The 57,126-nt window shown below is 53.9% G+C and carries 53 protein-coding genes and 2 tRNA genes (2 of these 55 running past the window's edge); 20 read left to right on the forward strand and 35 right to left on the reverse strand.

Annotation, left to right across the window (positions count from 1 at the left end):
• The 3 genes from AC2FFH_RS16800 to AC2FFH_RS16810 all read left to right on the forward strand — a co-directional run.
• A protein-coding gene (locus tag AC2FFH_RS16800; RefSeq protein WP_496765892.1) for a phenylacetate--CoA ligase family protein crosses the window boundary here: on the forward strand, window positions 1–428 show its end. Its footprint begins 790 nt before the window's first position; 428 of the gene's 1,218 nt are visible here — the last part of the coding sequence; its start codon lies beyond the left edge, outside the window; its stop codon occupies window positions 426–428.
• A 119-nt stretch (window positions 429–547) separates the two neighbouring features.
• Entirely contained in the window at window positions 548–2,212 is a 1,665-nt protein-coding gene (locus tag AC2FFH_RS16805; protein WP_496765887.1) for an ABC transporter permease, read from the forward strand.
• Between the two features lie 76 nt (window positions 2,213–2,288).
• Window positions 2,289–2,639 (forward strand): DUF2794 domain-containing protein, encoded by a 351-nt coding sequence (locus AC2FFH_RS16810; RefSeq protein ID WP_496765885.1) that lies wholly within the window; start codon window positions 2,289–2,291, stop codon window positions 2,637–2,639.
• Here AC2FFH_RS16810 and AC2FFH_RS16815 read toward each other — a convergent pair.
• The 3 genes from AC2FFH_RS16815 to AC2FFH_RS16825 all read right to left on the reverse strand — a co-directional run bounded on the left by AC2FFH_RS16815 (window position 2,636) and on the right by AC2FFH_RS16825 (window position 5,241).
• Entirely contained in the window at window positions 2,636–3,373 is a 738-nt protein-coding gene (locus tag AC2FFH_RS16815) for a C40 family peptidase (protein WP_496842452.1), read from the reverse strand. The two genes, AC2FFH_RS16810 and AC2FFH_RS16815, sit on opposite strands and share 4 nt — an antisense overlap.
• Entirely contained in the window at window positions 3,370–4,752 is a 1,383-nt protein-coding gene (locus AC2FFH_RS16820) for a leucyl aminopeptidase family protein (protein ID WP_496765881.1), read from the reverse strand. Before AC2FFH_RS16820 ends, AC2FFH_RS16815 begins: the two co-directional genes overlap by 4 nt.
• Window positions 4,753–4,815: 63 nt before the next feature.
• Window positions 4,816–5,241 (reverse strand): hypothetical protein, encoded by a 426-nt coding sequence (locus AC2FFH_RS16825; RefSeq protein ID WP_496844869.1) that lies wholly within the window; start codon window positions 5,239–5,241, stop codon window positions 4,816–4,818.
• A gap of 108 nt (window positions 5,242–5,349) precedes the next feature.
• Here AC2FFH_RS16825 and AC2FFH_RS16830 point away from each other — a divergent pair, with 108 nt between their 5' ends.
• Together AC2FFH_RS16830 and AC2FFH_RS16835 are read left to right on the forward strand one after the other, a co-directional pair.
• Entirely contained in the window at window positions 5,350–6,000 is a 651-nt protein-coding gene (locus tag AC2FFH_RS16830) for a carbonic anhydrase (RefSeq protein ID WP_109313867.1), read from the forward strand.
• 103 nt (window positions 6,001–6,103) lie between these two features.
• Window positions 6,104–6,640: an SRPBCC family protein gene (locus AC2FFH_RS16835; RefSeq protein ID WP_496765876.1), complete on the forward strand. Its 537-nt coding sequence runs from the start codon at window positions 6,104–6,106 to the stop codon at window positions 6,638–6,640.
• Window positions 6,641–6,752: 112 nt separating this feature from the next.
• Here the strand turns inward: AC2FFH_RS16835 and AC2FFH_RS16840 are convergent, their stop codons facing one another.
• From AC2FFH_RS16840 to AC2FFH_RS16860, 5 genes are all read right to left on the reverse strand, one after another.
• On the reverse strand, window positions 6,753–7,151 hold the full coding sequence (locus AC2FFH_RS16840) for a VOC family protein (protein ID WP_496844871.1): 399 nt from the start codon (window positions 7,149–7,151) through the stop codon (window positions 6,753–6,755).
• A 4-nt stretch (window positions 7,152–7,155) separates the two neighbouring features.
• Window positions 7,156–7,455, reverse strand: a complete 300-nt coding sequence (locus AC2FFH_RS16845) for an ArsR/SmtB family transcription factor (RefSeq protein WP_496765871.1) — start codon at window positions 7,453–7,455, stop codon at window positions 7,156–7,158.
• Between the two features lie 189 nt (window positions 7,456–7,644).
• Complete coding sequence (locus AC2FFH_RS16850; RefSeq protein WP_496765869.1) at window positions 7,645–8,667, reverse strand: aspartate-semialdehyde dehydrogenase; 1,023 nt, start codon at window positions 8,665–8,667, stop codon at window positions 7,645–7,647.
• Window positions 8,668–8,778: 111 nt separating this feature from the next.
• On the reverse strand, window positions 8,779–9,813 hold the full coding sequence (locus tag AC2FFH_RS16855) for a glycosyltransferase family 4 protein (protein ID WP_496765864.1): 1,035 nt from the start codon (window positions 9,811–9,813) through the stop codon (window positions 8,779–8,781).
• A 23-nt stretch (window positions 9,814–9,836) separates the two neighbouring features.
• On the reverse strand, window positions 9,837–11,009 hold the full coding sequence (locus tag AC2FFH_RS16860) for an MFS transporter (RefSeq protein WP_496844873.1): 1,173 nt from the start codon (window positions 11,007–11,009) through the stop codon (window positions 9,837–9,839).
• 139 nt (window positions 11,010–11,148) lie between these two features.
• On the opposite strand from AC2FFH_RS16860, the gene AC2FFH_RS16865 reads away from it, so the two are divergent.
• Window positions 11,149–12,291, forward strand: a complete 1,143-nt coding sequence (locus tag AC2FFH_RS16865; RefSeq protein WP_496765854.1) for a DUF3095 domain-containing protein — start codon at window positions 11,149–11,151, stop codon at window positions 12,289–12,291.
• 4 nt (window positions 12,292–12,295) lie between these two features.
• On the opposite strand, the gene AC2FFH_RS16870 is transcribed toward AC2FFH_RS16865, so the two are convergent.
• Together AC2FFH_RS16870 and AC2FFH_RS16875 are read right to left on the reverse strand one after the other, a co-directional pair.
• A complete protein-coding gene (locus AC2FFH_RS16870) occupies window positions 12,296–13,066 on the reverse strand; it encodes an HpcH/HpaI aldolase family protein (RefSeq protein ID WP_496844874.1) in 771 nt (256 codons plus the stop codon).
• A gap of 15 nt (window positions 13,067–13,081) precedes the next feature.
• Complete coding sequence (locus AC2FFH_RS16875) at window positions 13,082–14,494, reverse strand: pyridoxal phosphate-dependent decarboxylase family protein (protein WP_496844875.1); 1,413 nt, start codon at window positions 14,492–14,494, stop codon at window positions 13,082–13,084.
• A gap of 240 nt (window positions 14,495–14,734) precedes the next feature.
• Between AC2FFH_RS16875 and hpaR the strand changes: the two genes are divergently transcribed.
• Both hpaR and AC2FFH_RS16885 read left to right on the forward strand, forming a co-directional pair.
• Window positions 14,735–15,169, forward strand: a complete 435-nt coding sequence (gene hpaR / locus AC2FFH_RS16880) for a homoprotocatechuate degradation operon regulator HpaR (RefSeq protein WP_496765850.1) — start codon at window positions 14,735–14,737, stop codon at window positions 15,167–15,169.
• A 485-nt stretch (window positions 15,170–15,654) separates the two neighbouring features.
• Complete coding sequence (locus tag AC2FFH_RS16885; RefSeq protein WP_496844877.1) at window positions 15,655–16,344, forward strand: fumarylacetoacetate hydrolase family protein; 690 nt, start codon at window positions 15,655–15,657, stop codon at window positions 16,342–16,344.
• A 9-nt stretch (window positions 16,345–16,353) separates the two neighbouring features.
• Here the strand turns inward: AC2FFH_RS16885 and AC2FFH_RS16890 are convergent, their stop codons facing one another.
• Window positions 16,354–17,568, reverse strand: coding sequence for a winged helix-turn-helix domain-containing protein (locus tag AC2FFH_RS16890; protein WP_496844878.1), 1,215 nt, complete (start codon window positions 17,566–17,568; stop codon window positions 16,354–16,356).
• Window positions 17,569–17,572: 4 nt separating this feature from the next.
• Window positions 17,573–18,598: a LacI family DNA-binding transcriptional regulator gene (locus tag AC2FFH_RS16895; RefSeq protein ID WP_496765841.1), complete on the reverse strand. Its 1,026-nt coding sequence runs from the start codon at window positions 18,596–18,598 to the stop codon at window positions 17,573–17,575.
• Between the two features lie 114 nt (window positions 18,599–18,712).
• Between AC2FFH_RS16895 and AC2FFH_RS16900 the strand changes: the two genes are divergently transcribed.
• The 3 genes from AC2FFH_RS16900 to AC2FFH_RS16910 all read left to right on the forward strand — a co-directional run bounded on the left by AC2FFH_RS16900 (window position 18,713) and on the right by AC2FFH_RS16910 (window position 20,341).
• A tRNA-Arg gene (locus AC2FFH_RS16900) sits at window positions 18,713–18,789 on the forward strand.
• A gap of 656 nt (window positions 18,790–19,445) precedes the next feature.
• Window positions 19,446–19,733 carry an HNH endonuclease gene (locus AC2FFH_RS16905; RefSeq protein ID WP_496844907.1) on the forward strand — a complete coding sequence of 96 codons (288 nt, stop codon included), beginning with the start codon at window positions 19,446–19,448 and terminating at the stop codon, window positions 19,731–19,733.
• Between the two features lie 71 nt (window positions 19,734–19,804).
• Window positions 19,805–20,341 carry a hypothetical protein gene (locus tag AC2FFH_RS16910; RefSeq protein ID WP_496765834.1) on the forward strand — a complete coding sequence of 179 codons (537 nt, stop codon included), beginning with the start codon at window positions 19,805–19,807 and terminating at the stop codon, window positions 20,339–20,341.
• Window positions 20,342–21,007: 666 nt separating this feature from the next.
• Here the strand turns inward: AC2FFH_RS16910 and AC2FFH_RS16915 are convergent.
• The 5 genes from AC2FFH_RS16915 to AC2FFH_RS16935 form a co-directional block, all read right to left on the reverse strand.
• Window positions 21,008–21,694: a class I SAM-dependent methyltransferase gene (locus AC2FFH_RS16915; RefSeq protein WP_496765828.1), complete on the reverse strand. Its 687-nt coding sequence runs from the start codon at window positions 21,692–21,694 to the stop codon at window positions 21,008–21,010.
• A 136-nt stretch (window positions 21,695–21,830) separates the two neighbouring features.
• Window positions 21,831–22,565, reverse strand: coding sequence for a TylF/MycF/NovP-related O-methyltransferase (locus tag AC2FFH_RS16920; RefSeq protein ID WP_496765827.1), 735 nt, complete (start codon window positions 22,563–22,565; stop codon window positions 21,831–21,833).
• Between the two features lie 84 nt (window positions 22,566–22,649).
• Window positions 22,650–23,681 carry a hypothetical protein gene (locus AC2FFH_RS16925; protein WP_496765826.1) on the reverse strand — a complete coding sequence of 344 codons (1,032 nt, stop codon included), beginning with the start codon at window positions 23,679–23,681 and terminating at the stop codon, window positions 22,650–22,652.
• The gene (locus AC2FFH_RS16930) at window positions 23,678–26,362 is read right to left on the reverse strand and encodes an FkbM family methyltransferase (RefSeq protein ID WP_496844879.1); all 2,685 of its coding nucleotides are present in this window, start codon (window positions 26,360–26,362) and stop codon (window positions 23,678–23,680) included. Before AC2FFH_RS16930 ends, AC2FFH_RS16925 begins: the two co-directional genes overlap by 4 nt.
• 390 nt (window positions 26,363–26,752) lie before the next feature.
• Window positions 26,753–27,205, reverse strand: a complete 453-nt coding sequence (locus AC2FFH_RS16935) for a transposase (RefSeq protein ID WP_496844881.1) — start codon at window positions 27,203–27,205, stop codon at window positions 26,753–26,755.
• On the opposite strand from AC2FFH_RS16935, the gene AC2FFH_RS16940 reads away from it, so the two are divergent.
• Window positions 27,125–27,334, forward strand: a complete 210-nt coding sequence (locus AC2FFH_RS16940; RefSeq protein ID WP_496765821.1) for an integrase core domain-containing protein — start codon at window positions 27,125–27,127, stop codon at window positions 27,332–27,334. The genes AC2FFH_RS16935 and AC2FFH_RS16940 overlap by 81 nt on opposite strands.
• Window positions 27,335–27,690: 356 nt before the next feature.
• Here the strand turns inward: AC2FFH_RS16940 and AC2FFH_RS16945 are convergent, their stop codons facing one another.
• A complete protein-coding gene (locus AC2FFH_RS16945; protein ID WP_496765814.1) occupies window positions 27,691–31,158 on the reverse strand; it encodes a glycosyltransferase in 3,468 nt (1,155 codons plus the stop codon).
• Window positions 31,159–31,403: 245 nt separating this feature from the next.
• Window positions 31,404–33,188, reverse strand: coding sequence for an ABC transporter ATP-binding protein (locus AC2FFH_RS16950; RefSeq protein ID WP_496765812.1), 1,785 nt, complete (start codon window positions 33,186–33,188; stop codon window positions 31,404–31,406).
• Window positions 33,189–33,773: 585 nt separating this feature from the next.
• Here AC2FFH_RS16950 and AC2FFH_RS16955 point away from each other — a divergent pair.
• The 3 genes from AC2FFH_RS16955 to glf are packed head-to-tail and all read left to right on the forward strand — an operon-like array spanning window position 33,774 to window position 36,611.
• A complete protein-coding gene (locus AC2FFH_RS16955; protein WP_496765810.1) occupies window positions 33,774–34,574 on the forward strand; it encodes a glycosyltransferase family 25 protein in 801 nt (266 codons plus the stop codon).
• A complete protein-coding gene (locus AC2FFH_RS16960) occupies window positions 34,571–35,461 on the forward strand; it encodes a hypothetical protein (RefSeq protein ID WP_496765808.1) in 891 nt (296 codons plus the stop codon). Before AC2FFH_RS16955 ends, AC2FFH_RS16960 begins: the two co-directional genes overlap by 4 nt.
• 1 nt (window position 35,462) lies before the next feature.
• Window positions 35,463–36,611 (forward strand): UDP-galactopyranose mutase, encoded by a 1,149-nt coding sequence (gene glf / locus AC2FFH_RS16965; RefSeq protein ID WP_496765802.1) that lies wholly within the window; start codon window positions 35,463–35,465, stop codon window positions 36,609–36,611.
• Window positions 36,612–36,747: 136 nt separating this feature from the next.
• Here glf and rfbA read toward each other — a convergent pair whose 3' ends face one another.
• The 4 genes from rfbA to rfbC are packed head-to-tail and all read right to left on the reverse strand — an operon-like array spanning window position 36,748 to window position 40,104.
• Window positions 36,748–37,617 carry a glucose-1-phosphate thymidylyltransferase RfbA gene (gene rfbA, locus AC2FFH_RS16970; RefSeq protein WP_496726195.1) on the reverse strand — a complete coding sequence of 290 codons (870 nt, stop codon included), beginning with the start codon at window positions 37,615–37,617 and terminating at the stop codon, window positions 36,748–36,750.
• A gap of 11 nt (window positions 37,618–37,628) precedes the next feature.
• Complete coding sequence (gene rfbD / locus AC2FFH_RS16975) at window positions 37,629–38,501, reverse strand: dTDP-4-dehydrorhamnose reductase (protein WP_496765799.1); 873 nt, start codon at window positions 38,499–38,501, stop codon at window positions 37,629–37,631.
• The gene (rfbB, locus tag AC2FFH_RS16980) at window positions 38,498–39,538 is read right to left on the reverse strand and encodes a dTDP-glucose 4,6-dehydratase (protein ID WP_496726193.1); all 1,041 of its coding nucleotides are present in this window, start codon (window positions 39,536–39,538) and stop codon (window positions 38,498–38,500) included. Before rfbB ends, rfbD begins: the two co-directional genes overlap by 4 nt.
• Window positions 39,535–40,104 carry a dTDP-4-dehydrorhamnose 3,5-epimerase gene (rfbC, locus tag AC2FFH_RS16985; protein WP_496766096.1) on the reverse strand — a complete coding sequence of 190 codons (570 nt, stop codon included), beginning with the start codon at window positions 40,102–40,104 and terminating at the stop codon, window positions 39,535–39,537. The genes rfbB and rfbC overlap by 4 nt, the downstream gene beginning before the upstream one ends.
• A 445-nt stretch (window positions 40,105–40,549) precedes the next feature.
• Between rfbC and AC2FFH_RS16990 the strand changes: the two genes are divergently transcribed.
• Window positions 40,550–42,358 (forward strand): hypothetical protein, encoded by a 1,809-nt coding sequence (locus AC2FFH_RS16990; protein WP_496765796.1) that lies wholly within the window; start codon window positions 40,550–40,552, stop codon window positions 42,356–42,358.
• A gap of 53 nt (window positions 42,359–42,411) precedes the next feature.
• Complete coding sequence (locus AC2FFH_RS16995) at window positions 42,412–43,155, forward strand: hypothetical protein (protein ID WP_496844886.1); 744 nt, start codon at window positions 42,412–42,414, stop codon at window positions 43,153–43,155.
• A gap of 145 nt (window positions 43,156–43,300) precedes the next feature.
• Here the strand turns inward: AC2FFH_RS16995 and AC2FFH_RS17000 are convergent, their stop codons facing one another.
• The 5 genes from AC2FFH_RS17000 to AC2FFH_RS17020 all read right to left on the reverse strand — a co-directional run bounded on the left by AC2FFH_RS17000 (window position 43,301) and on the right by AC2FFH_RS17020 (window position 49,683).
• Window positions 43,301–45,277 carry an HAD-IA family hydrolase gene (locus tag AC2FFH_RS17000; RefSeq protein WP_496844887.1) on the reverse strand — a complete coding sequence of 659 codons (1,977 nt, stop codon included), beginning with the start codon at window positions 45,275–45,277 and terminating at the stop codon, window positions 43,301–43,303.
• A gap of 269 nt (window positions 45,278–45,546) precedes the next feature.
• Window positions 45,547–46,596 (reverse strand): ACR3 family arsenite efflux transporter, encoded by a 1,050-nt coding sequence (gene arsB / locus AC2FFH_RS17005; protein ID WP_496765792.1) that lies wholly within the window; start codon window positions 46,594–46,596, stop codon window positions 45,547–45,549.
• Entirely contained in the window at window positions 46,593–47,858 is a 1,266-nt protein-coding gene (gene arsJ, locus AC2FFH_RS17010; RefSeq protein ID WP_496844888.1) for an organoarsenical effux MFS transporter ArsJ, read from the reverse strand. The genes arsB and arsJ overlap by 4 nt, the downstream gene beginning before the upstream one ends.
• The gene (locus tag AC2FFH_RS17015) at window positions 47,855–48,853 is read right to left on the reverse strand and encodes an ArsJ-associated glyceraldehyde-3-phosphate dehydrogenase (RefSeq protein ID WP_496765789.1); all 999 of its coding nucleotides are present in this window, start codon (window positions 48,851–48,853) and stop codon (window positions 47,855–47,857) included. Before AC2FFH_RS17015 ends, arsJ begins: the two co-directional genes overlap by 4 nt.
• Window positions 48,850–49,683: an arsenate reductase/protein-tyrosine-phosphatase family protein gene (locus AC2FFH_RS17020; RefSeq protein WP_496765787.1), complete on the reverse strand. Its 834-nt coding sequence runs from the start codon at window positions 49,681–49,683 to the stop codon at window positions 48,850–48,852. Before AC2FFH_RS17020 ends, AC2FFH_RS17015 begins: the two co-directional genes overlap by 4 nt.
• A 223-nt stretch (window positions 49,684–49,906) precedes the next feature.
• On the opposite strand from AC2FFH_RS17020, the gene AC2FFH_RS17025 reads away from it, so the two are divergent.
• Both AC2FFH_RS17025 and bfr read left to right on the forward strand, forming a co-directional pair.
• Window positions 49,907–49,982: transfer RNA gene (locus AC2FFH_RS17025), tRNA-Thr, on the forward strand.
• Window positions 49,983–50,341: 359 nt separating this feature from the next.
• Complete coding sequence (gene bfr, locus AC2FFH_RS17030) at window positions 50,342–50,827, forward strand: bacterioferritin (protein ID WP_496765786.1); 486 nt, start codon at window positions 50,342–50,344, stop codon at window positions 50,825–50,827.
• A gap of 147 nt (window positions 50,828–50,974) precedes the next feature.
• Here the strand turns inward: bfr and AC2FFH_RS17035 are convergent, their stop codons facing one another.
• The 7 genes from AC2FFH_RS17035 to AC2FFH_RS17065 form a co-directional block, all read right to left on the reverse strand.
• Complete coding sequence (locus AC2FFH_RS17035) at window positions 50,975–51,397, reverse strand: hypothetical protein (RefSeq protein ID WP_496777148.1); 423 nt, start codon at window positions 51,395–51,397, stop codon at window positions 50,975–50,977.
• A 225-nt stretch (window positions 51,398–51,622) separates the two neighbouring features.
• Window positions 51,623–53,551, reverse strand: coding sequence for a 1-deoxy-D-xylulose-5-phosphate synthase (dxs, locus tag AC2FFH_RS17040; RefSeq protein WP_496844889.1), 1,929 nt, complete (start codon window positions 53,549–53,551; stop codon window positions 51,623–51,625).
• Window positions 53,552–53,565: 14 nt separating this feature from the next.
• On the reverse strand, window positions 53,566–54,432 hold the full coding sequence (locus tag AC2FFH_RS17045; RefSeq protein ID WP_496765783.1) for a polyprenyl synthetase family protein: 867 nt from the start codon (window positions 54,430–54,432) through the stop codon (window positions 53,566–53,568).
• Window positions 54,433–54,675, reverse strand: coding sequence for an exodeoxyribonuclease VII small subunit (locus AC2FFH_RS17050; RefSeq protein ID WP_058272726.1), 243 nt, complete (start codon window positions 54,673–54,675; stop codon window positions 54,433–54,435).
• On the reverse strand, window positions 54,672–55,598 hold the full coding sequence (locus tag AC2FFH_RS17055) for a histone deacetylase family protein (protein ID WP_496765782.1): 927 nt from the start codon (window positions 55,596–55,598) through the stop codon (window positions 54,672–54,674). The genes AC2FFH_RS17050 and AC2FFH_RS17055 overlap by 4 nt, the downstream gene beginning before the upstream one ends.
• Window positions 55,599–55,662: 64 nt before the next feature.
• Window positions 55,663–56,364, reverse strand: a complete 702-nt coding sequence (locus AC2FFH_RS17060; protein WP_496765780.1) for a response regulator — start codon at window positions 56,362–56,364, stop codon at window positions 55,663–55,665.
• Window positions 56,361–56,873: a MarR family winged helix-turn-helix transcriptional regulator gene (locus AC2FFH_RS17065; protein ID WP_058272723.1), complete on the reverse strand. Its 513-nt coding sequence runs from the start codon at window positions 56,871–56,873 to the stop codon at window positions 56,361–56,363. The genes AC2FFH_RS17060 and AC2FFH_RS17065 overlap by 4 nt, the downstream gene beginning before the upstream one ends.
• 158 nt (window positions 56,874–57,031) lie before the next feature.
• Here AC2FFH_RS17065 and AC2FFH_RS17070 point away from each other — a divergent pair, with 158 nt between their 5' ends.
• Window positions 57,032–57,126: the start of a branched-chain amino acid aminotransferase gene (locus tag AC2FFH_RS17070; RefSeq protein ID WP_496844891.1), read on the forward strand. 772 nt of this gene lie beyond the right edge of the window; the window shows 95 of its 867 coding nt (coding positions 1–95); the start codon lies at window positions 57,032–57,034; the stop codon falls past the right edge of the window.

Consider the following 57,126-nt stretch of genomic DNA (forward strand, 5'->3'; position numbering starts at 1 on the left):
CGGGTGAGGTGGGTGAGGTTGTGGTGACCTCTTTGAACCCCGATTACCCGCTGATCCGCTTTGCCACGGGTGATCTGTCCGCGATCATGCCGGGTGTTTCACCCTGTGGGCGGACCAACCTTCGGATCAAGGGTTGGATGGGTCGCGCGGACCAGACCACCAAGATCAAGGGCATGTTTGTGCGTCCTGAACAGGTGGCAGCATTGGTCGATAAGCACGAGGAAATCGTCAAAGCCCGTGTCATCGCTGCCCGACAGGGTGAGATGGACACGATGACCGTTCAGATCGAAAGCGCAGGCGGAGACGACATGGCCTATGCCAAATCCGTGGTCGAGGTGCTGAAACTGAAAGGCGCAATCGAGGTTGTAACCCCCGGATCACTGCCGAAGGACGGGTTGGTGATCGAGGATCAGCGCGTTTACGAATAACCCCGAGCCATGTCTGCGGCAGTATGTGCCGCAGATTTGTTTTTCCTGCACTGGTGTTTCTTAGCATTTTGGTCGATTAAAGGCTGATCAATAGCCAACGCCAGTCACAATCCGGGTCCATGGCCGAAATCGACTATTCAGAACACGGGAAACGCAATCGCGGCGCGCTGGGCACCCGGTTGGTGGCCACTGTGGCTTATATGGTAGCAGCCGCTTGTCTTCTGCCCATGGTTGCGGTTGTTCTGGCGGCAGTGACGGGCGGTACGGATACGGTCTCACATCTGTTTGAGACGGTTTTACCCGGTTATGCGCTAACAACCGTGATCCTTGTCGTTTTGGTGGCTATCGGCACGTTCTCTATCGGGGTCGGCGCGGCGTGGCTGGTCACGATGACGCGCTTCCCTGGGGTGCGCTTTCTGGAAATTGCACTGGTCTTGCCGCTGGCCTTTCCAGCCTATGTTCTGGCTTATGCCTATACTTTCATTCTGGATCATCCTGGTATCGTGCAGACCACGCTGCGCGACGTGACGGGTTGGGGGCCGCGCGACTATTGGTTCCCGGAAATCCGATCGACCGAGGGCGCGGCGGCGATGCTGATCCTTGTGCTCTACCCTTATGTATACCTGCTGGCGCGAGCCGCGTTTTTGCAACAAAGCGCCACCGCTTTTCTGGCCGCCCGTGCGCTGGGCAAAAGCCCGTGGTTGGCATTCTGGCATGTCTCGCTGCCGATGGCTCGTCCAGCCATTGCCGGGGGTGTCCTGCTGGCCATCATGGAAACCATCGCTGATTTCGGCACGGTCGCCTATTTCGGTGTTCAGACCTTTGCCACCGGTATCTACACAAGCTGGTTCTCGATCGGCGACCGAGCGGCTGCGGCGCAGTTGGCTTTGTGCCTGCTGGGTTTTGCGCTGGTCATGGCCGTGGCCGAGCGGACGCAGCGCGGCAAGGCAAAGTACTATCAAGCAGGCAAAAGCCATGCGTCCCTGCCTTCGGCGCAGCTTAAGGGCTGGCAATCCGCAGCAGCCATAACCTTGTGCGCTATTCCAGTGGTACTGGGGTTCTTGCTGCCGGTATTTATCTTGATCCAGATGGGCCTGACCTCGGAACAAAACCTGCTGTCTCGGCGATATATCGGGTTCATTCAAAACTCGCTGACACTTGCAGGAGTGGCCGCCGTGGTTACGGTCTGCGCCGCGATCTGTGTTGGGTTCTTTCAGCGCCTTCGTCCGGGTCGAGGATCATCGACCACAGGCTATCTGGCGCGGTTGGGCTATGCGGTGCCCGGCGGCGTGATCGCTGTTGGCCTGATGGTACCCTTCGCCAGATTCGACAACGCGCTGGATTCGTGGATGCGCCAGACGTTCGACGTCTCGACAGGTCTGCTGGTGACGGGTTCGATCTGGTTGCTGGTGGCAGCTTACATGGTGCGCTTTCTGGCGGCAGCGCTCAGCGCGTATGAGGGTGGGCAGAGCACAGTGCACGCCAATATGGATGCTGCGTCCCGGTCTTTGGGCCAATCGCCGCTGGGCACCTTGCGCCGTGTGCATTTGCCAATCCTGACACCCTCATTGCTGACGGCCTTGTTGATCGTGTTTGTGGACGTGATGAAAGAGCTGCCCGCGACCCTGATCATGCGCCCATTCAACTTTGATACGCTTGCGGTCCAGGCCTATCGTCTGGCCTCGGACGAACGGTTGGAGGGGGCAGCGGTACCCTCGCTTGTGATCCTGGCCGTTGGGCTTTTGCCGGTGATTCTAATCTGTCGACAAGTTGGGCGACGGTAAGGCGAAACGATTCAAAATTACCACACCTGTTGGCACCGGACTTGATTCAAATGCGTTTTCCGGCAAGGCTGAGGGTATGAACATGCAGCCTCCCAGCCGGTTTTCTGCAAACTCGGCCCAGATGCCCGTCGCGTTCGACCGGCGCGAGATGTCACATATCCTGTCCGTCTATGGCAAGATGGTCGCCGCCGGAGAATGGCGCGACTATGGTATTTCCAACCTGCGCGACATGGCGGTTTTTTCCATTTTCAGACGCACGGCAGAGCATCCGATCTACCGGGTTGAAAAACACCCTCGTCTGCGATCCAAACAGGGGATGTATTCAGTGATCGGCATGGACGGGCGGATCCTGAAGCGAGGCCATGACCTGCGCAACGTGCTGCGCGTGTTGGAACGCAAGCTGATCCGGTCTGTCGACCTTGATTAGAGCCTTTTGTGGGAAGTTACTGGCCCGTCGCCCTGCTCCAGAATCCGTGTGATTGCTTGATCCATCGGCTCGAACGTCACATCCATGTGGTAGGCGTTGGCGTGAAGCAGCATGTTCTCACCATAGACCCATGCCACGTGACCTTTCCAGAACAATAGATCCCCGCGCTTTGGTTCAGTTCCGGCAGGCAGCGCCGTACCCAGTTCGCGTTCCTGATCACTGCTATCACCGGGGCAGGGTATGCCGCAGGCCAGTAAACCGGCCTGAACCAACCCAGAACAATCAATACCGAAGCAACTGTTTCCCCCCCAAAGATAGGGCGTGCCCAGAAATAGCTCGGCCACCGCTACGGGGTCGGTCAGGTGCGTTGCTCTGAGTTTGGCGTGAATCGCCGGAATGAACCCCAGTTCAGTTTCCAGAAATCTATTCTGTTCCGACAGCACGCATAATTTGCTGCCAAAACTCAGCGATACGCGGTCCGGGCTTTTCATGTCGGGCCGTTGATAGGCATGTGTCGCGGGCGCGGTGACCCAGTGGGTCTGTTGCGCCTCAGGCCCCAGTTGATCGGACCTGACCCAACCGGGATAGCCATCCTTGACCGAGGTGATCCAGCTCCACCCATCGGTATCGTCAACAACATCTACCGGGTCGCCAAACAACAGCTGCCGATCCCTTGGGCCATTCGGGCTGCGCAACAAATCAACAACCGGCTTTATGACGCGCAGGCGGGTCATAGGTTCAGAATCTCGGGCAGGGCGGTCAGCACGGCACGCGGCCCTTGGCCCAGACCGCCCTTGCTGCGTCCGGGGGCTTTGCTGGGCTGCCAGGAATAGATGTCGAAATGCATATAGCGGCTGTCACCCACAAAGCGGCGCAGGAACAGGGCCGCGGTGATCGAGCCTGCGAACCCACCTAATGGAGCATTGTCCAAATCAGCAATGCCGGGTTCGATCATCGCCTCATAGGGTTCATGGAAAGGCATCCGCCAGACAGGGTCGGCCGATTGCCGACCAGCGTTGGCCAGCGCGTCTGCCGCGCCATCGTCATCGGTGTAAAAGGGCGCCAGATCGGGACCAACCGCCACGCGCGCGGCACCGGTCAACGTCGCCATCGAGATGATCAGGTCAGGTTCACCCTCATCCGCCAGCGCCAATGCGTCGGCCAGAACCAACCGCCCTTCGGCGTCGGTGTTGTTGATCTCCACCGTCAGACCTTTGCGCGAGGTCAGGATATCCCCCGGACGGAAGGCATTCCCTGCGACCGAGTTCTCGACTGCCGGGATCAGCACGCGCAGTTGTACAGGTAGCTTTAGTGCCATGATCATCCGTGCCAGACCCAGCACATTGGCCGCACCGCCCATGTCCTTTTTCATCAGGGACATCGAATTCCCTGGTTTCAGATTCAGTCCGCCAGTGTCAAAGCACACACCTTTGCCGACAAGGGTCAGTTTGGGCCCGGTGTTGCCCCATGTCATCTCGATCAGGCGCGGTGTTTGCGCGGCGGCGCGTCCGACCGTGTGAATCAGTGGGAAATTCTGGTCCAGCAGGGCGTCGCCTTGAATCGTCGAACATGTCGCGCCGAATTCCTGCGTCAAATCCTCGGCCGCGGCCTGCAGCTGATCCGGTCCCATGTCCGAGGCCGGTGTGTTGACCAAATCGCGGGTCAGCGCCTCGGCACTGGCCAGCGCCTCAATCCGCGCGGCATCAACACCTTCCGGTGCGACGAGGCGCGCCTTGGCGGGTGATTGATTGGCGTAACGGTTAAAGGCATATCCTGTGAACAACCAACCAAGGCACTCGTTGCTTATCGCATCAGCGGGCACACCTGATGCGATGTGATAGGTTCCCTTCCGCAAGGCTTCGGCCGCCGCTGCCAACGGGAACCGTTTGCGCGCGCGCTTGCTGCTATTGCCATAACCCGCCAAGGCCATTTGGGGCGCACCATCTGATTGAGGGATCAGCAGAGCCTGTCCCATGGCCCCGGTGAATCCATTGGCCTCGACCCACGATGCGATGTGGCTTGGCTGGTCTTGCAGCCAATTGTCGAGATCGGGTTGCGAAATGACATGCAGCGGAACAGAGGGTTCGGACGGCGAAGCGAAGGACAGGGTCATGTGTATCTCGGCTGGTTCGAATTGCGCCCAGCCTAGCCGCCCACGATCCGTCCGCAAGCCCCGTCAGAGGGAAAGATCCTGCTGATCCCAGATCACGGTCAGTGATTTCTCACCTACGCGGATCAGGCGCGACAGGGTGGCCCCCGTCGCGACCGCATCCCCAACATCCACCGATTGCGCCACATCACCGGCGACTCGGGCCAGCGCCGTCATGCCAATCTGTTCGGCAATGGCCACCAGTGACCGCGCACATTTGCGCAGCCCGGCCCAGTCGCGTTGACGCCAAAACTGCTCGCAGTTTGACAGGCGCACGGCCAATTCCTCTACCGTACGGCACAAAACATCCAATGCGTTCTTGTCGCCCAATTGGTGATACAGCCCGTTCAAGCGGTCCGTATCCAGCCAAACGGTTTCTTTTTGTTCAAGCGTGACTATTTTATCCACCACATCTACCCCAATTTTCTTCGCCCCCACGGCATAGCTGGACATTGACGGTAGAATCCTTTGCAAAACCTTGCGTCGATGCTGGAAAATGGGTCGAATTTTCTGCGAATTCAGGTTACAGCAGCCGGCAGATACAAGAACGGGGACATGAGAATGGACTTAGCCAAACCTCTGCCGACCTACCTGGTCAAGCGGTATCACGGATGGAAAGCCACCACCTATTCAGAAAATCAGGTCTGGTATCGCCGCCTGGCGACCGAGGGACAGCGCCCGCGCGCGATGGTGATTTCATGCTGTGACAGCCGGGTTCACGTAACATCGATCTTCGGCGCTGATCAGGGCGAGTTCTTTATTCACCGCAACATCGCCAACCTTGTGCCGCCTTACGCCCCTGATGGCGATCACCACGGCACCAGTGCGGCAATCGAATACGCGGTTACGGCGCTGAAAGTTGCGCACCTGATCGTTCTGGGCCACTCGCAATGCGGAGGTGTTCAGGGCTGCATCGACATGTGCAAGGGCAAAGCCCCGCAACTGGAAGCAAAAGAAAGCTTCGTTGGCCGCTGGATGGATATCCTGAAACCGAAATATGAATTGGTTGCCGATGTTGAAGACAGCGTCGATCAGGCACGGCAGTTTGAACGGCAGGCAGTCGTGGCATCGCTGGAGAACCTGATGACCTTTCCCTTCGTTTCTTCTGCGGTAGATGACGGCTCGCTGAGCTTGCATGGGCTGTGGACTGACATCGGTGAAGGTGGGTTGCAATGTTATGACCCTGCCGAGAAGAAATTCGTGGTTGTCTAAGCGACCCGACATCTGAAGAATTCGAATGGCGTGGATCAGGTCTCTGATTTCGCGCCATTTTTTGATATGATCGGAACCACACTCTTTCGATCAGGAGCGCGTCATGCGATTCATTAAACGTATTTTCATCACTCTGCTTGTTCTTATTCTGGTTCTGGTTGGTGTGTCTTACCTTTTGCCGGGCAAGGCCGAACTGTCCCGCAGCATCACGATCAACGCACCCGCCAGCGCTATCTTTCCTTACGTGAATTCGATGCAGGAAACTGAAAAATGGTCACCTTGGTTGACGCGCGATCCCGAAACCCAGCTGTCCTACAGCGGCCCCGAGGCGGGCGTTGGCAACACCTTGAATTGGGCATCTGAACACCCGCAGGTTGGTACTGGGTCACAGGAAATCGTCGAAAGCGTTCCGGATCAAACCGTCATAACGGCGCTTGATTTCGGTCCGATGGGGTCCGCATCGGCCTCCTTCGATCTGACGCCCGAGGGTGAACAGACTCAGGTGACTTGGGGGTTCGAATCCGATCTAGGCATGAACCCCATGTCGCGCTGGATGGGCCTGATGATGGATAAGTGGGTCGGCGGAGATTACGAGCGCGGTCTGACAAACCTCAAGGCATTGGTTGAGCAGCAGGGGTGATTGGCAGAAGCTCTCATTTTTGTTCGAGTCGATTCTGCCGGATACTGCGATTTAACCGAACGGCTTTTAGATGCCGTTCGGAAGGAGATCATGGTGACTAATTTGACGTTTACTATTGGGCAGTGTCCATCATCTGGATCAATTGAATGAGGTTCCCACAGGTATCGTCAAAGATCGCCATGCGAACCGGTCCGGCATCCATTGGCTCAACAGTGAACCCTACGCCAAGATCGCCCAGCCTTTTCCTTTCTTCATCCAGGTCTTTCACCTGAAACGAATGTGCAGGGATACCGTCAGAGACAAGTGCTTCTTTATAAGGTTTCACAGCAGGGTGGTCGCTTGGTTCAAGCAACAACTCTTTTCCTTCGGGTTCTTCGCTTGACACCACTGTCAGCCAACGATTTTCACCCAACGGGATATTGTTCTTAACTGTGAAGCCGAGAGTATCAGTATAGAATTTTTCTGCCTTGTCTTGGTCGTCGACAAAAACGTTGGTCACATAGATTTTCATTTTTCTATCCCTTCTGTTTGTATTTCATGAGCCATGATGCCGCGGCGATATGATCTTCGTTGACGATTAGCGAATGGGCTTTCGTCCGCCCCCTCCATGTGGTCTCGATCAAACCAGCCTTCTCCAAAACGGTGAGATGCTGGGAAACCGTCTGGCGGGACAAAGCGATGCCATCCTCTGCAACCGATGCCGCGCATACCTCGAACAATGACTGAGCCGTTTGTTTGCTCAGATGGTCGATGATGCGGCGGCGCGTGCTGTCGGAGAGAGCTTTGAAAATAAGATCGAGGTGATCATCTGTCATCGAAATCAATATGCAGTAAACTTACTGCATATCAAGTTTGATTGCAAAGCGGGCTGAACATTTGGCCAAGAAAACAGCAAAAAGGCTGCAGAAAGCAGGCAAACAATTGTCGCGCTACACCAGACAAAAAAAGCCCCGCCGGGAAAGGCGAGGCTTAAATTCTCTGTTCGCTAAATGCTGAAAAGGAACTTAGCCCTTTTTCAGAACCTCACGGCCCAGCAATTCGGCGATTTGTACTGCGTTCAGGGCTGCACCTTTGCGCAGGTTGTCCGAAACGCACCACAGGTTGATGCCGTTCTCAATGGTCGAGTCCTGACGAATGCGGCTGATGAATGTTGCGAAATCGCCCGCGCATTCGATCGGCGAGACGTAGCCACCGGGTTCGCGCTTGTCGATCACCATGATACCCGGTGCCTCGCGCAGGATGTCGCGTGCTTCGTCTTCGTCCAGAAATTCTTCGAACTCGATGTTCACGGCCTCAGAGTGGCCAACAAAGACCGGAACGCGGACGCAGGTGGCTGTGACCTTGATCGACGGATCGACGATCTTTTTGGTTTCCACAACCATCTTCCACTCTTCCTTGGTCGAGCCGTCTTCCATGAAGACGTCAATCTGGGGAATGACGTTGAAGGCGATCTGCTTCTGGAACTTGTTCGGCGGCACGTCCGTGGTTGGGTTGTAGACCGCTTTGGTCTGATCCCACAGCTCATCCATACCTTCCTTACCGGCGCCAGACACCGACTGATAGGTCGACACGACGACGCGCTTGATGCGCGCGCGGTCATGCAGCGGCTTCAGCGCGACAACCATCTGCGCGGTCGAGCAGTTGGGGTTGGCGATGATGTTCTTGTTTTTGTAGTCGTGGATCGCCTGCGGGTTACATTCCGGTACGATCAGCGGAATGTCCGGGTCATAGCGATACAGCGACGAGTTATCGATCACCACGCAGCCTGCGGCCGCCGCCTTGGGGGCGTAGACCTTGGTCGCTTCGGACCCCACGGCGAACAGCGCCATGTCCCAGCCTGTGAAATCGAACGTGTCCAGATCCTTGGTAGTGAGTGTCGTGTCGCCAAAGCTTACTTCAGTGCCCAGCGAACGACGGCTTGCCAGAACAGCAAGCTCATCGACGGGGAACTGGCGTTCAGCCAGAATGTTCAGCATTTCGCGGCCCACGTTACCCGTGGCGCCGACGACTACGACGCGATAGCCCATTTCATGTCTCCAATGTTAAGGACGCGCGTTCATAGCTGCGTTGCGGCAAAGAAAAAAGAGTTTTCGGGGCATTATTCCCGTAATGACGCCGATTTTACGCAGTCCGGCGCGTCAGGTGTCGCTCAGGAGCCGTTCATAGAGCGCCACGAGCGTCTTTGCCTCACCACTGATGTCGAAATTCTGCTCGACATGGGTGCGGGCTGCGATACCGGAATGGGCAAGGGATTCGCAGTCGGACAACATCTCGGCGGCGGCTTCGGCCAGCGCGGGGATATCACCAGGTTCGACCACTCGGCCCAGCGACGGGTCGGTGACTATCTCGGAGAACGCGCCTACGTCGGTCGCAACAACCGGCACGCCGCAGGCCATTGCTTCCAGCGGCGTCAGGCCGAACCCTTCCCACCGTTGCGGGGCGATGAACAGGTCCAGCACCTGATACCATTCGGCGATCTGATCGACGGTCACCTCGGGCATGAACAGAACGCGGTCGGACAGGCCCGCCTCGGCGACCTTGTCTTTCAGTTCGGTCAGGAAGCTGGTGTGCTTTTCCGTGGCGCGGCCCATGACGATGCCATGGACGTCGTCAAAGCGGCCGCACAGTTCGATCATTGCATCGACAAAGGCATCGGTGCCCTTCTGGTGACGAATGCGGCCGTAGCAGCCCAGCAATAGACCATCTGGCAAACCCAGTCGCGCCCGAACAGCTGCTTTGTCTTCGGGCGGTGTGAAATCCTGCAAGTTGATGCCATGCATGATGACCTGCGCATCTCTCTCCAGATACTCGGCGGTTTTGCGCGAAGTCGCGACGACCGCGTCCATTTTGTCGATCAGCCATTTGGTGTAGCCGCTATGCGCGCGTTGCGAGGCGCTGGTGAACAGCAGCTTCAACCGCAGCCGCAGCACATTGCGCAGGATCAGGCCCAGCAGCATCTCGGTATTGCGGCGCGCGTGCCAGACGCGCAGTGTTTTGCGCGACAAAAAGGGCAGGCGGCCCAGCGGGATATGTGGGATGTCTTCCGGCAAGCCCGGCCCGGTGGCGGCGATGTCGATCCATTGCACCTGCAGCGGCACCAACCGGGCAATCGTCGCGGTCACACCCGAAAGTCTGCGTTTGAGGTTGGGGGCAATGACGCGCGGGTCGGACATGGACACTCCTGGCAGTTCCAGCGTCAGTCGACGCTGTCGCGGCTGAACAGATAGATCACGCAACCGATGGCCAGCGTGACCGCAAAAAAGCCGAATATCGCTGTGTAGGGCGCGGTCGGGCTGATGTCCACCGTGGCAGCGTGGATGCGGCCGGTAACAAATTGCGCCAGTCCTACACCGCCAATGCCAAAGAGGTTCAGCAGGGTCATGCCGCGCCCAACCAGATGCGGTGGCACAAAGGCCCGTCCATGAGCCATGATGACCGGAAAGCTGGCCCCCAGAAACCCGATCGCTGCCATCAAAACAACTGACAGCCAAACCGCGTTGTCCACCCAAAGGCACATCAGAACCAGCCCCACTGTGCCCAGCGCGTTGCCGCCAAAGATCACCCACTTTCGCGTGCCTAGCATTCGATCGAGCGGCCCATAAGCAAAGGTACCTGCAATCATCGCCGCCCCCATAATCAGGGTCGCTGTCCCGATCTGGGTGGTGCTAAGGCCGAAGGTATCGCTGAGGTATGGCCCGGCCCAAAGGCCGCGCGTCGCCGCCGACGGGGCATAGGCCACCAGCATCAGCGGCAGGATCGCCCACAGGGCGGGTTCTTTCAGCAGGTCCAGCACCGATCCCCTGTGTTCGGTCTCGACACGTTTGGGATCATGCACGCTGAACCAGATGCCCAACGCGATCGCGGCAGAAAAAACAGCTAGCGTCCCCATCGTGGCGCGCCATCCCATCAGCTCGACCGCCAGCGCAGTAGGGTACGAGGCAACCAGATTGCCGACCGATCCGACGCCCAGCATGACAGCCGCCAAAGTGGCGAAGCGGGCAGGTGGGAATTCGCGGGCGAAGATATAGTAAGATGCCATCAACACCGGTGAGCAGCCGACCCCGATCAACCCCATGGCGATGGCGATGTGAAAAGGGGAGCTGGATAGGGCAAACAATGCCGCTCCGCCGGCACCACCGACCAGCAGCAAGACCGCCGCCGTCAGGCGCGGTCCAACCCGGTCCAGTGCCCAGCCTACGGGCAACTGCATGGCGGCAAAGATCAGAAACCAAAGACCTGACGCAAAGGCCAGATCCTCTGGCGTGGCCCCGATATCGCGCCCCAGATCAACACTGAGAACCGCGAGAAAGGCGCGAAAGAACTGGCTGAGCACATAGCCCAGGCACAACACCACCAGACCTGCCTTCATGAAAACCCTCTCCCCCAAACCGGCGAAGAAATGCTTGGCACGTCACGGTGCCACACACAAGCGCGTGTGCTATACTGATTTTGCCGGACAGTGATCACATTCGGGCTATCCTTATCCTTACCGAATATCCGAGGTGCCAATGAAAGACGCCCAGGCCGCGTTCTATGACAGTCTTCCCCTGTTGCGGGACTTTACCCGTTTGGTGGACCCGGCGCGTTTCTCTGCTGTTCCGGGCGATTGGGCATTGGGCGTGGCAGATATCGTAGATTCCACCGGTGAGATCGCAAAAGGGCGATACAAGACGGTCAACATGGTCGGCGCGGCGGTGATCTCGGCCATGATCAACGCGCTTCACGGCAAGGAGTTCCCTTATGTTTTTGGCGGCGACGGTGCCGGATTCGCCGTGCCCGCAAGTGAGATCGACACCGCCAAAGCGGTATTGGCGGACCTCAGGTGCTGGGCGGAAGAAGAATTCTCGATCTCGCTACGCGCGGCGTTGGTTCCGGTTGCCGAAATTCGTAAGGCAGGAAAGGACCTGCGGGTCGCGCGTTATGCGCCGTCTGATGGGGTGGATTACGCCATGTTTTCGGGTGGCGGGTTGGCCTGGGCCGAAGCGCAGATGAAGGCTGGTACCTTTACGGTGCCGCCTGCCAAACCTGGTGCGCAGCCCGACCTGACCGGATTGTCCTGTCGGTGGTCCAACAGCAAAGCACGCAACGGTCAGATCGTCTCGGTCGTGGTTCAGCCCACAGCAAATGCGACCGAGAGTGACTTTGCGGATTTGGCCCGCTCGGTTCTGTCAGCTTCGGAGGGGTTGGAGCGTTCGGGTCATCCAGTACCAGAAGATGGCCCGCCGATCAGCTGGCCACCTCCGGATGTTGGCCTGGATGCCCGCGTATCACGAGCTGGGAACAATTTGTTGCTGCAGCGGATCAAATTGCTGGGCCAGAACTTTTTGATCGCCCTGTTGTTCACATCGGGCAAACGGTTGGGCAATTTCGAACCCGGCCATTACAAGCGCATGGTCAGCCGCAACGCCGACTACCGTAAATTCGATGATGGGTTGAAAATGACGCTGGATTGTGACGCTGCCACGTTGACGCAAATCCGGATGATGCTTGAACAGGCACGCGGACAGGGCAAGATCCGCTATGGGCTGCATGCGCAAGACGAGGCAATGATGACCTGTATCGTCCCCTCGGCGACGCGCGACGATCATGTTCACTTTGTGGATGGGGCATCGGGTGGTTATGCGCAGGCCGCGGCCACCATGTACGCCTGACGCGCTATTTCGCCTTCCATTTCGCCGCCAACGCCCGGGATGCCTGCGCCAGCAACATCACATCAATGCCGACCGCAAGAAACTGTGCGCCCATTTCATAATAGGCTTGGCTGGCCTCGTCATTGGTGCCCAGAATGCCGGGCGCTTTGCCCGCGGCCCTGATCCTTGTGATGGCATCCGCAATGACAGCGCGCACTTCCGGCGCTGCGCTGTTTCCTTGATATCCCATGTCGGTGGACAGATCCGCTGGGCCGATAAACACCCCGTCGACGCCTTCGACCTTCAAGATATCATCCAGCGCAGCCATTCCGGCGCGGTTTTCCACTTGCACCAAAAGGCAGATTTGGTCGTCCGCAGATTGAATGTACTCGGGGATCGAGCCGTACATAGTCGCCCGGGCCGCACCGGCCCCAACGCCACGCACGCCAGTTGGGGGATAACGGCAGTCCCGAACCAACTGTCGCGCCTGATCGGCGGTTTCAACCATCGGTACCAGAACAGTTTGCGCCCCGGCATCCAGCACCATCTTGATCAAAGCGGTGTCGCCGACGGGAACCCGCACCACCGGGTGCGAGGCGCAGGCCGCCAACGCCATCAGCTGATCACGTATTGATCGGATATCGTTCGGCGCATGTTCACCGTCAATGACCAGCCAGTCAAACCCGGCGGTGCCCATGGTTTCTGCAGTGACGGATTCGGCAAAACTCATCCAGCAGCCGATCTGCAGTTCACCCTGTATTAGAGCCCGTTTGAAGCTGTTTTTTGGGACTGGCATGGCCGGACCTCCTGTTTATGTCAGTGTGCGGGCGATTTCGGTTATGACGTCATAGGCCATTCGAACATCGTCTTCGGTGGTTTCGAACTGACCGGCCTGAAACCGGATCACCAGATCGCCATCCACGCGGGTTTGCGTCAAATAGATGCGGCCGTCGTCATTGATGGCGTTCACCAGGCGCAGGTTCAAATCGTCCAGATCCGCATGACCTTCCGGCGCATAGCGGAACGTCCACAATGACCACATGGGCTGAGTGACGATTTGGAAATCCCCCTCGGCCGCCAGCCGATCATGCAGCGCCACAGACCAGTTCACGTGGTTGCGCAGGCGTTGGCGCAGCCCTTCCAGACCATAAGCCCGGATCACGAACCACAGTTTGAGCGCCCGGAATCGGCGGCCAAGTGGCACAGACCATTCCGAATAGTTGATGATGCCATCCTTGCCGTGGGTCTTGAGGAATTCGGGGCTGATCGCCAGCGTCTGCACCAGATCATCGGGGTCTTTCAGGAAATGCGCACAGCAATCGAACTGCACACCCAGCCATTTATGCGGGTTGAAAACGATGCTGTCGGCCTGATCCACTCCGGGCCAGTAGTGGCGGTATTCCGGGCAGATCATCGCCGATCCGGCCCAGGCCGCATCTACGTGGGAGTAAAGCCCGTATTTCTGGGCAATCTTCAAACATTCATCTACGGGATCCGTAGCCCCCGTTCCTGTACCGCCAACGCAAAGGATGACGCCCGCCGGATGCAAACCAGAGTCTAAATCGGCCTGGATCGCTGCCTCCAGTGCTGCGGGATCCATCCCGCGCCAATCTCCCTTGATCGGAATCCGCACCAGATTGTCTTGCCCGATCCCCGCAACCCAAATGGCACGATCGACTGACGTGTGCACTTCGGCCGAGCAATAGACGCGCAGGGGTTTTTGCCCAAAAAGACCCTGTTGATTTCCCTGCCACTTCAACGCCTTCTCGCGCATCGTTAGTACAGCAGCCAATGTCGCTGACGAGGCGGAGTCTTGAATAACGCCAGCGAATCCCTCGGGCAGTTCCAGCGCGTGGCGCAACCAGTCCATCATCCGTGTTTCCATCTCGGTCGCAGCCGGTGAGGTCTGCCACAACATACATTGCGGTGCGATGGCGCTGGCCAGAAATTCGGCCAGGACCGATGGGGCTGAAGCGTTCGAATTGAAATAGGCAAAGAACCTTGGATGTTGCCAATGAGTGATCCCCGGCATCACGATCTGTTCGAAATCCTGAAACACGTCCTCCAGTGGCTGCGCGTGTTCGGGTGGCCGCGCGGGCAGGGCGTTGAGGATATCCCCCGGCTCAGTCCGGGCGCGGACGGGTTTGTCACCTACAGTCAGGTGGTAATCCTGCGTCCACTCGGCAATTCGTTTGCCCCAATCCGAAAACTCATCCCACTTCATTTTAACCCTCAGATTTCTGCCAACCCCGGGATCGGACCGGGACTTAGTTTCTTTGCGCGTCCAGTGATCGTCATTCTGAAGAAAACGTCAATATTAATTGCTTTGTTTACTAATTTTGAGATGCGCCTAGATGCTGCGCTGTGCCGAAAAAGGTCGAATACTAAACAGTCAAATCTTTGATATCATATATAAAATGCTTGGCCAGTTGCAGTTTGATCCGATTTGGGCAAAAATTCCACTATGACCAGAGACCTGCCTAATACGTCCCGCTCATTGCCGATTGCACTGCTGCGGGCGCGCGAAAGGGTCATGGGGCCCATTCGAAATATGCTGGCTGATGCGGGTGTTACGGAACAGCAATGGCGCGTTCTACGTGTTCTGAAAGAAGAAGGCCCCCAAGAGCCAACGCATATCGCGGATCGATCGTGCCTTTTGCTGCCCAGTCTGACGCGCATTCTGCAAAAACTGGAAGCCAAGGATTTGATCCGGCGCCGGGTCCATCCCGAGGATAAGCGTCGTCAGATCATCGATATCACGGCCAAAGGCCAAAAGATCATCCAGGACAACATGCAGGTGACACTACGCCTGGCTGAAGAGATCAAGACCCAGCTAGGCCCGGATCGGCACGAAGCGCTGCTGGACCTGCTGAACGATCTGCATGATCTGAAGACCTGATCGCACGTCGCGTATGCAAATGCTTTTGTCCCCGCCAGAGAAGTATGGGTATCCTCCGGCGGGGTGGCCAGACTTTGACTGGACTGCGTGTCTGGCCTGTGGCCGGATGGCTTTATCCGGCTCACACCTCAGAGAAACAGCCACCTGAAAATAGGCGGACATCCGGACCCAAAGACCGTGTGGGGGTACAGGTCTTTGGCCATCGCTCTCTGATTCAGTAGCACCCGCCTGCAGGCAAATCGCCTGATCAGCGACGGGTGGATTTCGGTTCTCGCCAGGGAATGAGTGTCTAAACGATGTTGGCGTGATCCATGATACAACCAAAGGTAGCGCGTGCCCAAGGTTTTCCAAGGCGAAACTTTGAATTGTGAACAGCCAGCGACGAGGCCAGTTCGCATGATGGTGATGCCCGTCGTCCTGCATGGCTTGTTCAACGGGCCCTGCCAACTTAGAAACAAGCTGCCAGTTGCAGTTAGGGGGCTTTGATGCCGGACAACCTGTTTTCCTTACCCGACCCGATTTCGATCCCGGTTGAGGGTGAATTGTCGACGTATCCCGTGGGTCGCATATTCTGTGTCGGCCGCAATTATGCGGCCCATGCGGCCGAAATGGGAAATGAGGTCGATCGTGAGGCGCCTTTCTACTTTACAAAATCTGCCCCGAACGCGGTTCTGTCAGGTGCAACCGTGCCTTATCCGCCGGGAACTGAGAATTTTCACCATGAGATGGAGCTGGCGGTTGCGATCGGAAAACCCGTTTTCCGTGCAACGCGTGCCGAGGCGTTGGATGCGGTTTATGGCTACGGTTGTGCGCTGGACATGACGCGCCGTGACCTGCAAATCCGCGAACGGAATAAACAGCGCCCGTGGGATCTGGGCAAGGATCTGGAAAACGGCACCGTGCTGGCCCCGTTGACCCGCGCGGTAGATTGGTCGCCGGACGACAATAAACGCATTTATCTGAACGTGAACGGGGAAACGCGGCAGGACGCGACGCTGGAAGAGCTGATCTGGAAGATAGATGAGGTCATTTGCCATTTGTCCGGATACTACCACCTGCGAGCCGGTGATCTGATCTTGACTGGTACACCGGCTGGGGTTGGCCCGGTGTTGGCGGGCGATGTCCTGGAAGGCGGGATTGACGGATTACAGCCTATCAGCCTGAGTTTGATCTGAAAAAAGACCCTATTTAGGGTCTTTTAACCAATCACGGGCGAATTCTACGTTGTCCAACCCGGTGAATCGTCGGACTCGGTCGAGCTCTGATTGCAACCTTTTGGTTCTGGCATCGGACCAGCGCACGGATCGTTCCGGCCATAAGGCGCTGACTTGTAACACCCCGCGATCCCGGTTGGCTTTCATGTCAATCCGCCCGATCAATCGGTCGCCCTCAAGCAGCGGGAACACATAGTAACCGTAGGTTCGTTTTGCAGCGGGTACAAAAACCTCGATGCGATAGTGAAAGCCGAACAACCGTTCGGCCCGATTGCGGTCGCGCAGCATGGGATCAAATGGGCTAAGGACCCGAATGCGGCCCGAGGGACGGGGTGCAGCCTCTGCATCCTCGGAAATGGTTGGTCGGGCGATCACTTTGCGCAGCTTGCCGTCCACGCAGGTCACCTCGATCTCTTCCAATTTTCGCTGAATTAGACCCTGTTCACACCAGGATTTTGCCTCGCTAGTCGTGACAGTGTCCCAAAACGCAGCCAATTCGCCCGAGGTTGCAAACCCCAACCGGTCAAGCGCCGCGTTGCACAGCCAATCCACTGTCTCCTCGGCGTCACAGGGCATATCGCTTGGGCAAAGATGCGTTTCGATCACCCGTTCAGTCAGATCATAGCGCTTTTGAAATCCTTGCCGCCCTATGACCGTCAGTGCGCCCGAGCGCCAAAGAAACTCCAGCGCCGTTTTTGACGGGTGCCAGTCCCACCATCCGCCGGATCCCTTTTTCTCGTCCTTGCCAACATCGGACGAAGAGACCGGTCCGTGGTCCTGGATATGTTGCAGAACGGTTGCAAATCGCTGCTCGAACCCGTCGCGGCGCCAATTCTTCCATCGGGACTTCAGCAAATCTGCATCGCGTTGAAAACGCAAATGCCAGTGCGGATAAAATTCCATCGGAATGACAGCCGCGTCGTGGGTCCAGTGTTCGAACAGTGCGCGGTCGCGTTCATAAAGGCGTTTGAGATTGCCGGCGCGATAGGATGGACGGCGCGAAAACAGGATCATGTCATGGGCGCGCGCAACCGTGTTGATGCTGTCCAATTGCACAAAGCCAAGACGATGGATCAGGTCCAGCAATTCCGCGCCTTTTGCGCCGCCCGATGGCGGCTCGGCCAATGCATGACGATCCATGAACAGCGCGCGAGCTGTTCGGTTGTCCAGCCGTTGCAGCGCCACGTGTTCAGCGCCGCTTTAGGGTGTCGCCAAAGCTGATCTTGGGGGTCAGGGTCACACGCGTGTCGACCTCGGCATTGGGATCAGCCAATTGCGCCGCGATGATCTCTGCGGCTGTGCGTCCGATCTCCAACCTGCAGGCGTCCATTGTGGCCAGCTTGCGCGGCAGACCTTGCAGAAGCTCGACATTGTTGAACCCGGCGAGGCCGATCTGTCCCGGCACATCAATACCCTGATCCAGCAGATACAGCAGCCCACCTGCACCGATCATGTCATTGGAGTAATAGAGGAAATCCAGATCGGGGGACCGTTCCAGCATGGTCTGGGTCATCTCACGCCCTTTGGCCAGAGCCGATCCACCAGAGTAGAATTCGCGATCCTCGATCTCAACCCCGTGTTTGCCCAGAACTTCGGTGAAGCCTTCGAACCGTTTGCGCGCCCGGTGATCCAGCGGCATTTTCGTTCCCATGAACCCGATATGCTCATAGCCCGCCTTTAGGATCGCCTGCGCCATTTCGCGCCCGGCACGACGATGGGAAATCCCAACCATCGCGTCGACCGGTTTGCCGTCGGTATCCATGATCTCGACCACCGGAATACCAGATGAATCCAACATGGCGCGCGCGGCCTCGGTGTGTTCGAGGCCAGCAATGATTACTCCGGACGGCCGCCACGAGAGCATCTCGTACAGCACTTTTTCTTCTTTTTCCGGCATATAGTCGGTGACGCCCACAACCGGTTGCAGCTCGGTGTCTTCCAGCACCTGGTTAATGCCGGTCAGAACCTCAGGGAAGACCATGTTCGACAGCGAGGGAATGATCACCGCCACCAAATTCACCCGGCTGGAGGCCAATGCGCCCGCAATTTTGTTGGGCACATACCCCAGCTCTTTCGCGGCGGCCAAGACGCGGGTGCGCGTGGCGTCCGAAACATCGCCCCTGTTGCGCAGAACCCGACTGACCGTCATTTCCGACACTCCGGACGCTTCCGAGACATCACGAAGGGTAAGCGGGCGTTTGGTTTCTGTTGTCACTGAGGCACCTGCGATGTTGTTTTGCCTGATGGTAGCGTGAACAGCGCAAGTTTTACAACCGTCGCGCAAAGGTCATGACAAGGTTGAAAAACCGGGCTAAAGAGAGCGTCGCACGGCCCCGTGGCTCAACTGGATAGAGCAGCCCCCTCCTAAGGGGCAGGTTGCAGGTTCGAATCCTGCCGGGGTCGCCAATAAACTCAATGACATAACCTGATACGCACTTTGCTTGTTTTTCGATACGGAACGATATTTGGAACGAAACGTTCCATGATCTCTGTCTTCGATTCCAAGCAAGACAGTCTGGTCTCACGTCCTTCTTCCGAAGCAATGCTCGCAGGCTGAATGGAATCGACTCGATTGTTTTTTGTTGGGATAAAGCGAGCTTTGCAGTTTGTTCCGCAGTGGGGTCGCCCAGATTAAACTGCAATGCTTCCGCTTGACATACTAATCGTCTAAGTTGTGCTCAGCCAATCACTATTTTCTGCTGCCTGTTTGAGCCATTCTTTTCGGAAGTTGTATCAGCATGAAGCCATTACAGCCTGGAGCGTGGCTCCACGATCTTGTCACGATCTACAATGAGCTTGGAGGACAAGCTTCATACGGCGACGTTTACGAACTTGCCGAACGCCGCAGAAAGTCTCGAGGGGCAAGCTGGACGGCTAATGTCGAAGCAACTATTCGCAGGACTGTTGAAGACCATGCCGAAAGCTCTTCAAATTTTAGAGGCGATCCCGTCTTTTAAAGCGTCAGCGGACATGGAAAGGGAGTGTGGGCCTTGCTCCCCGAATACATCACTGCTTCAACGCCGCCCGCCAACTCTCCAGCATACCTCGAAGGCATTGAGGGAGTGGCTCAGGAGCGGCGGTATCTTCTTCGTTTCCGTAACTCAAAATTAGTCGAAGAACGAAAGAAACTCGAAGACTATTCATGCCAAGCCTGCGGTTTTCACTTGGAGATTTCCGCAGGTAAATTCGTTATTGAGGTCCATCACCTCAATCCATTGGGAGAATTGTCTGAAGCGACCCTACCGACGATAAGCGAGTTAGTCTGCTTGTGCCCAACTTGCCACCGAATTGCCCATATGAGAGCCAAAAAGCCCTATACCATTGCAGAAATCCGAGATTTGACAATGTAACATTCCATCCAAGGGACTGTGATTTATCATCTCCAAGGCTACCGCCAAAATCTTTTCCAGAGAAAGTCCACATGAGAACGACTTACGAGCACCGGTTTCCGTCCTGTGAGAAGGCACTTGAGTATATAAAGGCCTCCTATTGGGACTACGTTGGCCGCAGAGGTCTCCTCAGGAAACACGACCGCTACGAGGGTAGTATTTTTTACACAAGAGCGGGGGATTTGACTGGGCGCGAGTATGAAACCCGATATGCCCTCAAGTTGTATCAGGACGGATATGTTTCGCTACAAGCGATAAAAGATACGAGCGGCAATCCGCCTCACGTGAAAACTGCCCTTCCTGATGTTCTTTGGGCATCCGCAGGTGCCAGGAACTTCAGTATGAAGATGGTAGAGAAGGTGAACAATGTGCTGAAAGAGGACGGGTCCGATCTGTGGGTCGCGTTCCGCCATCACCCGTCAATGTTTCCTTTGCACAGAAAGAGTGAGACGAAGCCAATCACCACTCTAAAAAGCTCTCTGGAAGCGATTGACTACGATCCCAAACGGAACGGGCTGAGCACTCGCGCCGGAAAAATCTTGCATCGCGCCCTGAATGGACATTGGTGAGTATTCTCCGAGACACGTTGGGGAATGCAGGGTGCCAAAAAGCTCTGAAGACAATATGGGCCAAGGAAATTGCCTGCTACTCTGCTACCTCACGCGCCTTTCAGGCGCGGGGACATCTACTTGGTGGGCTTCTTCTATCAAATCAATTTCTCCGGTCGCGGCGAGCCGCCTTGGATTTGCAAAACGCGTTCGAAGTGTGTCCCGCAACATTACCAGCTTAAACCAGAGACGATTAGCCAATAAACTGGATTCCCAATGAAAATGATATTCTCCGTGTGGCAAATCCAACAGGCCCATCCGAAATACGCCCATCTATCGCCAGAAGCGAGCCGCTGCGTTTCGCCGCTGGAACGAGTGTGCCATCGAACTAGTCGCTTGAGCCGACGCGAACCGACTACGTCTTAGGAGATTGAAACAACGTGTCAATGCCCTCCTTCGCAATGGCGCACGTTGGCAGTTCAGAAACGAACGACAGAAGTTGGTTGCGTCTGAGCTGTTTGCGAAAAACCACTTCTCCTGTGGAACTGTACCCATGAAGTTGAAAGACATTCTTCGCCAGATCTATGCCGACAAGTTTCAAGTCCGCCAATTTTCTACCCCTGATAGTTTCCATCTCTAAAACCTACCAGATGAGAGATCAGGGGATGTCTATTCCATCAAAGCCCTTCAGCTTGAGGGTTTCTGAAACATTGCAACAATTTGGAATGTCTTCAACGCGTCTCGTTGATATGCTCTTAGCAAATCGCCAGGCGGTTCAATATCTACCTGATCCCGCTGTTCGCGGATCAAACGAAATCCAGCCGCCTCAAATCGGCTCAGCAAATCGTCAGCTGTGATTCTGTTCAAAGTATCAAACATGGCCAACAGCGCTTTTTTGTGGTCATTTTCCAAATTCGAGTTGTTAACGTCGGCGTGTACATCGCTAGTTTGTGCTAATAGATGTTCCCATCTTTCATATCCGATCGCCCAAAGATGACTCCCCTCTGGCGAAAAAAACAAAGGGGAAATCTGAACAAAAAAATAGCCACCAGGTTTTAGAATCTCATATAGATCTTGGAGCACAGAGTGATAGATTCTGTTGTTTACATGCTCGAAGACGGACCAACTGTATATGAGATCAAATGGGCCGCCCTTTGGAACTGCGCCCGGAGCAATCTCCTCGAAGGTTAGCCTGCTAGGGATTTCAATCCCAAAATTCTGCTTCAAAAATGGCACGCAGGCCTCAGCTTCGTTGTTAATGTCAACCCCGTGAACATTTGCATCGAACAACAATGCGACGCCAGCAGCAGACGTTCCGCCGCCGCACCCGAAATCAAGAACTTTCTTTCCTGCGAGCCCTTCTGCATCGGTCATCCATTGTTCAATAATCTGAGGAACATACAAGAATTTGGCACGATCATCATCGGATGGGAGCAATTTCGCAGAATCCAAAATCTGCGTTTTGAGGTCCAAGGTTGAATCTACCAAAAGAATGACCCTCTCTGTTTTCTCATATTTTTATACACAGTCTGACCTGATCGTTTACGCGGTTTAATAGCGGCGCTTGAATTGTTGAAAAATACTCATCAGTGGCCTTGCGGGAACCAGACCAGTGACCATAGTCATCAATTATCAACACACCACCCTTTGACAACCTTGGGTAAAGTACCTCCAACTCAAAACGGGTCGACTCGTACCAGTCGGTGTCGAGCCGCAATACAGAGATTTTCTCTGGAAAATTGTTTTTCAACGTTTCCATGACGTCGCCTTTTACAAAGCGTGAATTTTTTGTTGGTAGGCCGGCTGCTACGAAGTTTCGAGAAACCTGATCGGTAGAGGCATAGCACCAGCCCACTTCATCGCTGAACGTCTCCATCAATAAAGAAGCACTCTCACCATTGACGTCCACATCTGCCTCAGTTGGTGCTGTCATTCCTTCGAATGTATCGTACAGCCAAAGATCACGCGGTGCGCCAAGCGCTTCAAAGGTCAGCCCGGCAAGGATTGCACTTCCACCCATCCACGTGCCGCATTCAACGAAGTCGCCAGAAATGCCCGCGGAGTGTACATATTTACAAGCATTATGAAGCGAATACATCGCATCTTTACCCGTCATTGTGAAGTCACGAGACTTGAGGAACAAATTCGTAAAATGCTCATCTTCGTCGATATCACGGATCGGATAGTCAACTAATTCTGCATCGTGCGATTCGGAATATACAATCTTTCGGGGTGGAAGCGTCATCGGGGTACCATCGCGTTAGTAGGATGCGTTTCGAAATTACTCAGGTGTCGGGTCATTGTTTCATTTAAGAACTCAGCACAACTATCACTTGCACATCAGATCAGTGTTTTCTTGCAGCCAACGAAGATAGCCATCTTTGAATGGATCAGGGTAATTTTGCTGGAGATCTTCTCTGTCCCGATATAGTTCTCGAGCCTTCTTCGGGATTTTTGTGCCATCTTCAAATACACCATAATACCACCACCCTGAAGGTATCGCAGGATCCGTGAAGCGAACAACTTCACGCTCGTACCATGCCCAAAGTTCATAGATTTCTGAATTTCCCTGAGCATACCTCTCAGTCATTGTGTTACCGACAGGTCCAAGCTTTGTAAAATGGTAAAAGCGCAGCGGAACACCGTTGATCAGAAGACCTCCTTCGGAGGAAACTGACATCGTCCTTTTGCTCAGGTTCCAGCTGGCGACATTGTAACCAGGATCCCGCAGTACTTTGACGTTGTCAAAGTAGCAGGGAATCAAATTGCACCATTTCTGATCTACAAAAACCCCGATATCCAGTCGGTCGTAACACCATGTATTAAGGCGTTCAGTCCACCAATTGGCGAAGGCACGCGCTTCGTGGTCGTTACGAACCGCCAGAAACCCAAGGTTATAAGTTCCGTAGTGCAACGACGTGATCTCGTTGTCGCGTACAGCGATTTCCTCAGTTTCGGGGGTGGTTTGGTGCGGAGTAAGGACAATTGACCAATCGTCCAGCAATTCGACGACGGGCTGCATCGTTGAGAAAACGGCAATGTCCGGATCAAAATAGACAATCTTTTCAACTCCAGGTTGATCCATAATGTGCTTGAGAGCCTGTCCTTTTACAGCCGTACACGCCTCTACGATGTCATGTCGAAATAGCCAGGGATCGGTTGTTTCGCCAAATAAACCATCAGCCGTTACCAATCGATCAAAGTCCTCACCTTCCGTAGAATATTCAAATCCCTGAGGAGGATGATCCGTCAAAACCGCCCAAATAACCCAATCGGGATGCTGCCGCCTGAGTGAACTGGCCAAGACCCGCGCACGGTTAAGATAACTGAATGAAAAGCTTGTAAAAGCATGCACTGTCATTTTGCGCTCATGTTTTGAAGGTGAGGTATCGCCATGTCGCTGTATTCGGATGTCAACACTTCGGTGCGACGTCGTTGACGTGCTTGCTGAACAAGTTTTTTGCAAGCATCACTTTTCACCCAATCCGTGAGGTTTTGGCTGCTGTCCAACACAACTCCACGGCCCGTTGATTTGACCAAATGAGAAACGTTGCCAGATTGCCCATGCGTCACAACATAGGCCGAACTTGCCAGCGCCTCAGAAGTCGTCAACGAGAATGTTTCCGGCCATGGAGCAAAATGAACCACAAGATCAATGCCCGCAGCCGACAGAGCTCTTGTCATTGCATCAGGAACCTGGCTGGCTACGGTGTCCACGCGATGCTTGATGACATTCAAGCTCACATCACTCTTACCAAAATAGTGGAATTCTAATTCGGGATTAATAGCCTCGGCCTCAGTCAGTGCAGTGAAATGATCCCATCCTTTGTGGGGTAATGGTGCACCCACGAAGGCAATTTTAATGGTACCCCGAGCCCCATTGCCAACTTCAGGTAAGGGCGCTGGCCGCGGTTCGCTTTTTAGTACGGTATGAGATTGCACGATCAAATCGTGCAACTTATAGCCACAGGCTTTAACCCAAATGTCAGCCGCCACCCGAGATGGCGCCAAAGCGGTGACTTCAACTCGCTCGAAGAAGTCTCGAACACGCCGCATGTGGCGCGTTCTGTCGTCCCCGTAGACGCAAATGTTACAGCCCTGCGAGCCAACATCCGGTGCATTGCAATAGCTTAGGTTGTTTCGCAGTAGTGTGTAGCTTTGGCACGCAGCAAAGAAATCATGTAGCCAAAAGCACGCTCTTCGGTTACAACTCGCTTCAACCAATTGCGCAATCGCTTCCGGCGAGTGTCCTAGTAGATGGTGAATAACGCAATTAAAGAACTGCCCGGCAGCGACCCGGTCGCAAGTTGCGGCAATTAATTCAGCATAGCGCGCGATCCCGATGCATTCGCCATTCAGGATCAGACGAAAAACGGCAGCGTCTGTTTCTGCGTCTGGCAACAATGCGTTGCAAGTCCGGACGGGATGAATGTTTAGGTAGTCAATCTCAGCCTCGTTGGCGCGGGCTGCTTCGATTTGAATGCAAATTTGAGTGCCGCCGGTCACTTCGCGGTAGTTATCGTGGCCTATGCTAAGCACAACCTGATTGCGTCCTTCCGCCAGCCTGTCCGCAATTGCGGGCGCATCAAGCATAGGCTCGGTTATCTCGGGTAAGGGTGCCAGAACCGCATTTGAACTACCTGAAGCTATGGCATTTATAACTTTTGCTCGATATCCCTCGGACGGGATATTGACCTTAGGCGTAGAGGAAGGTGTGCCACTTAGAAAACCTTGCAAACCTTCCAACTTGGCAAGTGCGACCCGCGGCCCTCCGACCGACTTCATCAGCTTTCTGGTAGCGCGACGATGTTTAGTATTCGTCCTAAAATAAAGAGCAAAAGGCAACTTTCGGACACGCTTGGCCAATCTGACAGTGTAGTCGTTTTCTTCCTTCCACTGTTCCAGAAATGGCATCAGTTCCGAAACTTCGGATTGAATCTTGGCTTGCAACTCCGTCAATACCACCGAAACCTCTTTCTTGCTTTTTAATACCTGTTTCTCGAGGTCCCGTTCGAATTTCTGTTTCTCGAGGTCCCGTTCGAATTTCTGTTTCTCGAGGTCCCGTTCTAATCTCTGTTTCTCGAGGTCCCGTTCTAAAATCCTTTGCTCGAAATCCTCTTCTTGGCGAGAGACGTCATAGCGCGCCTTGGGTACCTCTAGGATGGCAGCAGAGCTTTGGCTGGCGAGCGTAGTCCGGCAATACTGAGGCTGTTGCAGTAGCAGCAACCCCAGATCATCCAATGTTTTGATCTCGGGTAGTAGGTGCTTCTCAATAGGCTCTGAAAACTCTCCTAACCTATCTGTTGGCAGAAAAAGTAAACCGCTCTCGGTACCACCACAAAAGATATCTGCGTCCGAATTTTTGAAATTATCAGATCGAAACGCTGGTGTGTTCAGACCGTAGCAAACATACCTTAGCCCTGACATGTATTGGAGTAACTGCGCCCCGCTGGACAGGTCCAATACTTCGCAAAACACAACAGGTCGGTCTTGAGAGAGAATTCTGTTCGCACCTTGCAATGCGTCCAGTTCGGCGCCCTCAAGGTCAAGTTTAATAAGTGAAACTTGTCTCAGAACCTCATCATCGAGGCGCGCTACGGTAAGTGTACCGCCTGTTTCGCAAACCCTTACTCTGGTGCCGCCCGCATTGTCCTCGAAAGTTTCGACAACTTGCCCATTGCCAGGTTGAGCGCCCAAAGCGGTCGCCCTCACATCGATGTTGGACACCGGAGATACGCCTGCATTCAGCTGCAGGAACCGGCGGTTTTCGGCAAAGGGTTCAAAGCTGATGACACGGCCGTTCGAACCAACGCTGTTCGAAAACGCGCGTGCATGTGTGCCATAACATGCCCCACCATCTACAGCTGTATCTCCATCCATCAAAAAGTCACAAAGAATATCCAGCTCAGATTGAGCCCACTCACCGTACTGGCGCAGCGAGTCCGATATAACATCGTCCCTATTTGGGACAAAAAACAGGCCATATCGCGTTTGGACCGACAAGCTCGATTGCTCGGATGCTTCCCGAGTTGGATCTTGCATCGTTTCCTCCTTGGCATCCGCTCAAAAAATTGTTTTCCCTCTATCCCGTTTTATTACCCACTTCAACACAAGTTGATCGGTTGTGCAGCAAACTTTAAGCAAAGGAATTCGGTAATGGGGGGGGGCACAGTCAAGCGCTTTTGAACAGAATAATCGATCCGCCAAGGCGGTTCCGTTGGCTCTTTTCGTGTTCACTCGCTAACAGTCGCGGCCTCGGGTTGAGATCCCTCGGGTACTTGCTTTGGCTGGCTTTGTTGCATTAACTGAATTGTCCGAAGAACTGGAACAATTTTCCCATTTTCAAACGGATTTCGAAAACTGGTTTTCTATGAGCGCGATTTCGTTGCGAACTCCAGTCGGGTTGCTCGGAAAGTGACCTTTCCGGTTGGCTCAGAAAGTTTCGATTCCGCGCAAGGTGTTCTTCGCGGAGTTGCCAGGGCTAGTCATAGCTTCTGGCGGCTGTCTTTCGGATAAGGCTATTTCGATCGGATTGAGGTCCAGGATGTACGGCGGGAGAAACAGGAACCAAGTGCCGATCTCGCGCAGGGCTTGCGCCGCGCCCGGGCGATTATGGCTCGACAGGTTGTCGAAGATCACGGTGCCCCCTTCGCGCAGCGTTGGGACGAGTTGGGTTTCGACATAGAGGTTGAACATCTCGCTGTTCATTGCGCCACCGATCACCCAAGGTGCCTCGAGCCCTTCTTGGCGTAGAGCCCTGGGTGCGCCGTTGCCCGAAAGGCGCTTAGACGCGGCCAGCCCGATATGGTCGTCTCTGACAATGGGACGAAAATGTCCTCTCACGCTGTTCTGTGGTGGCGCCAGGACACTGGCGTGAACCGGCACAACATTGCGCCCGGAAAGCCCATGCAAAATGCCTTTGTCGAGTCATTTTACGGAATGCTGCCGGATGAATGCCTGAATGAGCACATGTTCGGCAGTCTAACTGAAGCAAGAAAAATCATTGAAAACTAGAGGAACAATTGCACACGCAGCGACCACACACTTCTCTTGTCGGGCTGGCCCAAGCCGTTTACGCCAATTTCAACTGTGCCACCCAGCCTGCTTCGCTTTAGCTATGCAAGGGCTCCGCCCAGCAGGCCTTGATCGCAACCTAATCACGAAAAAAAACTGGAACGGATTCTACACACAAACGACCCGGATCAAGAAGCTAGGTCAGAACTCATAAAGGCCAGTTCATGGTCCCGTGCTTTGTTCAAAACCAACTGCTTATTCCTCACAACGGCTGAGCTGAATTTAAAACGCTAATCCTCCCAATATACGAAACAAAACTGCTTGGGATCAATTGCTCTTGTTTTACACGCTAGGGTTCAGGGCATCCGTGATGCGGCGGTCGAGTAATCCACCTTGAATTCTTTGTATAGTTCTGCAAGTTCGGTAGCCTGGTCATCTACGCTGCGGATAGTGTTTCTATTTGGATTGACCCATCCGGACAGCATGGATTTTTGATCCAAAATCTCTTCGATTGCCTCGGCAAGGGAGGCCGCGCCTCCCTCCAAGGGGATTAAGGTACCGTTTTCGCCTGACGTAATGGCTTCGGCCTGTCCGCCAAGATCAGTTGCAATGACCCATTTGTTTCGCACTAAAGCTTCGCGAACAGTTAGGCCGAACGACTCAGGCCACTGCGATGGGAATAGTAAAACATCAACCTTATCAAAGAATGAGTCACGTGATTTAGCGTCGAACGGCGGAGCAATACGTACGTCTCCATTGATGCCGGTGGAGCTTGCGTTCAAACTAAAGTCAGAGATTTTCCTTGTGTGGTCGACCAACGTCAAACTCCAGTCTCTACGAGTTAGACTGTTGAAGGCATCTCTCATAACCGGAAATCCCTTTACGACTTCTGTACCGGCTACGAAGCCAAACCTAACTTTGCTTTTGGCAGAATTCGGGGGGCAGCTGGCTGGAATTTCTATCCCATTTTCACAGTGAATGACTGTTTCTTCTGGTAAACCATTGTCAATATGGAATTTTGCCCAGTATTTGGACGGCGTGAGCAACCTTCGGGCTCTTTGGAGTGTTGGTGTCAACTTCTGGTGGCGCTCTTCAACATCAGTATCTGTTCCAACGCATTTTTGGCAAATTTCACGATTCACCTTCGTTTGCCCGCAGTACTTTCCTTCCTTAGTAACTAGAAATTGACGTGCACAAAGCCACCAAGCATCGTGAAGCGTGATGCAATACGGTATTCCGAATTCGTCACATGCCGCAATAAAGTCATTTCCAAAACCTTGAATCGAGTGAAAGTGCACGACGTCGGGCCGAGTTGCCCGAAGCGCTTTCCTGAAGCACTCCAACGCTTCCTTTGGTGTTTGATCTGCCCACATCGCGTCAGATTGGCAACCAAATCGGAACACTGTATTGCCGTCAGCTTGACGCCTGACAAAAACGCGATCGGCTGCATGCCCCGGCCCCGTCGCAAATACGCTGATGTCAAATTCGTGGTTCTTCGTTAGTGAAGCTACCAGGTTTTCAACGAGTAGAGTTGCTCCTCCGAAAGATTGGGGAGCATAAAACACGTTTGCCATCATGACACGTGTTCTATCAAAGGTCGGGCGGGCAATATATTTTTTGACGATGGGCATCAACTGACGATCACGGATCGCATTAGGGCTGTATTGTGTTTCGACAGCAGCGCGTGCGGTAGCGCCAATACGTTTACGTAGCTCGCTATCTTCGACGAGCAACTTCAATCCCTCGTACCACTCTTGTTTTGTCGCAGCCAAAAAGCCGGTCTGGCCGTGTTCAATTGCAGTTCTGAAAGCTGAAACATCCGAACATACAGAGGGCAATCCAACAGATGCTGCTTCCAAAAACTTGATATTGCTCTTTGCGTGATTGAATTCAATATCCACAAGTGGAGCGATAGAGATGTCATCCTCCGCCAGTAAACTTAGGTATTCGCTATATTCCAGCCGCCCAGTGTACTTAATTCGTGAATCATAGATTTCGAAATCTGGCGGAAGTACCAATTGTCCTACAATATGCAACCGAACGTTATCGTACTCACGCATTATCTTCAGTATTGCGTCGCTTGCCACTTCGAAGTCAGCATTATGCGTGTTGGTACCTGAGCCATATACGATTGTAACACTGTCTGAGTTCTTTTTTTCTAGGATGCTCCTAGTTACACTAAGCGTTTCAGCATCCAGCGCATTTTCAAGTATAAATGAGGGCGCACCATTGGTGGCAGTCATATTTGTACAGAGACCCTCAGTGCTTCCAACGTTGAAATCTGCATGCATCAGCGCCCGCCTGTAAAGCTCGGCACCCGCCATAAGGTTTTCGAGGTCGGTTTCGCCTAGAGCGCCTAAGTTCGGATTCGATCCGTATTTGTCGACGTCAAAAATCAAATCATCGATATCGTAGCCTACTGGAATACCGAGGCGCTTGGCCTCTTTGAATTGTTCGAGCACCTCAGGGATTCCGGGAACTCTATAGAATATTACGAGCGTATGAGTTTGCAGAGCATTCAGTACCTTATCGGAGTCTTGCCAAGGCATTATTGACACGTCGAAGCCCAAGCTTTCCAACGCTTCTGCTTTCTGTGTAACTCGGTATTTCGTACATTGCGGAATTGCGAGTTCAGCCACGATAAGAACACTTGGCAACAACTGATCCAGTTGCGAGCGTGCGGGTAGCTGTCCAAATTTGCTGCTATTCAGCAAGGATGGAAGCGACAGCTTTTTGTAACTGCCATTTGGTGGCGCTTGCAGCCCCAATTCAGCAAGGGTTGCGGGTTTGCGATACTCTTTTTTTCCTCGAAGCTTGCGACCCAAGTCTCTGGGAAGATACTTCATGAGTTTTAAGCTACGTTTCAAAAGCCAACCAGGGCTATTAACTTTCGTCAGAACGTAGTTCAGCTCGAATTCACGTGATTCTCGCTGTTGCTGTAGAGCTTCAAGTTGCAGGCTGGTCTCTTCGAGTCCATTCGACAATGTAGACTTTTTCGTTTCGTGAGATTCTGTACTACCGCCATATTCGGAGACCCGAAGAACTACCGAAGGAACGCGCGTTTCGGTTTCAATTTCTCCGTGTCCATGCGCAAGCAATCGAGACCCGAGCGCACGATTGACTATTTTAGTATTCGCGCGACTGCCTATGGTAGAAAATAGTGTTAATGCTGTTTCAATCCTATCCGGAACAGTCGTCAAATCTAGAAGATCAATGAGGCCGTTGGAAACTTTGTCACCCCAGAATAGCACCCCCAGCCCATTGCCGCCTTTGAAACTGAAGGAGGGGCGCTCATTTTCCAACTCGGCCCAATAACGACAAATACCCAGGCGATCTTCATGAGTACCGGTACAATGAAACAAAACTATCGATGAAGATGAGAGTTTCGGTATCCAGCTCTCAAAGTCCCCTTTAACGTCATCATAATTTCGTCGGCCGCAAATAGACAGGAGATCAACGCTCCCGTCTTCAATATCACTTGTCGCATCAGTAGATGTCTCTTGAAGCAAGCGGCTGAAGTGGGAAAACTCTTTGTTTGTGGCGATAACAGTATCGAAAATGCTGTTTTTTTGATGGTCGGCATACTTACCTTTGCCCCAGGCGCTCACCCCGAAACAATCCGTTTTCAGTCCTCCCTCCAGAACAGCTTCGCACATCGCAAAGTATAAGTAGCCACTGTGACTTCCTAGTTCTACAATTCTCTGGGGCTGCATGGCCTGGACTAACCACATCGCAAATGGGCCGTATTCCAGAGATTCAGTGTCTGGTTGATACTTTGGAACTGAGATTTTGTGGCCTAAAAAAATAAAGTCTGATTTTTTCATTGTGATTGGTTTTTCGTCTGAGGTTTGATCAAATCAAAGAATATGCGATCCTTGAATTCTAACATAGCCACTAATAATGCTTCTTATCACGAAGGGTCATTGAGTGATTTGTAACAGAAGAATTTTTTCGATTGCGACTTCTTTACACGGACTCCGTTTCGCGAGGTTCGTCCCAAATCATGTGAGGATGGTGCCCAGCCCCGGCCACGGAATCCTCGCCCAATAGAAAATTGAATGCTGTGTCGTTATTCTGCTACTTTTGCTCCAACATCACGTTTCTTGAATTGCTGATCAAAAAGGTTCTTGAACTGCCCGTTGAGTTGCATGAGTTCGTCGAGGTTGCCCTGTTCGACGACTGCCCCATCCTGAACGACCAAAATCTTATCAGCTTCAAGGATCGTGGACAGGCGGTGAGCAATCACAATAACGGTCATGCTTTGCGTCAGCGCGTCCAACGCCGCTTTAACAAGAGCCTCGGATTCCGCATCCAATGCGCTGGTAGCTTCATCCAGTAGCAAAATCTCGGCATTGCGCAAGATCGCACGGGCGATGGCGATGCGTTGCTTTTGACCGCCGGACAGGAAGGCTCCGTTTTCACCGACAGGCGTCTCATAGCCGTTGGGCAGCTCGCAAATGAACGCGTGCGCATGCGCAGCCTTCGCAGCTTCGATGACCTCTTCATCCGTCGCATTCGGTGCCGAACAGCGCAGGTTGTCCATCACCGAAGCGGAAAACAGGAAAGTGTCCTGACCCACATAAGAGATCTTTCGTCTCAGCGAGGAATAGCTGGCCTCTTGCAAATTCTGACCATCTATTTCGACACTCCCCCCGTCGGGGTCATAGAACCGCATGATCAGGCCGAATATTGTCGACTTACCGCCGCCGGACTGGCCTACAAGCGCAGTGGTTTTTCCCGCTCCGAAAATCACATTCATGTCTTTGATTACAGGAATTGATCCTTGATACCCGAAGGTGACGTTACGCAGTGCTATTTCACCTGGTCCTTCGAGCAGATCGCGCGCTTCGGGGCTTTCTTGCATGGTGTCTTCTTGATCCAGCAAGCCAAACAACATGCCAACACCGACCATGGCCGCCTCAATCTGAACGCGCATTTTTGATAGACGTTTAGCGGGCTCATAAGCCATCAGCAACGCTGTGATAAAAGACATCAACTGCCCAGCTGTTGGTTGTTCCGTACCTGCAATTCCCAAGGTCGAAACGACCAGAACCCCGGCAACGGCCAGACCGGCCAGAAACTCCATCAGCGGGCTGGCGATCGACTGCAGCCGCGCAATATCGTTCGAGCGTTCTTCGACCTTGAGGATGGCCGTTTCCATACGGCTGATCATCCGATCCTCAAGAGAGAACACCTTAATGATTTTGATGCCAGCCGAGGTTTCCTGCAGTACACGAATAATTTCTGCCAGCGATTTGAACTCTTGCTGCATGATCGAGCGCACGCTTTTCAACAGATAACGCACGCCCAGCAAAGCCACGGGTCCGACAACAAAAAACATGATGGACAGAACGGGCTGCTGGTAAACCATAACGATTACAAGACCCACCAGGGTCAAGGCGTCGCGAACAAAACCGGTAACCACCACATCAATCAAAGTTCGGGCAGCTTGCGCACCGTGTGTCGTACGCATGAGTAGGTCCGAGGATTCATTCTCGGCGAAGAAGGAAATGCCATGCCGCAACAGCTTACGATACACGCGGTCTTGTTGCATCGCAATGATCCGGTTCCCCGCACGCGCCAAGTATATAGACTGGATATAGGAGGCCACCGCTTTGGCCAGAAACAAGAGAACAACGCCTAGAGCGATTGCAAACGCCCACTCACGCATATCGGGGCTGGTCATCGCATCAACGATGTATTCCATCATGAAGGCTGAGCCAGCAGTGGTCGCGGCAACGGCAATCATCGCAACAATAGCGACGGCATAAAGAGGACCTTGGGCAAAAAAACTCTCGCCAATGAGGCGGCCCATATAGCCTGATCGCCATTCGGTCCAGGCACGCTTAATCATTGCATTCTCCAGATCGTGAAATCATGCGCTCGCTCAGTTAACCTATAATCCTTCCCGCCTAAAGGGCAGATCAATTGGCGCGACAGAGTTGCCCAATCAAAAGGTTGCGCAGAAGCTTCGTCAAGTAAGGGTTGGCATTGAGATGTGCAAGGTTTTGATGTTCTCTTTTGACAAGGTGACGCGTTGTATCGTGGGCTTCCGAGCCCTGGCCTCTACGTGGCGTTTTTAGGTCAAAACCCGAAGTTGCCCGCACAACTTTATAGCGTCTTGTGTATACCTCTTGTCACGAGAGATCCCCGAATTCTGACGAATAGATTGAGGTGCTGGCAGATTTTTGCGTTACCTCTAGTGATCAGGTCAAACGTTTTTCTTTTTGGTTTCATTGTGATATGCATATGCTTGAAAAATGGAAGCGCTGATATTTTGGGGCTGAGTACTGTAGCGTGAGAGTAACGATTGAAATTCAGCGGTTTTTTGCCGCAGGAAATCCTTGACGCGTCAGGGGAAAAGGATAGATTTTTTGTCCTTGTGCTTGGTATATATGGCCCATAGTAACGCGAAGCACGTATTATTGGTAATGGAACAGTGTCGATTAAAGCTGTCATTCTGAGTTTGCCGAAAGATGTTGAACGGCGACGTTTCTGCGAAAGCGAATTTGCCCGCTTTGGCTTGAATCATGAATTTTGCGACGCCATTGCCGGAGATCAGCTAAACAACTCCGAATTGCATCATCTGTATGACGCAGACATGAACCGGATTAAATTCAAGCGCCCGCTCAGCCGCAACGAGGTCGCCTGCACCCTTGGACATCGTCAGATATGGCAGGATATTGCTGACTCCTCCGACTGCGTCAGCCTTGTTCTGGAAGATGACGCGACGTTCGTGCAAGATCCCAGGCCGTTTTTCAATGAACTGGCTGAATGTGGCGAATGTTTCGAAGACGTCATGATCAAAATCGACGGCGTGTCGGGAAACAACGGACAGGTCATTAAGTCCATTGCAGATCAGGATCTTGTCTTGTCGGACCGTCTGCCACCCAGAACCACAGGCTATATCATCGGCCGACGTGCTGCCGCTCGGCTTTTGGCGATTGAGGCCCCGATTGCGCGTCCCATCGACATCGACCTAAAATTCTATTGGGAACACAATGTGCCCATCCTCACCCTTGCCGAGCAGATGGTCGCAGAGCGCAAAGAGATAGACAGCACGATCGATCACTGCCGCAGTAAAATGAAACCCGGCTCGCCCATGGCCAGGTTCGTTCGAAACTTAATGTACCAGACAAAGTACACGTACGGACGGTTGAGCCACCCGCTGAACCCGGACATGATCGAAGGGCTCGGCCCCCTGATGCAGGCCGGCAATCCGGTTCGGAACCGCGCATGAAGAATAGCCTTGTGGTTGTCCGTGCGGGCAACAAGTCATTGCACCATCGGTGGCAGGAAATTCCCTATGAAGATCGTAACTACGATCTTCTGATCAGCTATTTCTCGGACGAGGCCTTTTCGGCATTCGAACCTGAACCCGGTGTTGAGGCCGTGCTGGTGAAGGGCGGCAAATGGGACGGGTTATTCAAGACCCTCGCAGATCGAGACCTTGATCAGTATGACTATTATTGGCTGCCGGATGACGATCTGGATATCAGCGCCGCAGACGTAAATGCACTGTTCGATGCCATGCAGGTTCACGGCTTGCGCATTGCGCAACCATCATTGACCCCCGAAAGCTATTTCTCGCATTTTGTGTTCAGCCAATGCCCGGGCTTCGTGCTACGCTACACGAACTATATCGAGATCATGGCCCCGTGCCTGCACAAGGATATCCTGAAGAAAGCACTGCCGCTTTTCCAGGGCACCATGAGCGGCTACGGCCTGGACTACATCTGGTGTCGATGGGCCGAGGCTGGCGCGTTTCGAACTGCCATTCTGGACGAGATCGCGATGCACCACACGCGGCCGATCGGAAAGAACCTGAAAGCTGCGATGGCCGAGTCGAACAACCTCAGCTCGGAAGAGGAAGAAGCCGTTCTGAAGCAGATGTTTGATCTGTCGCGGCGCACCGTTCCGGTCGTCTTTGCCGCGATCCTGCAGGGTGGGCAACCCATCTCGGGTCGTCTGCAGCTGGGGTGGCATATGTGCCGGGCATGGATGTCGGTCCTGCCGAAATTCCGCAGTGCCAGCGAGGCGCGGTCGGGTATATTCAAGATTGCCCGCCGTCAGCTGATCAAACCGCTCGACATGACGACGATTTCTATGAAACAGGAAAGCCCCTGATATGCAGTTTTTGATGGTTGGGGCCGGATTGTCTGGGGCTGTGATCGGTCGCCAACTTGCGGAACAAGGGCATGATGTCACCGTGGTCGACAGCCGTGACCATATCGGTGGAAATTGCCACACAGAACGGGATGCCGATACCGACGTCATGGTCCATGTGTACGGGCCACATATCTTCCATACGGATGACGAAGAGGTTTGGCAGTATGTGAACCAATACGCCAACTTCCTGCCCTATAAGAACCGGGTCAAAACCACCTCGCGGGGGCAGGTCTATTCGCTGCCGGTGAACCTGCACACGATCAACCAGTTCTTTGGCAAGACCATGCGCCCGGACGAGGCCCGCGCGTTTATCACCGAAGAACAGGCTGATACATCCATCACCGACCCGCAGAGTTTCGAGGAACAAGCGATGCGGTTCGTCGGTCGTGATCTGTATGAGGCGTTTTTCAAGGGCTACACGATCAAGCAATGGGGCTGCCACCCGTCCGAGCTGCCGGCGTCGATCCTGAAACGCTTGCCGGTGCGGTTCAACTACGACGACAACTACTTTTTCCATAAATTCCAAGGCATGCCCGAGAACGGGTACACCGACATGATTGGTGGCATCCTCGATCACCCGGGGATCACAGTGAAGCTGAACACCATGTTCGATCGCAACATGGCGGATGGCTTCGATCATGTGTTCTACTCAGGCCCGCTGGATGGCTATTTCGACTATGAGCTTGGACGCCTGGGATACCGCACCCTTGATTTCGAACGGTTCACCTATGACGGCGACTATCAGGGTTGCGCCGTGATGAACTATGGCGAGGAAGAGGTGCCCTTTACCCGGATCACCGAGCACAAGCACTTTGCACCGTGGGAGTCGCACGAAGGCTCGGTCTGCTATCGCGAGTTTTCCCGCGCGGCGGGTCCGGATGACATTCCCTATTACCCGATCCGTCAGGTAAAAGAAAAAGCATTGCTGAGTGAGTATGTTGCGCTGGCCGACAAGACAGAGAAGGTAACTTTTGTTGGCCGTTTGGGTACTTACCGTTATCTGGATATGGACGTCACGATCCGCGAAGCCCTCGACACAGCGCGCGTTTTTTTAGCCGCGTTCGAAGCGAAACAAGCCCTGAAACCATTTTATACCGCGCCAGTTTAGGCGCGAGCGCCGGGCCGTTTCGGTCCAGTGCTTACTCGATTCACGTTCTGGCTGATCGGACGGAATGTCTTTGTGACGGCCCTAGCTTGGATGCAATTTATTCCGGATCGTCAGGCGCACTTACTCGGTGCTAGCTTTAATCGCTCAGAAGCGAATGAAGGTAGGCGCCATAAGTCGATTTTGCGAACAGTTTTGCGCGCTTCTCGAGAGCGGCATCATCGATCCATCCATTGCTCCAGGCGATCTCATCAAGGCTACCGGTTTGCATACCCTGACGTTCTGTCAGCGTTCTTACAAAGCTTCCTGCCTCCAGCAGAGTGCCGTGTGTCCCAGTATCCAGCCAAGCGAAGCCCCGACCCATAGTCTGAACATCGAGCAGGTTTTCGTCCAAGTACATTTGCAAAAGCGAAGTAATCTCAAGCTCGCCGCGCTCAGACGGTTGGATTTCTTTAGCCCGCGCCGGCGCGTCACCATCAAGAAAGTAAAGGCCGGTGACTGCGTAGTTTGACGGCGGGTTTTGTGGTTTTTCAACAATCTGACGAACCTTTTGGTCCTCAAAAGCAACAACGCCATACCGCTCTGGGTCGGCGACGCGATATGCAAAAACCGTACCGCCTTGCTTGTTGGCATCTGCCTGGGCCAGCAGACTTGGAAGACCGTGGCCGAAGAAGATATTGTCTCCCAAGATCAATGCCGAAGGAGCGCCGGCGAGGAAATCTTCCGCCAGTGTATAAGCTTGCGCCAACCCGTCAGGAGAGTCTTGCACGATCCACGTCAGTGACAGTCCATATTGACTGCCATCACCAAAGAGGCGAATGAACTGCTCCTGGTCCTGTGGTGTTGTGATGATTGCAACTTCGCGGATCTGCGCCAACATCAATACACTGAGTGGGTAGAAAATCATTGGCTTATCGTAAACTGGTAGCAGCTGTTTGGACACGGCCATCGTAATCGGGTACAGCCGCGTTCCAGAGCCTCCGGCAAGAATAATTCCCTTACGTTGCATGCGTTAACCTTTCAAAATTGGCCTTTTGGGGTCTGACCTAATTGCCTCAGTACCTTGGTTAGCCCGGCTTTCCAGTCAGGGCGAAGAAGCCCATAAGTTTTTTCAAGCCGGGAACAGTCCAGCCGCGAATTTTTTGGGCGGGCAGCAGGCGTCGGGTATGCGCTGGTCGGGATATCTTCAACCGAAATATCTAAGCCTGCCTGTAAAAAAATCTCGCGTGCGAAATCTGCCCAGCTTGCGTCTGGACTTCCTGCATAATGAAACAGGCCACCCTCCACACTGGACCCTGCCTCGGCCATTCTAAGCAATGTAGCTGCGATGTCCGCTGCAGGTGTGGGGCCCCCAACCTGATCGGCAACTATGGTTACGTGGTTTCGTGTTTCCGCCAATCGAAGCATCGACTTGACGAAATTGTTTCCATGCGCCGAGAACACCCAACTTGTACGGAGAATACCATGCCAGCCTCCGGCCGCCGCGACCTTATCTTCGCCTTCCAGTTTAGTACTACCGTATACGCCAAGCGGGCTAGTCGGGTCGTTTGTAGTTCGTGCGAGCGTCCCTGATCCATCAAAGACATAATCCGTCGAGATGTGAATGAACGGAATGCCACGTTCGGCCGCCGCTTGGGCCATAGAACCGGGCGCATCAGCGTTAACGCGCCGAGCGATATCTTTCTCGTCTTCAGCCTTATCGACCGCAGTAAAAGCAGCGGCGTTGATGACCACATCCGCGTTGGTTTTGCTTATGTGGTCTGCGCATGTTTTCGGGTGCGAAAGGTCCGCGTCCTCGCGCCCCAACGCCTCTATTATGATGCCGCGCGCAGGCGCTTGCGCTCGCAACTCTGTGGCGACCTGCCCGCTTCGACCGAAGACAAGTATTTTCATTTGGCAACACCAAGGCGATCGCCAACACCATCCCGCGCTAGAAGTGCATTCAGCCAGGCTTCGTTGTCCAGATACCACTGGACGGTCTGTTCCAATCCTGTCTCAGGGGTATAGTTCGGATGCCAGCCAAGGTCTTCGACAATTCGAGTTGGATCAATCGCATAGCGGCGGTCGTGACCCGGGCGATCAGTTACGAATGTGATCTGTTCTGAGTAAGGTTTCTCTGCCGGACGAAGCCGGTCCAGAATACTGCAGAGCATTTTGACGAGTTCAAGATTTGTCATCTCGTTTTCGCCACCAATGTTGTAGCTTGCACCGACGGCCGCTTTTTCCAGAACAAGCAGCAGCGCCTCTGCATGGTCCTCGACATGCAGCCAGTCGCGGATGTTATCGCCGTTGCCGTAAATCGGTATCGACTGCCCGGACAATGCCTTGAAGACTACGACCGGTATCAGTTTTTCGGGAAACTGATATGGACCATAGTTGTTTGAGCAATTTGTCAGAATGATCGGCAGGCCATAGGTTTCGTGCCACGCGCGTACAAGGTGGTCCGAACTCGCCTTCGATGCTGAATAGGGCGAGTTTGGTTGATAGGGGCTATCTTCGGTAAAAAAACCGGTCTCCCCCAGAGATCCGAAGACCTCATCGGTCGAAATATGGTGAAAACGGAAGTCTGCGGGTTTGCCTGCGTCGGTCCAATAGGCGCGCGCGGCCTCTAGAAGAACGTAAGTGCCCGTGACATTGGTGTCGATAAAGGCAGCTGGACCATCGATTGAGCGGTCTACATGGCTTTCGGCGGCCAGATGCATGATCGCGTCAGGCTTATGTTTCCTGAGCACAGCCTCCATCGCCGAAGCGTCACGAATATCTGCGTGTTCGAAAGCATAGCCTGGCGCATCAGCCGCTACCGCAACATTGTCGAGGCAAGCTGCATACGTCAACGCATCTACGTTGACTACCGAATGACCTTGGGCAACGGCACGACGAACAACGGCAGACCCAATAAAACCGGCGCCTCCAGTGACCAAAAGTTTCATTTGGTGTCCTCAAAAGTAAAGGGGGATTCTTGTTCTGACAGGCGCAGCGCAGCCGCGTCTTTTTCAGATAGCTTTGTTTCGGTTGATGTTAGCGGCCATTCAATGCCGATTTCGGGGTCGCTCCAGTGAACAGCCCCCTCGGTTTCTGGCGCATAAGTGTCTGAACACTTATATACAATTTCGGTGTCCGGCTCCAACGTCATAAACCCATGGGCAAATCCAGCCGGGACAAGTAACATGCGTCCATTTTCAAAACTCAGTTCTTCACCGACCCATCGACCAAACGTCGGAGAACCCTTGCGAATATCTACCGCAACATCGAAGAGTCTTCCACGTCCGCAGCGAACAAGTTTAGCTTGCGCTTTCGGTGGTGCCTGAAAGTGCAGGCCTCGTACCGTTCCGATTTCACTGGACACAGAGTGATTGTCTTGAACAAAAACTGTATCGATCCCGGCGGAAGAGAACTGATCACAGTTGTAGGTCTCTTCGAAAAAGCCTCGGTGATCGCCAAATCGCCTCGGTGTAATCAGCTTCACCTCTGGTATTGAGAGGGTTGTGAATTCCATAATTAACATTACCTGTAGTGCCATTCTGCGGCGCACGCAGAGTAAAGAATGGGCTAACTCAATCGCCATTGCTGGACAATATCCAAATAGGCTTATACTCGAAAATGGAGGCCGGGAAAGTCTCAATGCAGAAAGTTGCATTTTCGAAGGCCTGTTTGCAAATCAGATTACCCACGAGCGACAGTTCACTTGCAGTCAACAAAGCCGTTTACGTTGGCGGATCTCTTCTTGAGGCAATAAGCTGTGTTTTGGGGCATGCCTCAGGTTTGTCAGGGCTTGATGTCAGGTTGTAACACTCGATTGTCGTGCGCTCCTGTTCTATGTTTTGGGGCTCCCGAGGTCATCGGGGAATTAGTTTCAGTGAGTTTGATAGACTACTGGCAGGCGAGTTCGATGCTTGGTATCAACAGCGCTGAATTCTTATTCACCTCGTGTTGGAGTGTCTATGCTGTCGCAGGAACGAAACAAAGCTGAAGTCGTTCGACGGACGGGATGCACATTCTCCACAATTTCGAACCTAATCGAAAACCACGACGTTATCGCCTTCGATGTTTCGAAGACATTGTTGTCGCGCGGCGTGTTAAGTGTGGATGGCGTTTTCCGTTTCATAGAGAAGTCACTCGGTGTCGACGGTTTTTATGGCGCAAGACTAAAAGCGGAGCAGCTTGCTCGGAGGCGTTTTGGGACAACCGAAGCGTCCGAGATTAGTTTACACGAAATTTATAGCCTTCTTGCAGTTCTTCTGCCGGACAACACCGTGACGCCTGACGATGAAAGAGAGTTCGAAGAAAAGTTCCACTTTTTAAATCAAGCCTTTGTTATGATTGCCACAGTTGCTCGGGCTAAAGGGAAGCAATTGGTCGGTATTAATGACACGAGACTGAATAAAGACCAATTATCGAGGCTATTGAAATCACATGGGATTGAACTGGATGCGCTAATTAGCCCTACGGAAGGCCGTCACTTTCTTTTGAAAGTTGCAGCCAATGAGGAGGTCGCACCGAACCGTGTCCTGCATTTTTGCCAGCGCGAATTCGCGAACATGAACGTTGACGTGGACTGCGCTTTGACAGCAATTCATGTAAACCAACACAGCGATTGCCTTAGGCAGGATGATGCTCCATTTGTTGATCAAGACCGCGGAGAATATACGTTCACCTCGGACTTGATTTTCGGCCAGATCGCAGCGCGAATGCCTCATGTCGATCCCGAGGAACCCGATCTTTATAGTTTCGGCTTCAATGTTTGCGGGCCGGTATTGCTGGGGTTCTGTGACTATATTGCGGAACGTTCAATACAAGATGGGTTCGATGAACTGCTTCTTCCGCCTGGCCAGCACCACATTATTGAGCAATCTCTGAGCATTCTGAAACTGCCGTTAACAAGCTACTCGATCAGCGATGTGAAAGAAGCTTTTGACGGTGAATTCTTGGATGCTTCTGCTGTAGAACGCAAACAATTGCAGAAGCGTATCGACGCATGGACGGTTCAAGGTTCAAAAAACATTGCTATCGCGGATATCGATGGCAGTGCACCGGACATTAAATTTCTGTCTTCATTAAGAGTGCATCGGTATTGTATTTGTGGTCAAAGTTCTCCCAGCCGAGAGGCAAGGGCTTCAGCCTACCTTTTTGACGGTTTGAATGCGATGAGCACCGATATGTCCGTAAGGGTAGGCCCAGTTCTGTCAGATTTTTTGTTCGTCAATCCTGATACGTCCTTCCCACATCTGAATTCGGGGAACGACATATCTTTGTCTTTGAGTGCAAAATGTGAAATGAACGCCGATATTGGCCTCCTCGCTTCAATTTGTGTCCAACGAGGGGCTCTCGATTTCCTCCGCATGATCGCGCCAAGAAAAGACGCGTTAGATCGTCGGGAACTAAAAGACTTCAACCTTTTCTGTCTTACGCGACTGATCACAACACCGACCGAAAGGGAATATCGGGCATTCGAGAATGTTCCGTTTCCGCGATGCAAGGGTGAGAGTGAATGGAGAACTGTCGAGTCTTACTGGAAGCCTAAGTCAATCTCGTCAAAGTACCTGGACAATTCTAGTAGGCAAAATCAAGAGCAGCAGTTGCACAACTACGATCTCATGCTGCCAAATTCCATTAAGCAATTATCTACTCGAGACGACATTGGGCAACTAGATTGGCGCCGTATAATGTACCGCCACCCGCTGAAGGTCTCGTACTGGAACTCAGTACGGCGGTATCAGCGTCGAACACAAAGAGAGTTGGGTCAGAAATGACAGTTTCTAACAGCGACCCGTTGAAGATATTCGTTCCGTTTGTGAACGAAAAGATGGCAACTGAACTGTTCTCTCGAAACAAGTTTTTGTTTGAAAGGGATATTCATCTGATTGACAACCGCGGTCGATCAGCAGGCCTGCCGACGCTATACAATGAGGTTATAGAAAAGTACTTGAACGAGGACATGTGGCTTTTTTTCGTACATGAAGACTTCGAAGTTCAGGGAGAGTTGTTTGACACAGAGAACTTGGCACTTGAAGCAATTTACGGAACCTTTGGAGTAAGGCTGGATGGGCATGCACCGGCCGGGTTTGGTCAGCATAAGTGTAGTGAAAAAGACGGCTCTTCGGTGCTACAGGTCGGTCTGCCGGTGACTGCACCAACTTGGGTTGAAACACTGGATTGTGTGGCGATTCTAATTCACACTCGGTTACTTAGGGATCGGCCCGGGTTGCGGTTTGATGAGACCCTAACGTTCGACCTTTACGCCGAAGACCTGTGTATTAACGCGCAGGAGAATTTTGGGATTCCTGTGATAGTTTTACCCGTCGAGTTCCAACACTATTCAAAGGGTTTTGTTACAGAGCGTTATTGGCTTGGAATCAAGCACTTGGGTGAAAAATATCCTAATGTTGGCGTGCCCGGAAGTTGCTCATTCATTGGTGGGAAATCGCAAGAATTGGAGGCCCGCTACACTTATGACATTCCGGCTAACAGAAAAAAGCGGCGCGACAAAGAAGCAAGAAAAGCTCGAAACTCTTCGAGAGCCTGGCGATTGTTCAGAAAACGATCATAGGCGACGAATTTGCCCTGACGGCTTTACACCTCGAAATCTATTCAGGTTACGACATTAAAACGTTCTTCATCGTGACCGGCGAGATTTTCAAGGTGAGCAAAGCCTGCGTTCGCGAACTCTGTCAGACTATCAACACTGCATAGGGCTATAACTTAATTTTTTTTCTTTTTCGCAAAACAAATTTCAGTAAGGCATATGACAAGGGATTGAGTTGCGATCCATAGGCAGCACGCCACCGGCTGCTTTTGGCGTTTTGATAATGTGTGCTGCGTTCACCAATGCGCGTCAAACTCTCACCGGTTGTGTCACCTACGCCATCGAAGATTCTTACATTCTTGAACCTAAGGGCATCTTGGCGATGCGGTTTACTCAGGAAATGACGCATGTCTCGCTCATCCTTCGGGTTGGTGTATTTTGCCAACGTCTCTGTCGACATTGCCCGTAGTACGGACTCGATTGCTTGTAGGGCGGAATCTTGAATTTTCTTGGCGCGCTGGAGGTTGGCTGCCTCCAACTCGCTGAGTTCAGCGGTGACCCAAGAAATATCACCGGATTCACTTTGCTGCAGCCCAAGGACGCTGCCATGATTTGCCGAACAGAGAAACTCCACGATATCCCGAAAATCCGTGAACCATGGCGTTAAATGGGAAGGAAGACCATTTGACGCTGTAAAACTCTCATATTCCAAGCCGTTGCGACGTAGGATTGATGTGGCATGCCGACTTGTGCCGAAGTAAAGGCCCAGGATATCCGCTTCTGCATCAACAATCTCGCAAATTGAGCGCTGTAGACTGCCGCGCCAACCTACGTCAAAGACGGCCGTGCTAGAACCTGCCGGGAAGGCCGAACGATAGTACTTTTTTAGAGCGGCGCGCTCGTGGGCAAACGACTGAAAAAAGGTGTCCGGACTTTCCTTTAGAAGTCTCAAGATTTTTTTTCGCGCTTTTCGCGTTAGTGGGTCCGTTCCACTTAGGCCATGATTGGCAAAAAGATCTGTTAAGATCGGCCCGCCGGAGATTTTGCCCAGAAATTCGTCCAGTGTCTCCGAGCTTTCTAAGGTGGTGTGAAGCATCCCGCCAATAGTGTTCGGCTCCAAAACTGTGAATGGAAGCGTGAGTAATCGCCGGGAGGCAGCTATGTACTGCGTGTCATATTCATTTGGCCACAAAAGTTCGAATGCTGCTTTAGGAAACATGCCATCGCGAGCAAGAAATGCGATGCGTGAGATGCCCCTATCGTCCATTTCCCGCTTCATCCAGATAAGCATTGATGTGATCAATGGTGCGATCAATACGGCCCCAATGGCCTCAAAGTACTGATCCTCAGACAAAGTACGGAAGTCCAGCTTTTCAGAATCGTAGTGATGCGTTTCCAGAAAATTTGCCGAAAAAATCTGAGATATGGGACGCGATCCCGAAAGCATATTGGAATGGTGCTTTGGTTTTGGAGATCTGGCAGGTACGTCCTTGCTAGCCAAGACTACATGGGACTGCATACCTGCGCTGGCAGCCATTTTGCCATCGGCATGTTTGTTATCACCGATATGTAATATTTTTTCGTGTGGAACACCAAAGTACTCAGCCACCTCTTCGAACAAGTTGCCAGTATGTTTGGTCTTTCCTTGCTCGTTCGAAACGAAGACGCGTTCCCATCCGACAATTCCTTTTGCCTCCAGCACTTTCTCAAGAAAGTTTTGGGGAAGGTACATATCCGACGTGATGACAAGTCGTTTCTTTGTGTTTTTTAGCTTGGCCACCAACTTTCTTCCAAAATTGGTGGCGTGAAGCAGGTCCATTTCCGTTTCTAGTTCGAGCTGTTTGATCTGCTCAGTTTGCGTACCGCTACAATTCGTGAGTTGTTGAAAACAAAAATAAATCTCGTCTAACGAAACGTCCTCCAGTCCTTTCTGGTCTGCGTCTTCCCGAGCCAATTGCTCGGCTGCGACCCGATAGTCCTTAAAATACTCGGTCACCTGCCTTGTTTCTATGTGCTCCTCCATGAAACCGAAGGCATCAATGGGAGAGTTGCAATGGCGAAAGAGGAGGGTGTCGAAGATGTCCACAGACAGGAAATCGTAATCACCGATCTTGGAAAGCACTGCGCTACTGGAAGACACATTCATTGTTTTTCTGCGATTGCTTATTAATGCCAAAATAGTCTCACGCTAACTAGGTTTGTCTGAATTGATGCTTGCGTCAGGGCTCGACAAAAGCACTGACTCACTCTTGCGCAGAAATTCGGTTAATGCAGACGACTTATCAAGCTGAAATTGAACTTCGTCCATTTTCGACAGCTGCTGAAGCACGAGTAGTACTTCGAGACAAAGCGTTAGTGAACCCGAGTTTTCGGTTCACTTTACGCTTTTGGGTGATCTCCGCGACTGACCATTTGTCAGTTGGAATTGAGTGTTTTTTTAGAGTATTGCGTTTCGACTGCTGGAAAACGCGCCCGTGTACGGTTTGCGAAGGCAACCAGTGACAGCATAACCGGAACTTCAACCAGAACACCTACGACCGTCGCCAGCGCTGCTCCCGAGTTCAATCCGAACAGGCTGATGGCCACAGCGACGGCCAGCTCAAAGAAGTTTGACGTGCCGATCATGGCGCAGGGTGCGGCGATCCGGTGCGGCACTTTCAAAGCAAAGGCTGTGCCGTAGGCCAGGGCAAAGATACCGTAGCTCTGGATCAGAATTGGCACTGCGATCAAGACAATCACCAGTGGTTTGGCCAGAATGGTCTGCCCCTGCAAGCCGAACAGAATGACGACCGTGGCGATCAGGCCCATGACCGACCACGGCTTGACGCGTGCGGAAAACGCATCGATTGCCTCCTGCGATCCCAGTTTGTGTCGGGTGAAGAGGCCGGCGATCAGCGGCAATACGACATATAGAACAGTTGCCAGAACCAGCGTTTGCCATGGAACCTGGATATCGGTCACGCCCAGCAGAAAGGCCACGATCGGGGCGAATGCCACCACCATGATCAAGTCGTTCACGGAAACCTGCACCAGTGTATAGGTCGCATCGCCCCTGGTCAGCTGAGACCAGACGAACACCATAGCGGTGCAGGGCGCGGCACCCAGCAGGATCAGCCCGGCGGTGTATTGCGCCGCGTCTTCGGGTTTAATCCATGGCGCAAAGACGTGGTCAAAGAACAGAACCGCCAGAAAGGCCATGGTGAACGGCTTAATCAGCCAGTTGACCACCAGCGTCACGATCAACCCGCGTGGTTGCCGGGCAACGCCCGCCACAGCGCCGAAATCCACGCCGACCATCATGGGGTAGACCATCGCCCAGATCAGCAAAGCTACCACAAGATTGACGCTGGCCACTTCGGCCGAGGCGATCAGTTGAACCAGGCCGGGTGCAACCAGTCCGATCAATACGCCGCCAACCATTGCCAGCGCGACCCAGACGGTCAGGTAGCGTTCGAAGATGCTCATGAATATACCTCATTCGTCTGGTCGGTTAGTTTGCCGGATGTCAGGGCGGCCAGCGCGACCATTGCAGCAGCGGTGCCCAGAACCAGTGGAAGCCCGCCAATCTGATAAGTAAGTCCCGACAGAACAGTGCCGACCAGACGGCCCGTCGCGTTGGCCATGTAGTAAAAACCCACATCCATCGTCACACGCTCGGACTTGGTGAAGGCCAGGATGAGGTATGAGTGCAGCGCTGAATTGACGGCGAAGATTGCCCCAAATGCCAATAGGCCCACAACCAGCGTAACGGTCAGCCATGTCTCAGGGCCGGATGAGAGCAGAACCGCGATGGTCAGGGCAGCAGGCACACAAAACAGCGCCGCGGCCCAATTCTTGGCTGCGTGGATAAGGTCCCCTTCCGGGCGTTCCTTTGCGCGCAGGATTTTCGGCGCGCTGGCCTGAACTGCTCCGTAAAGTATGACCCAAACGGCCATGAATGTGCCGATCATAAAAAATGCGGCACGGTTGCCATCCTCAGTTCCATCCGAAAGCACCGCGTAGAAATAGATCGGGATGCCGACTACAAACCACACATCCCGCGCCCCAAACAAGAAGACACGAGCGGCGGATAGCCAATTCACGTTGGCGGATTTCGAGAAGACCTCAGAGAATTTGGCGCTTTTGCGCCCTTTGGGCAGGCCGGTCGGCATGAACAGGATGACGGCGACGAGGAATGCGGCAAGTATGATCGCCATTGCCAGAACAGCCCACATGAAGCCCACTGTCGCCAACAGTGCCGCCCCAAGCAGAAACCCAAACCCTTTCACAGCGTTCTTCGAGCCGGTCAAAATCGCGACCCAGCGAAACAACCCTCCGCCCTCAGTCGGGGCCAGCAGTTTGACGGCGGATTTTGAGGACATCTTGGCTAGGTCCTTTGCAACCCCACTGGCCCCTTGCACAATCATCACAAAGACAACTTTTACTGGGATCGCCCAATTAGGGTCTAGTTGCGTAAGAACCAGCAACGCTGCAATCTGCAGTGCCAGCCCTGCATAAAGCGTCGAGGTCAGCCCAAACCGCGCCGCGATCCAACCGGCGGCAAGGTTCGTGCCCATGCCGGCGATCTCATACAGAACAAACAGATATGCCAACTGAACCGGCGAGAATCCCATACTATGAAAGTGCAGCAGCACCAGCATACGCAGGGCCCCGTCGGTCAGCATGAAGGCCCAATAGGCTGCTGTGACCGTGATGTAGGCCGACATACCTTCGGGCCTTTGGGTCACAGCGATGCACCAACCATCAGGGCAACGTCGACCAGACGATGGGCGTAACCCATTTCATTGTCGTACCACGCATAGATCTTCACCTGCGTGCCGTTCACCACCATGGTCGAAGGCGCATCCACAATCGAGGACCGTTCGTCGTTGGTGTAGTCGGTGGAAACTAGCGGTCGCGTCTCATAGCCGAGAATGCCTTTCAACTCACCTTCGGCAGCGGCCTTGAAGAGCGCGTTGACTTCTTCGACGGTGGTTTCACGCTCAACCTCGAATACGCAATCCGTCAGCGAGGCATTCAGCAAGGGAACTCGCACGGCGTGACCGTTCAGCCGCCCCTTGAGTTCCGGGTAGATCAGCGTGATTGCCGTGGCCGACCCGGTGGTGGTCGGGATCAGAGAGTTCAAAGCAGACCGCGCCCTGCGCAGATCTTTGGCGGGGCGATCCACGATGGTTTGCGTATTGGTCACGTCGTGAATTGTGGTCATTGATCCGTGGCGAATACCAAGGTTTTCGTGGATGACCTTGACCACTGGGGCCAAACAATTGGTCGTGCAGGAGGCCGCTGTCACGATGCTGTGGACATCCGGATCATAAGTGTCCTCATTCACGCCCATAACGATGTTGGCGGTCGGGCCATCCTTGACGGGGGCCGAGACAACAACCTTTTTCACGCCTGCCTCAAAATAGGGGGCCAGCTTGGCTTGGGTCTTGAAGACACCGGTGCAGTCGATCACCACATCGACTCCGTCCAGCGGCAGTTCCGCCAAATCTCTGGTGCCGATAAAGGGCAGACGTGTGCCGTTGATCGTAACGCTGTCGGCATCATGTGCGAACGTGGCATCCCAGCGGCCATGAACCGTGTCAAACTCCAGCAGGTGCGCGTGCATTTCGGGGCCACCGACTGAATCATTAATCCAGGCGATCTTTGCGCCTTTGTCCAGCAGCGGTTTCAAGGCCAGTTTTCCCATCCGGCCCAACCCATTCACAGCATAAGTCGTCATTTCATGTCCTCAGTGGGCGTTCTGCCGATGTCATCAACAGCAGTTTGCAGTGCGATCCGGTCGAGGCTTTCGACCGGCAAAGACGTAAAGGCCTCAATCCGGCGCTTGAGCGCGCCATATGCATGTTGAAATGCAAGGCTTCTTTCGGCATCCGTGCCCTCGGCCCTGACCGGGTCCGGCATGCCCCAATGGCCACTGATTGGCTGGCCTTCCCAAGCGGGGCATTCCTCATTTGCGGCCTGATTGCAGACCGTGAAGACGAAATCCATCTCGGGCGCGCCGGGGGTTGCAAACTCGGACATGTTCTTGGACCGCAGGATGGATGTGTCATGCCCTTTGTCGTCCAGAACTTGCACGGCCATCGGGTTGAGCTCGGATGTGGGCTGCGTACCAGCCGAGTAAACGTTGAACCGGTCACCCCCCAGGGTGCGCAGCAGGGATTCCGCAAAAATCGAGCGGGCAGAATTGCCCACACACAAAAACAAGACGTTGAACTTCCGGTCTGTCGCGGCCTCATTTCCCAGAGAAAATGGCATGCAGATATCAGGGCGACCGCGACAGCAATCGACGATCAGATAATCAAGCATCTGCTGCACGTTTTTCATTTCAATCGAATAGAGAAGAGATGTCCCGGAACGTTCCTGCTTGACCAGCCCCGAACGCTGAAGCGCGTTCAGATAGTTCGACAAGGTGCTGGCCTTCAGGTCGAGTTCCGCCGCCAGCTCTCCTGCCGGGACGCTGTCAGGAAAACGTCGCATGAGCATGCGAAACACAAGGATACGCTGCGGATGACCCAGGATGGCCAACTGGTCTGTTATCTGTTCTATCATATTTCATGAAATATTAAAATAAGACAACCCAGTCAACCGAAAATACATGGCCATCGAAGGTGAGCGTAAGCGTTGGAACAGGCGTGATATTCTTGCTGGAGCGTGGTGATGGAATGGGCTTCAAGCGATCTGAGCTGCGGGAATCACCATCACACACCGGTAGGCGTCCGAGGATATCGAGACTTGCACGCATCTGCCCGAGGGTTTAAAGGAACCGTCGCTTGCCTCAATAGCTCAGCTGGTAGAGCAGGTCCTTCGTAAGGACAAGGTCGGGGGTTCGAGTCCCTCTTGAGGCACCACGTTCCCCTGTAAAGTTATGCTAAACTAGCGGCCTACCTCGTATCTCACTTTTGGTTCGATCCTGCGGGCTATCATCGGATGCTAGCGCAGCTCAATCTCCGGAGCTGTTTGCCCGCGTAATTTTGATCCGCAAGGGCCATGCTTCCGATCGGTAAGCAGGTATCAGGGAATCGTAAGTGTGGTGGAAAAACGCTTTCAAGTGACGGGTTCTGATTCAAACGAGAATCGTCAGGAAACTTGCAAATACCTGTTTCAAAACAGATATTTGAAGGTTTCGGGTTAAGCCGCTCTGGTGGTAGCATTCAGCTTAAAAAGTTGTTTCCACGCCAGTTCTTAGACACAGCCAAGGAGTTTCATCATGAAAGGTGACAAAAAGGTAATTGAATACCTGAACAAAGCTCTGCGCCACGAACTAACGGCCGTCAGCCAATACTGGTTGCATTATCGCCTGCAAGACGATTGGGGTCTTGGCAGCATGGCCAAGAAAAGCCGTGAAGAATCCATTGAAGAGATGGAACACGCCGACAAACTGATTGAACGTATCATCTTTCTGGAAGGGCATCCCAACCTGCAGAAACTTGATCCCCTGCGGATCGGTGAAAACCCGCGTGAAACGCTGGAATGCGATCTTGCAGCAGAGCAAAGCGCGCGGGCGCTTTACAAGGAAGCGCGGGATGTCTGCAAAGAGGCCGGAGACTATGTCTCAATGGGATTGTTCGAAAGCCTGATGTCGGATGAAGAAGGTCATATCGACTTTCTAGAGACGCAGATCGAACTGTATGATCGCATCGGGCCCGAGCTTTTCGCGCAACTCAATGCAACGAAGATGGAAGACGCCGACTAACCTGTAGTGGTGGTTATCGGGCGAGTTTCAGCGACCGCCGTGAACAGGACATCAGGCTCTGGATAAAACCGAACTCTGTTTTCAGTTCAATGTGTGCCTGCGCGAATGACCTGACGGGAACAGCCGCGGTATTGAGATGCTAGCGTTCTAAGCGCATTCCTGCACGCCGAGGCTTATCAGGTACTCACCCGTCACATAAAAAAGCTCATTGGGCCCGGCGAACCTTGCTTTGGACATGAACCAATTTCTGACCGGGTTTGGGTAGTAGCTGGATAGAGACGCGCTTTTCCTGTCGAACTCATCTGCCGTCATTTTCTTTCGGTTCGAGCGATGGGGGCCATGAAAACCAAAGATCGTCTCGGGCGAAACGCAAACATCGTCCGCACCCAGCAGCATGGTGCAACTAGAGTGGCAATAGTCCCCGTTGATCTGGAATTGCGCGTTGGTCCGGTTGGCGATTTCGATCTGGACCATGCGATCCACAATCCGCCCGCCCGGATCATTGCCAACCTGAATCTCTTTTGAACTTGCCGCCACGCTCATCAAAAAAAGCGCGACCAAAACTGCCATGATGTTTCTCATCCGCCCGCCTACTCAAGGGTGGAGTATTTGTTTTTCTTACTATTATCAGAAATGCGGGGAAGCGGGAACGCTGCGCCGGGACTCAAGCGGTTCCTGTGTTCTCAAGGACTCAACCAAAAGCGGCTGAATTCGGCGGCTGCCCGAAATTTCCGTCAAAAGCGGTGCTTGCAGATTTTCAAACAACGGTGAAATTCAGTTGCCTAGCGTCATGCCTCAGGCACGTTTTTCACCGATGGTTGCAACACCCAGTACGGACAGCACTTTGGCCTCGATTTGCTCGGCATTCAGACCCGCGACCGCGTACATATCCGCAGGGTTGGCCTGATCTATGAAGGTGTCGGGCAAAACCATCGAGCGATACCTGAGACCCTGGTCAAAGACGCCTTCATCGGCCAAAAGTTGGGCAACATGGCTGCCAAAGCCGCCAATGGCACCCTCTTCGATCGTGATCAGCGCTTCGTGGTTGGTGGCCAGATCCAATATCAGATCGCGGTCCAAGGGCTTGGCAAATCGAGCATCAGCGATAGTGGGGATGATCCCACGCGCGGCCAGAGCTTCGGCCGCTTTCTGCACTTCGACCAGCCGAGTGCCGAAGGACAATAGTGCGACCCGCGCGCCTTCTTGGATGATCCGGCCTTTGCCGATTTCCAGAACTTCGCCACGTTCGGGCAAGTCGACGCCGACACCTTCGCCGCGAGGATAGCGGAAGGCAATCGGGCCATCATTATGCGCGACGGCGGTGGCCACCATATGCACCAACTCGGCCTCATCCGCTGCGGCCATGACCACGATGCCGGGCAGGTTGGACAAATAGGCGATATCGAACGACCCCGCATGGGTCGCGCCATCTGCGCCCACCAACCCTGCACGGTCGATCGCAAAACGAACCGGCAGGCGCTGAATGGCCACGTCATGCACGACCTGATCGTATCCACGCTGCAAAAATGTGGAATAAATTGCGCAGAAGGGCTTCATCCCCCCCGCAGCCAGAGCGGCGGCGAAGGTCACACCGTGTTGTTCGGCAATCGCCACATCGAAACAGCGCGACGGATAGCGTTCCGCAAACAGGTTCAGCCCGGTTCCGTCGGGCATCGCGGCCGTGACAGCAACGATCTTGTCATCGCGTGCGGCCTCTTCCACCAGGGTTTTGCCAAAGACCGACGTGTAAGACGGTGCGTTTGAGGGCGCTTTCTTCTGCTCCCCCGTTACCACGTCGAACTTTGCTGTCGCGTGACCTTTGTCCCTGGCTTGCTCGGCGGGGGCGTACCCCTTGCCCTTCTTTGTCAGCACGTGGATCAGGATCGGGCCAGTGGCGCGTGCCTTGACCGTGCGCAGGACAGGCAACAGCTGATCCATATCGTGCCCGTCGATCGGACCGAGATAGGAAAAGCCCAGCTCCTCAAACAATGTGCCGCCCACGGCCATGCCCTTGAGCATCTCCTTGGCGCGTTTTGCCCCTTCGCGGAAAGGTTCCGGCAACAAAGACACCGCACCTTTGGCGGCGGCTTTCAGGTCGTGAAACGGTTCTTCCGCATAAATGCGTGACAGGTAATTGGACAGCGCGCCAACTGGCGGGGCTATGCTCATTTCATTGTCATTGAGAATGACGATCAGGCGTTTCTTCAGGTGGCCGGCGTTGTTCATCGCCTCAAAGGCCATGCCGGCAGACATCGAGCCGTCGCCGATCACGGCAATCGCGTCGCCTAGACCTTCTGGTGTCACGCCGCCCAGATCGCGAGCGACGGCAAAACCCAACGCAGCGCTGATCGAGGTCGAACTGTGCGCCGCGCCAAATGGGTCATAGGGGCTCTCGCTGCGCTTGGTGAAGCCGCTCAGCCCGTCCTTCATGCGAAGGGTACGGATACGGTCGCGCCGTTCGGTCAGGATTTTGTGCGGATAGCACTGATGACCAACGTCCCAGATGATCTTGTCGCGCGGCGTGTCGAACACGGCGTGCAGGGCGGTCGTCAATTCGACCACGCCCAGACCCGCGCCCAGATGCCCACCGGTGACAGACACGGCCGAGATCGTCTCGGACCGCAACTCCTGCGCCACCTGATGCAATTGCGCGTCCGAAAACTGCTTGAGATCCGCAGGGCGGTTCACAAGGTCCAGCAGGGGTGTGTTCGGGCGGTCAGACATTTGGCGTTCCTGGCTTAGCTGTCCCGGGCAATAACGAAGCGGGCCGCGTCCTTCAAGGTTTCAGCCTTGGCACCGTATCCATCCAACGCCGCGCAGGCCTGATCGACCAGTTCTACAGCGCGGGATTTTGCGGCGTTCAGACCCAAAAGCGAAACAAACGTGGCCTTGCCTGCCTCGGCATCTTTTTGCAATCGTTTGCCGGCCTTCTCGGCATCACCTTCAACATCCAGAATGTCATCAGCGATCTGAAAAGCAAGGCCAAGCGCCTGGGCATATTGGCGCAAGGGTTCGGGATCTGCCTGGGCCAACCGCGCACCGGCGCAGGCGGACCATTCAATCAGCGCCCCGGTCTTACCAGCCTGCAGCGTGGTGATCTGCTCCAATGTCAGGGGCGCGGCCGTTGTTTCAGCCGCCATATCCAGCGCTTGCCCCAGCACCATTCCCTGCGCACCGCTTGCTTTGGCCAGGGTTAGAGCCAATTCAGCACGAACCTCTGCATTTCCGACCTCGGGCCGGGTGCACAGCTCAAAGGCCAATGTCTGCAGGGCATCACCGGCCAGAACGGCGGTGCCTTCGTCCCACTTTAAGTGCACGGTCGGACGTCCACGACGCAGATCGTCATCGTCCATGCAGGGAAGGTCATCATGGACCAGCGAATAGGCGTGCAGCGCTTCGATGCCTGTCGCAGGCCAGATTGCCTGTGTTGAGTCGATGCCATGCATCCGCGCGCTTTCCAGCACGAGAAACCCACGCAATCGCTTGCCGCCCTGCGTGGTGTAGGCCATCGCCCGGGTAACATCCAATTCGTCCAGCGCGCTCAGGACCAGATCGAACTGAGCCTGAATCCGCGAGGCATCCTGCGCCAGAATTTCCTTGAACATTTACTGACCTTCGACAGGCGTCGTCCCGGTTGGCTGCCCATTGGCGTCCAACGTGATTGCCGCAACCTTTTCTTCAGCCCGCTTCAATTCGTCTTCGCAGCGTTTCTTCAACGCGGCACCGCGCTCATACAACGCAATGGACTGATCCAGCGCCACGTCCCCACGCTCCAACTGGCCGACAACGGCCTCAAGCTCTTTCATCGCTTGTTCGAATGTCATCTGATCAACAGGAGTATCGGTCATCGGGCTGCCTTCATCAGTTCTTCCACATGGGCACGAGTGGCCTCGGCCAGGGCGTTCAGATCATACCCGCCCTCCAAAGTCGAGACGATACGACCTTCACACAGCTCATCGGCGATCTTGCACAGCTCGGCTGTAACCCAAGCAAAATCGCCTGTAGACCAGTTCAAGTTGGCCAGCGGATCGTCCTGATGCGCATCAAAACCTGCCGAGATGATGATCAGTTCCGGCTTGAATGCGCGCAACCTCGGGAAGGCTTGCGTCTCGTAAGCTGTCCGCATCTCGGCCCCACCAGTGCCGGGTGCCAGCGGGATGTTCAAAACGGTCTCATAAGCGCCGGTTTCATCCGGGCGCCCCGATCCAGGCCACAGCGGCATTTGCTGGCTGGTGATCACCAGTGCACGTCTTTCATCCCACAGCAGATCCTGCGTGCCGTTTCCGTGGTGAACGTCGAAATCAACAACAGCTACGCGCTTCAATCCATGATGATCCAATGCGTGTTTGGCAGCCAGCGCGGCGTTTCCAAACAGGCAGAACCCCATTGCCGTTTCGGTCTCGGCATGGTGACCGGGCGGGCGGATGGCGCAAAACGCATTCGAGGCTTCGCCGCCCAAAACCATGTCTACTGCGCGCACGACCGCCCCGGCAGCGCGATAGGCTGCATCGACCGACCCCGGCGACATGAAGGTGTCGCCGTCAATCTGTTTGAAGCCATCGGATGGCCTGCTATTTCGAATTTCACGGATATGGCTTTCCGGATGCACGCGCAGCAAGTCGTCATCCGCCGCCAAAGGGGCGGTTACACGTGTCAGTTCCAAGCCTTCTAACGCATGCAGAATATGCTCTAACCGCGCCACCCTCTCGGGGTGACCTTGCGGTGTCACGTGATCAAGGCAATCTGCGTGGGTCAAAAGGGCGGTTGTCATCGGGATCCCATCTTCATCTGGCCAAAAATATCCTCGCCCAAGGCAAGAAAGCGCCGCGGCTGAATCAATCAGGTGCCAGCATATATCCGGCGCCGCGGACGGTCTGCAGGTAACGCGGCTGCTTGGGGTCTTGTTCGATCTTGCGGCGCAGACGGGTGATCTGAACGTCCACCGCGCGTTCCTGCGCCTGACCCTTGTCGCGGCCCAGATCTTCGACCAGTTTGGTTCGGCTGATCGGCTCTCCGGGCTGGGCCGAAAAAATCTTCATCAACTGGCTTTCGGTCGCCGTCAGGCGCACCGGGTCTTCACCCTGCCACATCTCGCCACGCTCGATATCGTACCGGACCGGACCAAGATGCAGTATCTTCGCCGTCGCGTCCTGCGCAGGTGTTTCCGGCATCCGCCGCAGGATCGCATTGATCCGCAACAACAGCTCTTTTGGCTCGAACGGTTTGGCTAAGTAGTCATCCGCACCGGCCTCAAGCCCGGCAATGCGATGTTCGGTTTCGCCGCGCGCGGTCAACAGCAGGATAGGAGTGGTATGGGTTTCGCGCAGCGCCTTGGTCAGGCTGACCCCATCCTCGCCGGGCATCATCACGTCCAGCACGATCATGTCGAAATCCAACCCCGAAAGCACCCGCCGTGCATGTGCTGCATCCCTTGCAGCCGTGACCAGAAATCCGTTCCGCATCAGAAACTTCTTCAACAGATCGCGAATGCGCTCGTCATCGTCGACGATCAGCAGATGGGCATCCATTTCGTTCATGAGGTGGTATCCCGCAGTTTCGTATAGGCATGACGCATATCAGCATCCATCATTGCTTCAAGCACTTTACGAAACCCCGACACAGCCTCGGGTCCCGCCTTTTTGTACGCCGCACGCATTCGAACGCGCTGGGCCTCAGACAGTTTGGCCTCTAGCGCCTTGCCCTGTTCTGTCAGAAATAGGTGTCTTTCGCGTTTGTCCACTGATCCGACCCGGCTTTCGACCAGACCGTCGTCGATCAACGTCCGCAAAACCCTGTTCAGAGACTGTTTTGTTACGCCCAGAATGGCCAGAAGGTTGTTGACAGTCGTACCCGGGGCGCGGTTGATGAAGTGGATTGCCCGGTGGTGCGCCCGTCCATAGGCCATTTCGGTCAGTATGCGATCAGGATCTGCGGTAAAGCCGCGATAGGCGAAAAACATCGCCTCGATCCCCTGCCGCAACTGTTCGTCGGTCAAAAACAAAAGGCTCTCGCCACCAAAGGCTGGGGCGGGGCGGGTATCCGACATAGTATGCCTCATTCGTTACTCGTTCCGAGTTTATGTCAGCGTTATTGACATTCCAAGAGTGGACAGGTATCGAATCGCAGTTTTTGCGTAACTTTATGTCCGAAACGGACTTAATCAGCGCAATAATCGGAAATTTTTCCCAGGTCAGGAGGTTTCGCATGGCGGGGTATGATGATCGTGACGGTGTCATCTGGTTGGATGGCAAACTGGTGCCCTGGCGCGAAGCCAATGTGCACATCCTGACCCATGCGAT

The sequence above is a fragment of the Ruegeria sp. YTSC003 genome (assembly GCF_059609785.1).

Bases quoted from the DNA above. Each gene is read 5' to 3' on its own strand.
- AC2FFH_RS16805 (WP_496765887.1), top strand. From the start codon at position 548: ATGGCCGAAATCGACTATTCAGAACACGGGAAACGCAATCGCGGCGCG.
- AC2FFH_RS16810 (WP_496765885.1), top strand. From the start codon at position 2,289: ATGAACATGCAGCCTCCCAGCCGGTTTTCTGCAAACTCGGCCCAGATG.
- AC2FFH_RS16815 (WP_496842452.1), bottom strand. From the start codon at position 3,373: ATGACCCGCCTGCGCGTCATAAAGCCGGTTGTTGATTTGTTGCGCAGC.
- AC2FFH_RS16820 (WP_496765881.1), bottom strand. From the start codon at position 4,752: ATGACCCTGTCCTTCGCTTCGCCGTCCGAACCCTCTGTTCCGCTGCAT.
- AC2FFH_RS16825 (WP_496844869.1), bottom strand. From the start codon at position 5,241: ATGTCCAGCTATGCCGTGGGGGCGAAGAAAATTGGGGTAGATGTGGTG.
- AC2FFH_RS16830 (WP_109313867.1), top strand. From the start codon at position 5,350: ATGGACTTAGCCAAACCTCTGCCGACCTACCTGGTCAAGCGGTATCAC.
- AC2FFH_RS16835 (WP_496765876.1), top strand. From the start codon at position 6,104: ATGCGATTCATTAAACGTATTTTCATCACTCTGCTTGTTCTTATTCTG.
- AC2FFH_RS16840 (WP_496844871.1), bottom strand. From the start codon at position 7,151: ATGAAAATCTATGTGACCAACGTTTTTGTCGACGACCAAGACAAGGCA.
- AC2FFH_RS16845 (WP_496765871.1), bottom strand. From the start codon at position 7,455: ATGACAGATGATCACCTCGATCTTATTTTCAAAGCTCTCTCCGACAGC.
- AC2FFH_RS16850 (WP_496765869.1), bottom strand. From the start codon at position 8,667: ATGGGCTATCGCGTCGTAGTCGTCGGCGCCACGGGTAACGTGGGCCGC.
- AC2FFH_RS16855 (WP_496765864.1), bottom strand. From the start codon at position 9,813: ATGTCCGACCCGCGCGTCATTGCCCCCAACCTCAAACGCAGACTTTCG.
- AC2FFH_RS16860 (WP_496844873.1), bottom strand. From the start codon at position 11,009: ATGAAGGCAGGTCTGGTGGTGTTGTGCCTGGGCTATGTGCTCAGCCAG.
- AC2FFH_RS16865 (WP_496765854.1), top strand. From the start codon at position 11,149: ATGAAAGACGCCCAGGCCGCGTTCTATGACAGTCTTCCCCTGTTGCGG.
- AC2FFH_RS16870 (WP_496844874.1), bottom strand. From the start codon at position 13,066: ATGCCAGTCCCAAAAAACAGCTTCAAACGGGCTCTAATACAGGGTGAA.
- AC2FFH_RS16875 (WP_496844875.1), bottom strand. From the start codon at position 14,494: ATGAAGTGGGATGAGTTTTCGGATTGGGGCAAACGAATTGCCGAGTGG.
- hpaR (WP_496765850.1), top strand. From the start codon at position 14,735: ATGACCAGAGACCTGCCTAATACGTCCCGCTCATTGCCGATTGCACTG.
- AC2FFH_RS16885 (WP_496844877.1), top strand. From the start codon at position 15,655: ATGCCGGACAACCTGTTTTCCTTACCCGACCCGATTTCGATCCCGGTT.
- AC2FFH_RS16910 (WP_496765834.1), top strand. From the start codon at position 19,805: ATGAGAACGACTTACGAGCACCGGTTTCCGTCCTGTGAGAAGGCACTT.
- AC2FFH_RS16915 (WP_496765828.1), bottom strand. From the start codon at position 21,694: ATGACCGATGCAGAAGGGCTCGCAGGAAAGAAAGTTCTTGATTTCGGG.
- AC2FFH_RS16920 (WP_496765827.1), bottom strand. From the start codon at position 22,565: ATGACGCTTCCACCCCGAAAGATTGTATATTCCGAATCGCACGATGCA.
- AC2FFH_RS16925 (WP_496765826.1), bottom strand. From the start codon at position 23,681: ATGACAGTGCATGCTTTTACAAGCTTTTCATTCAGTTATCTTAACCGT.
- AC2FFH_RS16930 (WP_496844879.1), bottom strand. From the start codon at position 26,362: ATGCAAGATCCAACTCGGGAAGCATCCGAGCAATCGAGCTTGTCGGTC.
- AC2FFH_RS16940 (WP_496765821.1), top strand. From the start codon at position 27,125: ATGGTCGTCTCTGACAATGGGACGAAAATGTCCTCTCACGCTGTTCTG.
- AC2FFH_RS16945 (WP_496765814.1), bottom strand. From the start codon at position 31,158: ATGAAAAAATCAGACTTTATTTTTTTAGGCCACAAAATCTCAGTTCCA.
- AC2FFH_RS16950 (WP_496765812.1), bottom strand. From the start codon at position 33,188: ATGATTAAGCGTGCCTGGACCGAATGGCGATCAGGCTATATGGGCCGC.
- AC2FFH_RS16960 (WP_496765808.1), top strand. From the start codon at position 34,571: ATGAAGAATAGCCTTGTGGTTGTCCGTGCGGGCAACAAGTCATTGCAC.
- glf (WP_496765802.1), top strand. From the start codon at position 35,463: ATGCAGTTTTTGATGGTTGGGGCCGGATTGTCTGGGGCTGTGATCGGT.
- rfbA (WP_496726195.1), bottom strand. From the start codon at position 37,617: ATGCAACGTAAGGGAATTATTCTTGCCGGAGGCTCTGGAACGCGGCTG.
- rfbD (WP_496765799.1), bottom strand. From the start codon at position 38,501: ATGAAAATACTTGTCTTCGGTCGAAGCGGGCAGGTCGCCACAGAGTTG.
- rfbB (WP_496726193.1), bottom strand. From the start codon at position 39,538: ATGAAACTTTTGGTCACTGGAGGCGCCGGTTTTATTGGGTCTGCCGTT.
- rfbC (WP_496766096.1), bottom strand. From the start codon at position 40,104: ATGGAATTCACAACCCTCTCAATACCAGAGGTGAAGCTGATTACACCG.
- AC2FFH_RS16990 (WP_496765796.1), top strand. From the start codon at position 40,550: ATGCTGTCGCAGGAACGAAACAAAGCTGAAGTCGTTCGACGGACGGGA.
- AC2FFH_RS16995 (WP_496844886.1), top strand. From the start codon at position 42,412: ATGGCAACTGAACTGTTCTCTCGAAACAAGTTTTTGTTTGAAAGGGAT.
- AC2FFH_RS17000 (WP_496844887.1), bottom strand. From the start codon at position 45,277: ATGAATGTGTCTTCCAGTAGCGCAGTGCTTTCCAAGATCGGTGATTAC.
- arsB (WP_496765792.1), bottom strand. From the start codon at position 46,596: ATGAGCATCTTCGAACGCTACCTGACCGTCTGGGTCGCGCTGGCAATG.
- AC2FFH_RS17015 (WP_496765789.1), bottom strand. From the start codon at position 48,853: ATGACGACTTATGCTGTGAATGGGTTGGGCCGGATGGGAAAACTGGCC.
- AC2FFH_RS17020 (WP_496765787.1), bottom strand. From the start codon at position 49,683: ATGATAGAACAGATAACAGACCAGTTGGCCATCCTGGGTCATCCGCAG.
- bfr (WP_496765786.1), top strand. From the start codon at position 50,342: ATGAAAGGTGACAAAAAGGTAATTGAATACCTGAACAAAGCTCTGCGC.
- AC2FFH_RS17035 (WP_496777148.1), bottom strand. From the start codon at position 51,397: ATGGCAGTTTTGGTCGCGCTTTTTTTGATGAGCGTGGCGGCAAGTTCA.
- dxs (WP_496844889.1), bottom strand. From the start codon at position 53,551: ATGTCTGACCGCCCGAACACACCCCTGCTGGACCTTGTGAACCGCCCT.
- AC2FFH_RS17045 (WP_496765783.1), bottom strand. From the start codon at position 54,432: ATGTTCAAGGAAATTCTGGCGCAGGATGCCTCGCGGATTCAGGCTCAG.
- AC2FFH_RS17050 (WP_058272726.1), bottom strand. From the start codon at position 54,675: ATGACCGATACTCCTGTTGATCAGATGACATTCGAACAAGCGATGAAA.
- AC2FFH_RS17055 (WP_496765782.1), bottom strand. From the start codon at position 55,598: ATGACAACCGCCCTTTTGACCCACGCAGATTGCCTTGATCACGTGACA.
- AC2FFH_RS17060 (WP_496765780.1), bottom strand. From the start codon at position 56,364: ATGAACGAAATGGATGCCCATCTGCTGATCGTCGACGATGACGAGCGC.
- AC2FFH_RS17065 (WP_058272723.1), bottom strand. From the start codon at position 56,873: ATGTCGGATACCCGCCCCGCCCCAGCCTTTGGTGGCGAGAGCCTTTTG.